General features: G+C 33.7%; 48 protein-coding genes and 1 pseudogene (1 of these 49 cut by a window edge). 14 read left to right on the top strand and 35 right to left on the bottom strand.

The window, feature by feature from the left end:
* Positions 1-849 precede the first annotated feature (849 nt).
* The 9 genes from FQU23_RS09560 to FQU23_RS09520 all read right to left on the bottom strand — a co-directional run bounded on the left by FQU23_RS09560 (position 850) and on the right by FQU23_RS09520 (position 11,866).
* On the bottom strand, positions 850-1,578 hold the full coding sequence (locus FQU23_RS09560) for a superoxide dismutase (protein WP_113634469.1): 729 nt from the start codon (positions 1,576-1,578) through the stop codon (positions 850-852).
* A gap of 17 nt (positions 1,579-1,595) precedes the next feature.
* Positions 1,596-2,723: an efflux RND transporter periplasmic adaptor subunit gene (locus FQU23_RS09555; RefSeq protein ID WP_113634621.1), complete on the bottom strand. Its 1,128-nt coding sequence runs from the start codon at positions 2,721-2,723 to the stop codon at positions 1,596-1,598.
* Positions 2,724-2,825: 102 nt separating this feature from the next.
* Positions 2,826-4,670 (bottom strand): heavy metal translocating P-type ATPase, encoded by a 1,845-nt coding sequence (locus tag FQU23_RS09550; protein WP_113634468.1) that lies wholly within the window; start codon positions 4,668-4,670, stop codon positions 2,826-2,828.
* Positions 4,671-4,773: 103 nt separating this feature from the next.
* On the bottom strand, positions 4,774-9,114 hold the full coding sequence (locus FQU23_RS09545; protein ID WP_131910812.1) for a CusA/CzcA family heavy metal efflux RND transporter: 4,341 nt from the start codon (positions 9,112-9,114) through the stop codon (positions 4,774-4,776).
* Positions 9,115-9,143: 29 nt separating this feature from the next.
* Positions 9,144-9,767 (bottom strand): hypothetical protein, encoded by a 624-nt coding sequence (locus FQU23_RS09540; protein WP_113634466.1) that lies wholly within the window; start codon positions 9,765-9,767, stop codon positions 9,144-9,146.
* Between the two features lie 12 nt (positions 9,768-9,779).
* Entirely contained in the window at positions 9,780-10,463 is a 684-nt protein-coding gene (locus FQU23_RS09535; RefSeq protein WP_113634465.1) for a HupE/UreJ family protein, read from the bottom strand.
* A gap of 70 nt (positions 10,464-10,533) precedes the next feature.
* Positions 10,534-10,749, bottom strand: coding sequence for a hypothetical protein (locus tag FQU23_RS09530; RefSeq protein ID WP_113634464.1), 216 nt, complete (start codon positions 10,747-10,749; stop codon positions 10,534-10,536).
* A gap of 43 nt (positions 10,750-10,792) precedes the next feature.
* Complete coding sequence (locus tag FQU23_RS09525) at positions 10,793-11,221, bottom strand: hypothetical protein (RefSeq protein WP_113634463.1); 429 nt, start codon at positions 11,219-11,221, stop codon at positions 10,793-10,795.
* A gap of 252 nt (positions 11,222-11,473) precedes the next feature.
* A complete protein-coding gene (locus tag FQU23_RS09520; RefSeq protein ID WP_113634462.1) occupies positions 11,474-11,866 on the bottom strand; it encodes a hypothetical protein in 393 nt (130 codons plus the stop codon).
* A 368-nt stretch (positions 11,867-12,234) separates the two neighbouring features.
* On the opposite strand from FQU23_RS09520, the gene FQU23_RS09515 reads away from it, so the two are divergent.
* Positions 12,235-12,843: a c-type cytochrome gene (locus FQU23_RS09515; RefSeq protein ID WP_113634461.1), complete on the top strand. Its 609-nt coding sequence runs from the start codon at positions 12,235-12,237 to the stop codon at positions 12,841-12,843.
* A gap of 247 nt (positions 12,844-13,090) precedes the next feature.
* Here FQU23_RS09515 and FQU23_RS09510 read toward each other — a convergent pair whose 3' ends face one another.
* The 21 genes and pseudogenes from FQU23_RS09510 to FQU23_RS09415 form a co-directional block, all read right to left on the bottom strand.
* Entirely contained in the window at positions 13,091-13,534 is a 444-nt protein-coding gene (locus FQU23_RS09510) for a universal stress protein (protein ID WP_113634459.1), read from the bottom strand.
* Positions 13,534-13,632 (bottom strand): annotated as a pseudogene (locus FQU23_RS16225) (heavy metal-binding domain-containing protein); the annotation flags it as partial. The pseudogene FQU23_RS16225 and the gene FQU23_RS09510, both read right to left, overlap by 1 nt.
* Before the next feature lie 38 nt (positions 13,633-13,670).
* The gene (locus tag FQU23_RS09505) at positions 13,671-14,093 is read right to left on the bottom strand and encodes a hypothetical protein (RefSeq protein ID WP_086452973.1); all 423 of its coding nucleotides are present in this window, start codon (positions 14,091-14,093) and stop codon (positions 13,671-13,673) included.
* A gap of 76 nt (positions 14,094-14,169) precedes the next feature.
* Positions 14,170-14,337, bottom strand: coding sequence for a four-helix bundle copper-binding protein (locus FQU23_RS16400; RefSeq protein WP_225876018.1), 168 nt, complete (start codon positions 14,335-14,337; stop codon positions 14,170-14,172).
* 375 nt (positions 14,338-14,712) lie between these two features.
* Entirely contained in the window at positions 14,713-17,301 is a 2,589-nt protein-coding gene (locus FQU23_RS09495; protein ID WP_147673607.1) for a multicopper oxidase domain-containing protein, read from the bottom strand.
* Positions 17,302-17,340: 39 nt separating this feature from the next.
* Positions 17,341-17,826 carry a DUF305 domain-containing protein gene (locus FQU23_RS09490; protein ID WP_225872940.1) on the bottom strand — a complete coding sequence of 162 codons (486 nt, stop codon included), beginning with the start codon at positions 17,824-17,826 and terminating at the stop codon, positions 17,341-17,343.
* A gap of 26 nt (positions 17,827-17,852) precedes the next feature.
* Positions 17,853-18,722, bottom strand: a complete 870-nt coding sequence (locus tag FQU23_RS09485; RefSeq protein ID WP_086452976.1) for a DUF2911 domain-containing protein — start codon at positions 18,720-18,722, stop codon at positions 17,853-17,855.
* Between the two features lie 45 nt (positions 18,723-18,767).
* Complete coding sequence (locus FQU23_RS09480; RefSeq protein WP_113634458.1) at positions 18,768-19,478, bottom strand: PepSY domain-containing protein; 711 nt, start codon at positions 19,476-19,478, stop codon at positions 18,768-18,770.
* Positions 19,479-19,591: 113 nt separating this feature from the next.
* Positions 19,592-20,656, bottom strand: a complete 1,065-nt coding sequence (locus FQU23_RS09475; RefSeq protein WP_147673606.1) for a hypothetical protein — start codon at positions 20,654-20,656, stop codon at positions 19,592-19,594.
* Positions 20,657-20,667: 11 nt separating this feature from the next.
* Positions 20,668-21,912, bottom strand: coding sequence for a hypothetical protein (locus FQU23_RS09470; RefSeq protein ID WP_086452979.1), 1,245 nt, complete (start codon positions 21,910-21,912; stop codon positions 20,668-20,670).
* Between the two features lie 34 nt (positions 21,913-21,946).
* The gene (locus FQU23_RS09465; protein ID WP_147673605.1) at positions 21,947-24,484 is read right to left on the bottom strand and encodes a heavy metal translocating P-type ATPase; all 2,538 of its coding nucleotides are present in this window, start codon (positions 24,482-24,484) and stop codon (positions 21,947-21,949) included.
* Positions 24,481-25,059 carry an AAA family ATPase gene (locus FQU23_RS09460; protein ID WP_245181095.1) on the bottom strand — a complete coding sequence of 193 codons (579 nt, stop codon included), beginning with the start codon at positions 25,057-25,059 and terminating at the stop codon, positions 24,481-24,483. The genes FQU23_RS09465 and FQU23_RS09460 overlap by 4 nt, the downstream gene beginning before the upstream one ends.
* A 148-nt stretch (positions 25,060-25,207) precedes the next feature.
* The gene (locus FQU23_RS09455; RefSeq protein WP_086452999.1) at positions 25,208-26,425 is read right to left on the bottom strand and encodes an efflux RND transporter periplasmic adaptor subunit; all 1,218 of its coding nucleotides are present in this window, start codon (positions 26,423-26,425) and stop codon (positions 25,208-25,210) included.
* A gap of 2 nt (positions 26,426-26,427) precedes the next feature.
* Complete coding sequence (locus FQU23_RS09450) at positions 26,428-27,675, bottom strand: efflux RND transporter periplasmic adaptor subunit (RefSeq protein ID WP_113634455.1); 1,248 nt, start codon at positions 27,673-27,675, stop codon at positions 26,428-26,430.
* A 2-nt stretch (positions 27,676-27,677) separates the two neighbouring features.
* The gene (locus FQU23_RS09445) at positions 27,678-28,931 is read right to left on the bottom strand and encodes a TolC family protein (protein WP_086452982.1); all 1,254 of its coding nucleotides are present in this window, start codon (positions 28,929-28,931) and stop codon (positions 27,678-27,680) included.
* Positions 28,918-30,855: an efflux RND transporter permease subunit gene (locus FQU23_RS16315; RefSeq protein ID WP_086452983.1), complete on the bottom strand. Its 1,938-nt coding sequence runs from the start codon at positions 30,853-30,855 to the stop codon at positions 28,918-28,920. The genes FQU23_RS09445 and FQU23_RS16315 overlap by 14 nt, the downstream gene beginning before the upstream one ends.
* An 11-nt stretch (positions 30,856-30,866) precedes the next feature.
* Positions 30,867-32,147, bottom strand: a complete 1,281-nt coding sequence (locus FQU23_RS16310; protein WP_086452984.1) for an efflux RND transporter permease subunit — start codon at positions 32,145-32,147, stop codon at positions 30,867-30,869.
* A gap of 5 nt (positions 32,148-32,152) precedes the next feature.
* Positions 32,153-32,623, bottom strand: coding sequence for a heme-binding domain-containing protein (locus FQU23_RS09430; RefSeq protein ID WP_147673604.1), 471 nt, complete (start codon positions 32,621-32,623; stop codon positions 32,153-32,155).
* 1 nt (position 32,624) lies between these two features.
* Positions 32,625-33,359, bottom strand: coding sequence for a DUF3347 domain-containing protein (locus tag FQU23_RS09425; RefSeq protein ID WP_147673603.1), 735 nt, complete (start codon positions 33,357-33,359; stop codon positions 32,625-32,627).
* A 190-nt stretch (positions 33,360-33,549) separates the two neighbouring features.
* Positions 33,550-33,720, bottom strand: a complete 171-nt coding sequence (locus FQU23_RS09420) for a heavy metal-binding domain-containing protein (RefSeq protein ID WP_165425751.1) — start codon at positions 33,718-33,720, stop codon at positions 33,550-33,552.
* Between the two features lie 132 nt (positions 33,721-33,852).
* Positions 33,853-34,221 (bottom strand): hypothetical protein, encoded by a 369-nt coding sequence (locus FQU23_RS09415; protein ID WP_086452989.1) that lies wholly within the window; start codon positions 34,219-34,221, stop codon positions 33,853-33,855.
* Positions 34,222-34,936: 715 nt separating this feature from the next.
* Here FQU23_RS09415 and FQU23_RS09410 point away from each other — a divergent pair.
* The 6 genes from FQU23_RS09410 (at position 34,937) to FQU23_RS09385 (ending at position 39,792) form a co-directional block, all read left to right on the top strand.
* The gene (locus tag FQU23_RS09410) at positions 34,937-35,293 is read left to right on the top strand and encodes a hypothetical protein (RefSeq protein WP_086452990.1); all 357 of its coding nucleotides are present in this window, start codon (positions 34,937-34,939) and stop codon (positions 35,291-35,293) included.
* Between the two features lie 155 nt (positions 35,294-35,448).
* Complete coding sequence (locus FQU23_RS09405; protein WP_086452991.1) at positions 35,449-35,811, top strand: heavy-metal-associated domain-containing protein; 363 nt, start codon at positions 35,449-35,451, stop codon at positions 35,809-35,811.
* 28 nt (positions 35,812-35,839) lie between these two features.
* Positions 35,840-36,328, top strand: coding sequence for a TlpA family protein disulfide reductase (locus FQU23_RS09400; protein ID WP_113634453.1), 489 nt, complete (start codon positions 35,840-35,842; stop codon positions 36,326-36,328).
* Position 36,329: 1 nt separating this feature from the next.
* A complete protein-coding gene (locus tag FQU23_RS09395; protein WP_225876014.1) occupies positions 36,330-36,857 on the top strand; it encodes a heavy-metal-associated domain-containing protein in 528 nt (175 codons plus the stop codon).
* 2 nt (positions 36,858-36,859) lie between these two features.
* On the top strand, positions 36,860-37,666 hold the full coding sequence (locus FQU23_RS09390; protein ID WP_113634451.1) for a hypothetical protein: 807 nt from the start codon (positions 36,860-36,862) through the stop codon (positions 37,664-37,666).
* A gap of 155 nt (positions 37,667-37,821) precedes the next feature.
* Positions 37,822-39,792 carry a protein-disulfide reductase DsbD family protein gene (locus tag FQU23_RS09385; protein ID WP_147673602.1) on the top strand — a complete coding sequence of 657 codons (1,971 nt, stop codon included), beginning with the start codon at positions 37,822-37,824 and terminating at the stop codon, positions 39,790-39,792.
* A gap of 1,170 nt (positions 39,793-40,962) precedes the next feature.
* On the opposite strand, the gene FQU23_RS09380 is transcribed toward FQU23_RS09385, so the two are convergent.
* The gene (locus FQU23_RS09380) at positions 40,963-41,289 is read right to left on the bottom strand and encodes a helix-turn-helix domain-containing protein (RefSeq protein ID WP_147673601.1); all 327 of its coding nucleotides are present in this window, start codon (positions 41,287-41,289) and stop codon (positions 40,963-40,965) included.
* A gap of 859 nt (positions 41,290-42,148) precedes the next feature.
* Between FQU23_RS09380 and FQU23_RS09375 the strand changes: the two genes are divergently transcribed.
* The 3 genes from FQU23_RS09375 (at position 42,149) to FQU23_RS09365 (ending at position 49,158) form a co-directional block, all read left to right on the top strand.
* The gene (locus tag FQU23_RS09375; protein WP_147673600.1) at positions 42,149-45,142 is read left to right on the top strand and encodes a SusC/RagA family TonB-linked outer membrane protein; all 2,994 of its coding nucleotides are present in this window, start codon (positions 42,149-42,151) and stop codon (positions 45,140-45,142) included.
* Positions 45,143-45,161: 19 nt separating this feature from the next.
* A complete protein-coding gene (locus FQU23_RS09370; RefSeq protein ID WP_086452577.1) occupies positions 45,162-46,571 on the top strand; it encodes a RagB/SusD family nutrient uptake outer membrane protein in 1,410 nt (469 codons plus the stop codon).
* Positions 46,572-46,635: 64 nt separating this feature from the next.
* A complete protein-coding gene (locus FQU23_RS09365) occupies positions 46,636-49,158 on the top strand; it encodes a S9 family peptidase (RefSeq protein WP_165425750.1) in 2,523 nt (840 codons plus the stop codon).
* 43 nt (positions 49,159-49,201) lie between these two features.
* Here FQU23_RS09365 and FQU23_RS09360 read toward each other — a convergent pair whose 3' ends face one another.
* The 4 genes from FQU23_RS09360 to FQU23_RS09345 all read right to left on the bottom strand — a co-directional run bounded on the left by FQU23_RS09360 (position 49,202) and on the right by FQU23_RS09345 (position 52,483).
* Positions 49,202-49,480 carry a DUF6520 family protein gene (locus FQU23_RS09360; RefSeq protein ID WP_086452579.1) on the bottom strand — a complete coding sequence of 93 codons (279 nt, stop codon included), beginning with the start codon at positions 49,478-49,480 and terminating at the stop codon, positions 49,202-49,204.
* Positions 49,481-49,569: 89 nt separating this feature from the next.
* Positions 49,570-51,054 (bottom strand): MauE/DoxX family redox-associated membrane protein, encoded by a 1,485-nt coding sequence (locus FQU23_RS09355; protein WP_113667155.1) that lies wholly within the window; start codon positions 51,052-51,054, stop codon positions 49,570-49,572.
* 87 nt (positions 51,055-51,141) lie between these two features.
* Positions 51,142-52,062 carry an AraC family transcriptional regulator gene (locus tag FQU23_RS09350; protein WP_086452581.1) on the bottom strand — a complete coding sequence of 307 codons (921 nt, stop codon included), beginning with the start codon at positions 52,060-52,062 and terminating at the stop codon, positions 51,142-51,144.
* 37 nt (positions 52,063-52,099) lie between these two features.
* Positions 52,100-52,483, bottom strand: coding sequence for a hypothetical protein (locus tag FQU23_RS09345; RefSeq protein ID WP_086452582.1), 384 nt, complete (start codon positions 52,481-52,483; stop codon positions 52,100-52,102).
* A gap of 222 nt (positions 52,484-52,705) precedes the next feature.
* Between FQU23_RS09345 and FQU23_RS09340 the strand changes: the two genes are divergently transcribed.
* The 4 genes from FQU23_RS09340 to FQU23_RS09325 form a co-directional block, all read left to right on the top strand.
* The gene (locus FQU23_RS09340) at positions 52,706-55,135 is read left to right on the top strand and encodes a bifunctional aminotransferase class I/II-fold pyridoxal phosphate-dependent enzyme/GNAT family N-acetyltransferase (protein ID WP_147673599.1); all 2,430 of its coding nucleotides are present in this window, start codon (positions 52,706-52,708) and stop codon (positions 55,133-55,135) included.
* A 31-nt stretch (positions 55,136-55,166) separates the two neighbouring features.
* Complete coding sequence (locus FQU23_RS09335) at positions 55,167-56,000, top strand: RteC domain-containing protein (protein ID WP_113667154.1); 834 nt, start codon at positions 55,167-55,169, stop codon at positions 55,998-56,000.
* A 484-nt stretch (positions 56,001-56,484) separates the two neighbouring features.
* Positions 56,485-56,793, top strand: a complete 309-nt coding sequence (locus FQU23_RS09330) for a helix-turn-helix domain-containing protein (protein WP_113667153.1) — start codon at positions 56,485-56,487, stop codon at positions 56,791-56,793.
* Positions 56,794-56,876: 83 nt separating this feature from the next.
* On the top strand, positions 56,877-57,671 hold the 5' portion of the coding sequence (locus tag FQU23_RS09325) for a DUF3945 domain-containing protein (protein ID WP_113667152.1). It continues 660 nt past the right edge of the window; 795 of the gene's 1,455 nt are visible here — the first part of the coding sequence; the start codon lies at positions 56,877-56,879; its stop codon lies off the right edge, out of view.

The raw sequence follows: 57,671 nt of genomic DNA, 5'->3' as shown, positions 1-57,671 counted from the left end.
TTCAAATAATAGAAAATGTAATTTTTTTTTTAAATGTAAAAAATGTTGAGATTTCAAAAACACATTGATTAACCAAGAAGTACTATGTTTCATTTAACAATAAAACCATTAATACTTTTTACATTCTATTTTAATTAAAACAGAGATACTTTTCAAAAATAGAAAAGATTAAATGTAATACGAACCAGTACCTACCAGTTAATTTTCTGATAATTTAAAAAAATATCTAATTCCACTAATTTTATGAAATTACTTTTTCGACTAACTAATATATATGCTTAATTTTTGCTGCTCCACAGGTTTTCGTGTTGATCCATGATTACTATATAATTTGGATTTATGGCAAAAAAAAATCGCTACAATTGCTTGTAGCGATTTGGTGGGGAGAGCAGGATTCGAACCAATAAGCTGGAACCCGTGCCTATACTGCATTTTCAACTACTTATAAACTAATGTGCCACGATTTTGCCACAAAACTCAACATGACAATTTTAAGCCATTTTTTAAGTAAATTATTGAATTAACTTGTTTAAATTGAATGATGTAATTCATGTTTTGAAAATCAAAATTAAGTAATTTTATGATAGTCCAAAAAGTTTATTTAATATTTTTGCAGTTTAACGCTAATTTAATATTTTTTACTAATAGTGTCCTAAACGTTTTCTTGAACCAATTGTAATAATTTAAATACAGAAAAATGCATTGCTTTTTGATGAAAATGAGTATCGAACCCCAAGAATAAATGTGATTGAAAATAATATTTATTTTGATTAACAACGATTTAATGAATAAAAGAACCGAACAAATGAGTCATTTTCTCATTTGTCCTGATATCCTAATTTCAAAATTTTATAATGTCAATTTTAACGCATCATTCAATCGTAATGCTACATTATCCCAATTAATAATATTAAACAAAGCATCCACGAAATCGGTTCGTTTATTTTTGTATTTTAAATAATAGGCGTGTTCCCAAACATCAATAACCAATAAAGGAATGGCACCCCATTGTGTTAGTTTTTCATGGTTTTCGCATTGTAAAATCACCAAACTATTGCTGTATGGCTGATATGCCAAAATTCCCCAACCATTGCCATCTACATTTTTTGCGGTAGCAGCAATTAAGATTTTAAGTTTATCGAAACTCCCAAAATTTTTCTCTATTCGCTTTAGCAACTCGCCTTGTGGTGCTGTTTTTTTATTAGTTAGGTTTGTCCAAAATATGGAATGCAAGATATGTGATGAAAAATGATAGGATAATTTCTTCGTCCAGAGATCTACAGTTTCCAAATTATTATCGTCCAACGCTTTTTTTATCATTTGCAAATCCTTGTTCGCTCCTTTTACTGCTCCACCGTGATGAAAAGTATAATGTAGATGTAAGGTTTCAGCATCCATATAGGGTTCTAAAAAACTTTCGCTATAGGGTAAGGTCTGTTGAATATAATTACCATTGACATCTACTAATTTATCAATTGAATTGTCAGCTAAATTTTTGGGAAACGCATTTGTAGTGGGAAGCACTAATGCAGCTGCGCCAAACAATGTACTTGATTTTAAAAACTCTTTTCTGTCCATACTGTAAATTTACGTTTTTATTCTTCTACATTTTTCATTTTCATCAAAAGTGAATAAGCACCTTTAATCACAATAGTCGCCTCATTCAAATCGTCTGAAAGAATTTCTGTAAACCCATTTTCAGCTGTTCCAATTCTAATTTCTTTCATTTCAAATTGTTTGTTTTGTTTGGCAACAAAAATATAATTCTTGTTTTCATAATTCACTATAGCATCAGATGGCAATACATTTGATTGCTGACTTTTTAATTCTATTTCGGCATTCATATACATTCCTGGTAAAAGTGCTTTGTCGTAATTTGTAAAATGGCAATGCATTTCAGTGCTTCTGTTTTCGGAAAAATCCTTACCGATTAAAATAATTTTGCCAAGATATTTTTTTTCAGGATTGGTATTTGTATAGGATATAACTGATTGGCCAATAGTCAATTTATTGATGTCTTTTTCAAAAACGGTCAATGCCAAATGAATATCCAAAGGATTAACAATCTCGAATAAAATATCGCTTGGGTTTACATACTTGCCAATATTTACATTGACTTTAGAAATATAACCGCTTATTGGCGAATAAATATTGATGCTTTTTGAAATGTTCTTTGTAGAAACATTACTTGGATTTATCCCTGCGAATTTTAATTTCTCGCCATACGATTGTACCATTACCGATAGTGAGTTGTATTCTGATTGTGCTTGTTGATATACTTTATCGCTGCTAGCTTTGCTTCGGTTGAGTTCTTTTTGTCTTTCGAATTCGGCTTTTGCATACCCTATTTTTGCTTTCGCCAAAAGGTAATCTTCTTGTAGTTGAATGTATTGCTGGTCTTCTACAACGCACAATACTTGTCCTTTGGTTACATACATTCCCTCTAAAAGTTTGGTGTATTTTAAATAACCACCCATCGGCACACTTATGGAAACTAAATTTTGAGGCGGTACATCTATTTTTCCATTTAATTTTAAGGTAGATGAAATTTCTTTTTGCTCTATTTTCCCCGTTTCAATACCTGCATTTTTTATTTGTGCATCGGTAAGTGTTGTCGTGTTTTCGATAGTTGGAGTGGCTTCTGTTTGGCTTTCAGTTTTCTTGTCTCCACATGAAGAAAGGAATACTATTGCCATTATTGTAACTATTGTGTTTTTACTCATGATTGTATTTTTATTTTGGTGTTTGTGAATCTGCGATTTCATTTTATTTTGAATAGTAAGATAGTGTTTGTTATTTAAAATTTCATTGCCCTTGCTAATCGGTTAGGCATCAATCTTAACGCGAAGGAGTTTTACGGAATTAATAAAAACTAAAGTGTCAGGAAGCAAATGAATAGCAGCTGCTTCAATTGGTCCAATTATTTTAAGCAAGACAAGGGTAATTCCAATCACATGAACAACGCCAACTCCCACAAAAATATTTTCACGAATGGTTCGATAGGCTCTTTTACTAATAGCACGAGCCTTTGCGATTTTTTCCAACTTATCCTGCATCAGAACGATGTCGGCTGCTTCCATTGCTGCTTCGGTTCCCATAGCACCCATTGCTATGCCTATATTTGCCTGAACTAAAGCAGGCGCATCATTAATCCCATCACCGACCATTGCTACTTTTGAACCTTCTTTTTGCAATTCTTTTATAATATTGATTTTGTCTTCGGGCAATAAATTTGCTCTGTAATCGGTAATTCCTATCTGATTGGCAACGTGCTTGGCAGTTTCAGGATTATCACCGGTAAGCATAATTATGTTTTCAATTCCACTTTTTCTTAAACCTTCAATCATTTCTTTTGCACCTTCGCGTATCGCATCGGATATATAAAAGATACACGCCAATTTATTGTCAACTGAAAGATAAATAGCAGTATCGGTACTATTTTCTGAGGATTTCGACACCGGTACTTTACTTTCTTCCATAAAGAGCTTGTTCCCTAATAAAACCGATTTGCCATCTATTTTTGCGGAAACACCCCGTCCTTTTACCACCTCGAAATTTTCAGGCTCGCCATAGGTAAGTTTTAATTGATCCGCATAGCTTAAGATTGCTTTTGCTAATGGATGGCTGGAACGACGGTCAACATTAGCAGCAAATTGAACCAATTGGTTTTCATTATAAGCAGGATCTATTATTTCAACGGTATTCACAATAGGACTTCCAACGGTTAATGTCCCTGTTTTATCAAAAACAATGGTAGTTACTTTAGCAAGCTCTTCTAAAAACAAACCTCCTTTTATCAAAATACCTTCTCTCGCTGCACGAGCAATTGCCGCAATGGTCACAAGCGGTGTTGCCAAACCTAATTCGGCAGGGGAAGTAAAAATCAGCAATGCAATCACCAGTTTGACATCACGGGTAAAAAAGTAAACAGTACCAACAAAAATAAATACCACCGGAATAAGCCATGAAGCCACTTTATCTGTGAATTTTTCAATAGGTGCTTGCTGGCTTTCTGCCTCTTCCACCAAGGCTATAATACGCGAAAAAACGGTGTCTAATCCTGCTTTAGTCATTTCTATATCTAGCGCACCTAATTCCAGTATGGTTCCGGCAAATGCTTCACTTCCCGCTGTTTTTTCTTGAGGTACGCTTTCGCCGGTTATTGGTGCCTGATTCACAGAACCTGATCCGCCAATCACTTTGCCATCAACAGGGATTTTTTCTCCAGCTTTTACCAGAACAATATCACCGATTTTTAAATCGGTTATTTGCACTACGGATTCCTGATTGTCTTTTTTTACTATTGCCGTTTTAGGCACGGAACCAATCAACTCTTTTATAGATGCTCTCGCTTTTTCAGTGCTCGCACTTGCAATATATTCTGCAATGAGGATGATCATAAGCACGACAGCACCAGCCAAATATTCTTTGCCAAGAACTGAAATTATGACCGCTATGGTTATAAACAATTCGGTACCTGTTTTTCTTTCTTTTATGATATCCAGTACCGCAGTTTTTACTAACGAATAAAGACCGAAAGCCATTGCGGCTATCAAAATGGGTAATAGAATAACATCGAAATAAAATAATAAACAGGCTATTCCCACTGTTATGATCCGTACAATTTCCCAAAGGAACTGTCGCGAAAAAAAGGTTTGTGTATAATTCATATGTTGATATTTATTGTTTTTTATCGGTCATATGTAATTCGCATATCATCATTGGCGCTTGCGACCCCAATTACGGTCATGCTCATTTCATAATTAAACTATTTTAATTAGTTAATGCATTGATTTCTATTATACTTATATTCAATTTTCTAACCGCTTCAATATAATCACTTTGAATTCCTGTGCTTTGATTAATAAGCATTACCCATTCCAGATAATTGATGTCACCATTGATAAATTTATCATTAGCAGCTTTGGTTACCAAATCAACATTTTTCAAGGCTTGACTTTCAAAATAGGCAATAGTTTCTTTCTGTTTTTTATATTCTTGGACTAATTCCTGATTCTTACTTTCCAGTTTTAGTTTTTCATTATTTAAATTATTTTCGGCAATTTGGGTGTTTATCTCTAATGCTTTTTTCTTATTATTTATTGCCGCATTGAATAACGGAATTGCCACTCCAAATTGTCCGTAAACACCATTATAACTGTTTTGAAACTCCGCATTTGTTTTGAAAGTCTGGTAATAAACACCACCAATTAATTCGGGCAATTTTTTAGATTTTTCAAGTGAAATTTCAGCTTTGCTACTATTTACTTCTTGCTCAAATAATTTTATACTGGGTTGATTGCCAATAGCATTTTTATCTAAATTTTCGGTAAAATCCATTTTTAATTTATCTGAAACTGGGACAAAGTCTTTATCAGTATTAAGTAAATACTTTAATTGCGATTGTATTATTTTATAATCACTTTGTAATTCCAGAAGTTGAATTTTTATTTGTCCAGATTGGTTTTCAGCGGTTGCTTTTTCTAATATATTACTTTCGCCTTTGTCAAAACGAAGCGCTGTTTTCCTTAAAAATTCGGAATAAATACTATCACTTTTTAACAACAACTTTTCCTTTTCTTTTAGATACATCATTTCGTAAAACACGATTGTTACCTGTCTAGTCAATTCCTTTCTTTGCAAAGCTTCGTTCCATTGTCCTTTTTTGGCTTCTTCTATTAAAAGTTGTTTCTGCCTTTTGTAAACGGTTGGGAATTTTATGCTTTGCGAAATACCAATTTTCACATCATTTGCATTGCTGTTAAACTGACCGAATTCCCCAATAATTCCCGTGTTGGAAATATCATAGCCTGTTTTGGTCATTTTTTGCAAGTACTCTGAATTTAGTTTTTCGTTTTTAATTTTTATATTGTTTGAAAGAGCCGTTTCAATCGCTTTATCAATTGAAATTATTTCCTGAGCATCAGTACTTTGAAAAGAAAAAAGCAGTCCCAATACCATGATTGTTGTAATTGATTTTATCTTTTTTGGTTTTAAATTAATTCCTTTTTCAAACATGATATATAAAATTGGTAAAACAAATAATGTTAAGAACGTTGCAATCAACAGACCTCCAATTACCACAGTTGCCAAAGGTTTTTGTACTTCTGCACCAGAACCATTGCTTAATGCCATGGGTAAAAAGCCTAATGATGCTACAAATGCAGTCATTAAAACTGGTCGTAAACGTATTTTGGTACCTTGTAAAACAATCGCTTTTAAATCGGTTTCACCCGATTTTCGTATGCTATTGAATTCTGCAATCAATACTAAACCATTCAGAACCGCTACACCAAATAAAGCAATAAAACCAACTCCGGCACTAATGCTAAACGGCATTCCCCGCATCGCTAAAAAGAAAATACCTCCAATTGCAGAAAGCGGGATTGCGGAATAAATCAATAATCCTTGTTTTACGGAATTGAATGCGAAATAGAGCAAAATAAATATTAATAGTAATGAAACTGGAACAGCAATCATCAAACGATTTTTGGCTTCGTTTAAGTTTTCAAAAGCACCGCCATACGTAGGATAGTAGCCCGCAGGAAATTTTATTTGAGCTTCGACTTTACCTTGTAATTCTTTTACGATGCTTTGCACATCACGACCTCGAACATTAAAACCAACTACAATTCTACGTTTGGCATCTTCTCTTTGTATTTGATTTGGGCCTTCAGTAATTTCAACTTTGGCCAATTGAGATAGAGGAATTTGCGAACCAGTGGACGTTGGTATTAGTAAATTTTGAACATCCACCAAATCCTGACGTTTTTCGCCTGTTAAACGAACAACTAAATCAAATCGTTTTTCACCTTCGTAAACAACCCCAGTGCTTTGTCCTGCAAATGCGGTGTTTACAATTCGATTGATATCCTGAATGTTCAAACCGTATTGTGCAATGGAAGCTCTGTTGTAGTCAATTACTACTTGAGGCATTCCAGTAACGGTTTCTACATATAGGTCTGAAGTTCCTTCTACTGTATTTACAATTTTACCTAATTTATTGGCGTACAAAGCCAGTGTGTCTAAATTTTCTCCAAATATTTTACAGACTACATCTTGTCTTGCTCCTGTCATCAATTCATTAAAACGCATTTGTACCGGATATTGAAAACCATAAGAAACACCTGGAACGGCTTCCAATTCCTTTGCCATTTTTTCTGATAATTCATCAAAAGTTTTGGCAGAAGTCCATTCGCTTTTGTCCTTTAAAATAATCATCATATCACTGGCATCAATGGGCATTGGATCAGTTGGCACTTCGCTACTTCCTGTTTTGCCTACTATTTTCTCCACTTCCGGAAATTTTTCTATTAGTATTTTTGCGCCTTGTGAAATTGCAGTCATTGAAGTTTGCAAATTACTTCCCGGCAAAACCCTTGTTTCTACAGCAAAATCTCCTTCTTCTAACGAGGGCATAAATTCGCCACCCATGAACGAAAGTGTAATCAGCGCTAAAACAAATAATCCCAAAGTTGCACCGATAATTGTTCTTGGAATTCCTAATGCTTTGTTCAGAAGAGGTTGGTAGAAATTTTCTAATTTTTCCATCATTCTATCTGAAAAAGTTTTTTTGTGAGATATATTTTTATTCAAAAATAAAGCGGTCATCATCGGAACATAAGTCAGCGACAATATAAAAGCACCAAATAATGCAAATGCAATGGTTTGTGCCATTGGTAAAAACATTTTCCCTTCAATACCCCGCAAAGTAAAAATGGGAATGTACACGATTAATATAATCAACTCTCCAAATACGGAAACATTACGCATTTTTATTGACGTATTTAATACGGTGCTGTCCATTTCTTGCTGTGATATTTTAGACGTTTTCCTGCTGTGTAAACTAAACAAACACGCTTCAACAATAATAACTGCCCCATCCACAATTAATCCAAAATCTAGTGCCCCTAGACTCATTAAATTACCGCTCACCCCAAAAATATTCATCAGTATGACCGCTATCAGCATCGCCAATGGAATAACTGATGCTACGATTAAGCCTGCTCTTATATTTCCTAAAAATAAAATAAGAACAAAAAGTACAATTAATGCTCCTTCCAATAAGTTTTTTTCCACTGTTGAAATGGAATTATTGACCATTTTGGTTCGGTCTAGAAATGGCTCCAGAATAACGCCTTCGGGTAATGTTTTTTCGATTTGTGCAATACGATCCTTAATGTTTTTAATAACCACATTACTATTGGCTCCTTTTAACATCATTACTACTGCACCCGAAACTTCACCAGATTGAACTCCTTTTTTATTAAAAGTCATTGCTCCGTAACGGATAGCACTTCCAATTCGTACATCAGCTACATCACGAATAAATAAAGGACTTCCGCTACTGGTATTTTTAATAGAAATATCTTTAATATTTTCGATAGTATTAATTAACCCTTCACTTCTGATGTACAAAACTTTAGGTCCTTTTTCGATATAAGCACCACCTGTATTTTGATTGTTTTTTTCTAAAGCAGTAAAAACATCAGTAATAGTAATATTAAAGGATTGCAATTTATTTGGGTCAACGGCAATTTCAAATTGTTTCAATTTTCCACCGAAACTACTTACTTCTGCAACACCTTCAACTCCTAATAATTGACGGCGAACAATCCAATCCTGAATGGTTCTCAACTCGGTTACATCGTATTTTTTTTCGTAACCGGGTTTGGTTCGAACAGCATATTGATAAATTTCGCCTAGTCCTGTTGTTACCGGTGCAAGAACTGGATCTCCAATACCTTTGGGAATTTGGTCTTTAACAGCGCTTAATCGTTCTGTTACTTGTTGTCTTGCCCAGTAAACATCCGTTGCATCATTAAAAACAATGGTAACCACTGATAAGCCAAAACGAGAGAAACTACGAATTTCTTTCAATCCAGGAATATTACTATTCGCTTGTTCAATTGGAAAAGTAATCAGTCGTTCAATATCGGTTGCACCCAATGATGGTGCTGAAGTGATTACCTGAACTTGATTATCTGTAATATCAGGAACCGCATCGATTGGTAATTTGGTAAATTGATAACTCCCATATCCGATGAGCGCAAAAATAAATAGTCCAATAATGAGTTTGTTTTTGATTGAAAACTCAATAATTTTATTTAGCATAATTAGTAAGATTAATGGTTAGTCAATAGTTACATTGAATATTGACCTTTTAATTTTAGAGTAACTGTAATATCTTTATTTTCATTATTCCTAAAAAACCATCCATGCTTTCCTTCAAAAGGAGCATAAAAAGTTCCTACCATATTATTGGAATAAGCAAGTGTGTAACTTTCAAAATAGACATCATTAACTGCCTTTGCCTGTTTTACTTCACCGTGAAAATCTAAATAAACGGTTCCATCATTAGTTTTCCATTCGTATTTCATTTTTCCGCCTTTTAGCATATAGGTTTTATATTCAATCCCTTTTCCTGCAGGAACAATTACTTCAACCGTATCTTCTCTTTCTGCGTATTGCTTTTCTGGAATAGGATTATCCGCCTCGACTGGTCTTTTTACTTCTGGTCCAGAACCTGCTTTTTCCATTTTTATTAGAGGAAATGTTTTCCCGGTTGTTGTTGCTAAGCCATCAGGAGCATCCTCTGGCACATAAAGCTTACTGAAACCGAACAATTTCCCTGTTCCTATTGGGTCGATTCCATATTCAGCGGGTAAAACGGCACTAACTAAAATGACTATCCCTAATACCAATGCAAATAAGACTGCTTTGATAATTTCTTTTTTTTCTACTATTTGATGATTTATTTCTGACATTGTTTAATTTTTTTAAGATGTAAAATAACCTGTTAATTGATACCCTAATAAGACAAATCCAGCAGCAATAAGCATGGTATTTGTGAATGTTGAAAATTTCATGAAACTCGGGTATCTGCGCCATATTGTAATAAGGATTAACACAAAAGTTAATGCTATAAACTGACCAATTTCGACCCCAATGTTGAATCCAAGCAGATTGGTAAACAATCCTTCTTTTTCAAATTTGAAATCTTGTAATTTGCTGGCTAACCCAAACCCGTGAAACAATCCGAAAATTAAAACGGCTGCTTTTGTATTGGGCTGTTTCCCGAAAAATCTTTTGAAACCACCTAAATTATCAAAACCTTTATACACTATTGATAGTGCAATGATGGCATCAATTAAATACGAATTAATTGATATATTACTCATAACGCCAAACAACAATGTTGCACTATGACCAATTGTAAAGAAACTTACATAAAGTAGCACTTCTTTTGGGCGATAAAGGAAAAAGATAACGCCAACTAAAAAAAGCAAATGATCGTAACCCGTAAGCATATGTTTTGCACCAATATAAAGAAATGGGCCAAAAGCAACGCCATCATTTCCTGACAAAAAAGTTTGTGTATTTTCATCGACACCATGAGCAAAAACACCTGTGATGCTTACAAAAAAAAGTAAAACAAGAAATATTATTTTTTTTGAATTCATAATTTTATTTTTCTTTTAAAACTACTTCTCTCCTGCAATTTTTTGAAGAGAAGCAGCCTGTTAAATTATATTAATGCGTGTGTCCATGAGCCGTATCAACTTTGTCTTGCTCCACTTTATTAATACTATCCGTACTTAATTGACCAGTAGTATCTGTGATCACTTGAACTTGCTCTGTTGTTTCAATAGTTTGAACTTCAGTGTTTTCAGTTTCGTTGTTTGCTTTTTTGTTACAAGAAACTAACATTCCGATTGCGATAGTAGCTACGATTAAAATTTTTTTCATAATTGTAATTTAAATTGGGTTTATAAAGAATAATAAAATTGAATTAATGTTGGTGTCCATGATTAATATCTTGTTCAGAAACTTGGCTATTTCTAAATTTAGAAGAGATTGTTTTTCCATTGACAAGTAATGTGATGGTACAATAAGCATATATGCTTGCTTTAGGAACTTGTACTAATAAAGAATTGTTGGTATCCAAAGAAACTGGATTCGTTGCTTTTGTTTTATTGAAAAATTCAAAAACAGCCGATCCAGTAATTTTTTTATTTGAAACCGTTTTTCCTTTTGCATCCAGCACGTAAAAACTAATATTGTTTTCTCTTTCGACCATTTCTATTTTGTAATCACCTGAATTTTGTATTATTCCACCGTGTGGTGTTTTGCCAGTATTAGTACTTACTTGTGCATTTGAAATTGTTGTGCCTGCAATGGTTAGCAGTATCGCAACTGCAATGGATTTAATTGTTTTCATTTTTGATGTTGTAGTGTTAAAAGTAATTGAGTATGTCTTCGACATTACTAAAAAGTCAATTTATAGCGTATGCGGCTAAAAAATGATTCTAGTTATTTAGCTACATTAACTCACTAAAAAACTTGTTTTTTAATACTGAATATTAGTGAAATTGATGCAAAGAAACATTCGCTATAAGTATATAGCAAAGTACTTTTTAATACTTAATTAGAAATATTCAGAATATCATTAATTAAGCATTGAAAAATTAATTTAACTCAATTTGGGTGGAAGCCAGATGCATGCAAAAACATCGGAAGTGTAAAATTCTGGAGAAAACGGAACATTACTATTTACGGAAATAGTATTTGGTTTGCGAAATGAAAACTCGGTTATGTTTTCAAAAGCAAGTACAGTATTAACAGATTGGTTAATAGTTTTAAAAGGTAAACTTTGATGATTGTCTTTTTCTTGATTAGAATGATGTTGACTATCATTGTAATGAATCGCTATAAAATCTAAAAAAGAAATCCCGTGCTTATCCTCATCTTGATCGTGATGTTCTGTAAAGTGCTCTACTAAGTTGGGTAGTTTCAATAATTGCCCTATTTCTGTGTTGGCACACAAAAAGATGAAAAGGAATAATATGGCAATTGTTTTTTTCAAGATTGTAAAAGTACGGTATTTATTTAATAAAAATTAGTATGTGGTTTTATTCACATACTATTTTCTGTAATGTCTTTTTACTTTTATAAACATAGATAAAATATTAGGTAAGCAAGACGATATGCACGGAATGAAAAGATGATAAAACTCGTAATGGTTTTATGAAATGAATCATTCCTTCGGCATGATATATATTATTTATTTGTGGAAATAAAAATTTAAAAAATTCCAAGTTACATGCTTAAATAAACCGTAAATTTATATTAAATTACTGAATAATAGTGATTTATAATCAATTAAACATTTTTTAGTGATCGAAATTATTGAGTATTTGTATTTGGTTTAACTTAAAAACTAAAACAACAACTATGAAAAAACCAAAACAATATGGTGTGTTTTTCAGTCAAACTCTGCGTAAACTCTTCCGAACTATCAAAATCGAATTAGTAATCATTACCGCATTAATGTATACACAGTTGATACTTACTTCTTGCAGGAATTCTGAAAAAAAACAGAAACAAGTTAAACAGAACCACCCTCAACAAAAAGAAGAAGAAAATCACAACCATGAACATAGCGAACATTCACAATTAATGAATGAAACTCGCGAATGGTTAAAACAGGAATTGGGCGAAAAATATAATCAGCCCGTATCTCTCGGTACAGAGGAACAACTTGCACAAGGCAAAGATATATTCACAAAATATTGTGCTACTTGTCACGGTATTAGCGGTAAAGGCGATGGTCCAGGAGCAACGACATTACAACCAAAACCAGCCGATTTTACTGATCCTGAACATTCGTCATTTTATTCAAATCAAGGACGAATATACCTCATAAAAAAAGGAATGAAGGGAACTGCAATGGCAGCATGGGAAAACGTTTTGAGCGAAGAAGAAATCCTTTCGGTCTATGCATATGTAAATTCTCTGAAAAATTCAGGCGAAATGATGGAACACCAGGGGCAAAATTATTAGGAAAATGAATGAAAAAAAACATAAATAATTCAAATGATAATAACCGAAGTACTTTTAAAAGAAATGGAGAATATTTCAAATTCAGAAAAGTAATTGCAAACATATATTTATATCGTCATTATGTATAAAGCAATGGTAAAAATTCTTAAAACAGTATGGATATACACTATGGCATTATTACTATGGAGCTTTTCAGCTAAGAGTCAACAAAGATACCAAACAAGGAACGGAAGTATTGTTAAGTTTTTTATTTACGTACAATCTCCACAGAACATTTTGCATGTAATGCCACCGCTTGCGAAACCGAGCCAAGCAGAAAGCCTTCTATAACCCCATGACCATGAGAACCAACGATAATCAAATCAGCACCAAATGTTTCAGCTTCTTTGAGTATTGCACTTTTTGGAGAACCTTCAATAACCACTGTAGTTACAATTAAAGCCGGATTTTTATCACGCAAAATTTTCGCTGCATTTTCAGTAATTTTCTTTGCAGATTTAAAGGCGTTTTGGTCAACTTCAGCATAATACTCATGTGAAACTCCCATTGGTTCAAGAGTATTTATTAGCGACATTCTTTCATAAACAGAAACAATACATACTTTAGTGTTTACTGGAAATAGTCTGTTTGCAACTTCGTCTACAGCTGCTTTACTATAACTTGAACCATCGGTTGCTAGTAGAATTTTCATTCTTTTTTCTCCACTAAATTCATTCCACATTTGGGACATTTTCCGGGTTTATCCGAAGTAACTTCTGGGTGCATTGGGCAGGTGTACGTTTTTTGAGTTTCCATTTTTTTATATTTTAATGTTGTTTGTATTTGTATTATTTGGACATATCCATATTTTTATCCATTCCAGTCATTTTGTGTGATTGCATTTTTTTATCTTTCATCATATCCATCATTTTAGGATTATCCATCATCGATTTACACATTTCAGACATCATCGTAGTATCTGTTTTAGATGCTTCCATCATTTCAGTCATCATTCCTTTCATCATATCTGGATTATCCTTCATCATTTTCATCATATTTTCGTGATTTGTCATCATCATTTTTCCTTTACTACTGTTCATCATTGCTTGCATCATATCTTTAGACATATCGCTATTGTTTGCAATAGTATCCATAATTGCCTTTTTTGTATCTGAATTTGAAAGAATTTGGTTTACATCAGTTTTGGATTGACACGATGTAAACAAACCAATCGATACAATAATTAATGTGATTTTTTGTACTGTTTTCATAGTTTATAATTTTTATTGTTTTAAAATCTCTTAAATAATTCCTCTAAACGAAACTATATTTAAGAGATTTAAATACTCACATTTTACTCATATTACTGCACTCAACAGCACATTTGCGACAGGCTTCCGCACAATTTTTGCAATGCTCCATGTGTGCATGTTTTTCACATTCTTCGGCGCAAGCTGTACAAATTTCGGCGCATAGTTTGCAGATTTTTTCAGCAAACTCACTTCCGCTTGCCATAGACTGTATTGCAAATAAACAAATAGCTGCACAATCATGATCTAGTTTTATGCAACGCGCTAACATTTTTACGTCTTACTCATTCAAGCATTCACTTTCGCAATGCGAACATTCTACTGCACATTCTGAACATGCATCGATACAATCTTTAAATTTTTGATGACTCATCTTTTTTAAATTTAAATTGCGAATTAATTTTCGCAGTTTAAAGGTAGCTTTTTAACTTGAAAAAGTATTGTGAAATTCTAATAAAAATCATATAATTAACACATTGTCATGCGTATAGATTTGTTTTTTTGAAAATTGTAATTGCAAAAAAAGGACACTTGTCTTTTAGAACAAGTATCCTTTATATAAATTTAAAATTTGAGTTTTTTAATAATTCAAAGTAGCGCCAAAACCAATTCCCATATCACTATCATAGTGGGTTGTAAATCCAAAGTTTCTTTTGACAATGTATTTTAAACCTGCCATATATTCTTTGTCGGTATTCCACATTAAACTCATTCGTAGTCTTTTTGAAACTGGAATGTCTTTTCGTTCAAACTGTAAACGTACATTTCCGTCGGTAAAAACTTCGGCTTGAGCGACTATAAGCATTGGTAATGTGTAATTAACCCCTGCACTAAAAACAGCTCTGTTGTCTTTGGTATTGGTTTGCCCAAAAAGATTTCTTTCTTGATTGTCTATTCCCATTTTTCTGTATCTCCAATCAAAACCAATGAAAGGCATTAGCCATTGCATTTTACCAATATATCGACCTATGTGGGTTTCGGTTTCGTAACCGTGCATATCATTGTATCCTAATCTCCATTCTGTTCCAATACTCCAACGTGTACTTTGATACATAGCTTCTCCATCGTTTCCGTTTGTTGCAAAATCATTTTCTGCCATAAAGTGAAAAGCTCTATCGTCAGCAAACAATTTTCGTCGTGCTAATTTAGGATCTGGTATTTCGGGATTTGGTGCTTGGTTTTCATAACTAAAAACCCTGCCCATTCCGCTCATCATGTGATACAAAATATGACAATGGAAAAACCAATCGCCTTCTACATTGGCATTAAATTCGAATACATCGGTTTCCATTGGCATTATATCCACAACGTTTTTTAGAGGAGCATAATCCTCTTGACCATTTAATAGTCTAAAATCGTGACCGTGCAAGTGCATTGGGTGTCGCATCATAGAATTGTTGTGAATTGTGATGCGAACATTTTCGCCTTTTTTAATTAATATTTTATCCGCTTCGGAAACCACTTTGTTGTCTAAACTCCAAACATAACGGTTCATATTTCCTGTCAATTCAAATTTTAATTCTCTTACTGGTGCATCTTTAGGAAGTATCGTTTTAGTTGGCGATTTTAACATTGCATAATTTAAGGTAGTAATATCCGAAAGCGCATTACTATTATAATCGGCTTCGGTCATTTTCATATCCTTCATTTTTTTATCGCTTTTCTTTTTTTGTTCTCCGGTAATTTCTGGGTACATTACTACATTCATATCCATTTGATTGTAGGACATATTCATTCCCATATCGTCTAAATCGCCGTTCATTTTCATCATCCCATTCATCATTTTCATTCCCTCAAAATATTTAAGCTTGGGAAGAGGTGTAATAAGTTGTTTGATACCATCCCCAATAAAATAAGAAGCTGAATACAATCTATCTTCGGTGGTGGCTAAAAATTCAAAAGCAGTTTTATCGGCAGGAATAGTAACTAGAACATCGTAAGTTTCAGAAACACCAACAATTAATCGATCTACTTCTACAGGTTCTACATCGTTACCGTCATTTGCAACTACCGTTATTTTTCCACCGGCATAAGTAAGCCAAAAATAGGAAGAAGCCCCACCATTAGATACGCGTAAACGTACTTTATCACCTGCTTTTAAAGGTTTTCCATCAATACTTTTCACATCCGTACTTTGCTTACCATTCATAAGGATTTTATCGTAAAATACATCGCTTACATCCATTGCATTCATCCTTTTCCATTCATTTTTTAATTTAACACCTAAATAACCTTGCTTTATGGCTTCTGTATAACTTTGGGTTGTTCCTTTTTTGATTGCTGGATAATCGTTTGCGTTGTGCAACATTCTATGTACATTTTTTGGATTTAGATCTGTCCATTCGCTCAATACTATAGGAACGGTTGGCAAATCATCAATACCCTTTCTAAAAGTTAGATCATCCGTTTTTTTATTCATAATAAATGAACCATACATTCCGATTTGTTCTTGCAATCCTGAATGGCTGTGGTACCAATGTGTTCCTTGTTGGATAATCGGAAATGTATATTTGTGTGTCGTGTTGGGCTTTATTGGCATTTGTGTTAAGTTTGGCACACCATCTTCTTTGTTAGGTAAAAACAAACCGTGCCAATGCAACGATGTTTCTTCATCCAGTTCATTATGTACATAAATTTCAGCGGTATCGCCTTCGGTAAATGTAAGTGTAGGCATCGGTATTTGTCCGTTTACAGCAATGGCTCTTTTAGGTTTACCTGTAAAATTTACGATGGTGTCTCGCACATATAAATCGTAACGCACTGTTCTTGGTGGTGTGTTGTTTTCAATTTTAGTTACGGTTTCTAGAGTTGCTTTTGTCATATCCATAATGCTCATATTATGATTTTGATGTGAAGCATTAGCATCCGTTTTCATATTGTCCATGCTACCCTTCTTTTCAGAAGTCTTTTTCATGGGAATTTGCATTTCATCATGCTTCTTCACCACCGTTTTTTTACCCGTTTTAGCTTTCTCCTTTATCAACGTCATTCCGCATTTAGGACATTTTCCCGGTTTGTCAGCGTGAATTTCGGGGTGCATTGAGCAGGTATACGTGGGCTGCACCTTTTGCGCCTTTTCCTTTTTTGACATATCCATACCTTTCATATCCTGTGCATGGGCAAAGGAATAAATAGACATGATGAATATTAATACTATAATTTTTTTCATTTTTTTAAGTTTAAAATTGATTTACAAATTATTTTGGAGTTATTTATCTAATTCTTTAAGCTTTGCTTTCATTTGTTCAATTTCTGCCTGTTGGCTGGTAATAATATTTTTAATTAATTCCTTTATTTCAGGGTCGGTAACCGATGACTCTTTTCCCATTAATATTGCTGCGGCATGGTGTGGTATCATTGATTTTAAAAATTCTTTATCCCCAACTGCCGTCTGTTGCCTAATACCTGCAAAAAATAGAATCAAAGCAATAAAACCAGTGACAAGCAGTGAAATATTTAATTTCTTATTTCCATACATGCTACCCATCACTAGAAGTTCAATTATGAGCATCGGCATGGTCATCAGTCCAGCCATGTAAAATTGGTTTATATTGGGTATTACATTGGCAAAAACATCTACCATTGAATACATTAGTATGTACATCGCTATAAATGATAACACTATCATAATCGCTAATTTCTTGTACATAGTCAAACTTAATTCTTTTGAATGCTCTTCTGTTGTGTGTTTCATTTCCATATTTTTTTTTTTTAAATTAATTATTTTTTCAATAGTAACTCTAACTCTAAAATTTGTTTTTTAAGTGATTCAACACTTTTCATTTTTTTTAATTCTGCTATTGATAAAGCTTTTTTCCCTGCTTCAATTGCACTTGGATAGTCTTTTAGTTCCGTTGCTATTTTTTGTCTCAAATTAGGATAGTAAAAATTCTGCGGATCTAATTTTTCGGCTTCAATTAGCCAAGCTATTGCTTGTTTGGAATCTCTGTTTGTACTGTAATAATAGTTTGCCGCTTGAAATAATAAATTAGCATCAAGGATTTTTTCTTTAATAATGTTTTTATCTATTACTGCTAAAATAGTTTCATCTGCTTTGCTTTTTAATGGTATTTTTATTGTAGTATTTTCCCATATTAGTTTTAGAAATCCCTCCCCTTTGCTGTTAATGTCATTTATTTCGATTGTAAATGTTTCATGAAAATTGGGTGTACTTTCTACTGGAACTGTAAGACGAAAAACATCTTTTTTATCATCATATCCAGTTTCGCCGTGTAATGTTGTATCTGTATTTATAATTATTGTCCACTCCTTTTTTGAAGGTATTGTGAATATTGAGTAACTACCCATTTTTAAAGTAGTATTTCCAAACACAATATCTTCATTGGTAGTTATTGTAGTACAATCACTGGCGCCAGTTCGCCAGAGTTTTTCAAATGGCACTAATTCACCGAATATTTTACGGCCTCTTGCTAGTGGTCTGCTGTAAGAAACTTTGATTATTGTGCTTCCCAATTCTTGTTCAAACGATGCGGATGGACTTGGAGAAGTTAGTTTTATTTGAACTTTTTCTTGTGCCGAAATTATTAAAGCTTGCAAAATAAAGAAGTGTATTAGAATTACTTTTTTCATGGTTTTTGATTTTAAATTGATTTTACTGTTTTTTATTATTTTAAATTATTTTTTTATTTTCCTCCAAATTTTTCTAATAGTAGGCGATGAGATATACCAAAGTAAAAAACCACTTAAAACGGTTATTAACCCCAATAATGAAAAGACTCTTAACACAATATTATTCATATTGTCTCTACCCTCATAATCCATAGTATGGGTCATCCATAAAAAATCAAACCATCTCCAATCGCGGTGTCTAATCGTTTGAAAAGCACCATCATTTGCCGAAATATAGACCTTTAAATTATTCGGTTCCTGATAGGATATAACATAGGCTGGCAGTAAATGCTCTCTATATTCATGATGTTTCCCTACTTCTTTAATGAGTTGTATCTCTTTTGCTTTTAAACCTGATACAATATTTTTATCTGCAATTGCCAATGCTTCTTCTTTAGTGATACCCTTTTTTAATTTTCCCGTCTTGGCATTATAAAGCATCTTCCCATTAACCCAATAAAAAGGGTTCTTATTAAACTCCCTTAATTCTATCGATTGGATTGCTATTGAAGGATGGAGTAGGGAAGGGCTTATTAAACCCGAAAACGACTGCGCAACAATTCCTTTTTTATGAAATTGCATGCCATGAATGTCATCAATATTGGTCCAACTAAAATACAGACCACTAATGGTCCACATTAAGAACTGAAGACCTATAAATATTCCTAAATATCGGTGAGACTTTCTAATCCATTTTGCTTTTTTTCCTTTAATCATTTACCTTTTAATTTTTTTTTTAATTGTTAAATAAACTGAACCAACCTTAAAAATCGCATTAAAATTTCACTTATTTAAAACAGAATATATTTGAATATTCATAGCTTAATTTTCTATTCCATTCCGCCCGTTTCGGACAAATAACTTATACCATTCGGTTTTTTGCCTACTGCAATTGTATTAATTACTTTTTGAGTTGCCACCTCTATTACTGAAACAGTATTGTCACCACTATTGGTTACATAAACTGTTTTTCCGTCTTTGCTAATCACTACACCATGCGCTTTATTGCCTACGGTTATCGTTTTAATAACTTTGTTACTTGTTATGTCAATTACAAAAACTTTATTTGAAACAGGTCTACCCATTGTTTCCCCTTGATCGGCTACATATAACAATTTACTGTCTGGCGTGGCATATAATTGAATTGGACCTTGCGCATCATTTGGCAATTTTATTCTTGTTATTTGAGCATTTTTAATATCATATTTTACTACTTCTTTAGTATCATACAAACTCGCAAAAATAAATTTTTCATCTTGTGTAGTTGCAACTTGCACAGCCACTCCTCCCAGTGGAATGTCTGTTATTGTGCCATCAGAAATAGTAATAATCGACATACTTTTTGCATCCATATTTGCAACATAAAGTTTTCCGTTTTGATGTCTAAAACCGTGTGGTAAATATCCTTTTCCTAACTCAAATTTTTGAGTTATTTTATATGTTTTAGCATCGACTTGAAATATGTGATTTGTTTCATTTGCAGTTGCATAAGCATATTCAGATTTATTATCTAAAACTACATGAGCCAGATGTAAATCCTTACCAAGTTCAATACGCTTTTTTATTGAATTAGTGTTTGGATCGATTACTATCAATTGGTTTGTTGCTGTACTATCCATAGGTATTGCCGTCACCCAAACAGATTTTCCATCAGGTGCAACTTGTACGTTATGAGCCATAAACATCATTCCTGAAGAGTCACTAATTGATATTTCTGTATTTTTTGTGCTGTCCTGAAGGTTTATAACAGAAATGCTACCTCCATCCTCATTAGCTACGTATACTTTTGCTAATTGCATTGGTTCTTTAGGATTATTGCAGCTGCCTATTATTAAGCCAGTCACTACTAATACTACCATAATCTGAATTTTTTTTAGTACTGCAAGATTTTTCATTTTTTTATTATTTAAGTTGATTTTGCTATTTTTTCCATAATGGAATAATCTGAACCAAACTTGCAAATCGCATCACATTGACTTCGCAATTCAGAAAATAGTATGTATTTGATATTCATTTTTGAATTTTTAATAACAGGTCTATTCAATTGTTGTATCACATCTTTTTCGCGACTGTCCGGAATGATGATATAAAATACCTCTTCGCCATTGGAAATACTAAAATACAAGTCGGATAAACGTAAAATACCTGAATAAATACTGGTGCTTTTTTCTACTTCAAATGCTCCAATGATTTTGTTTGTTCCTTTTTTAAACCAAAGTACATCAATGAGTTTGATTGTGTTTTGAGTGTCTTTATCGGTTGGTAATTCTGGAAATTTATTCACTGAAATAAATGAAAAACTTTGACCATTGAATGCTTTGCTCTTGTCATTACTGGCCGGAGTAACATCGTAACCTAATGAACTCCCAATTTTTAATAAATGGTATTGCATTTCGTTATGAAGATTTTCTGCTAATTTTTCTTCCTGAATTTCTTTTTGTCGTTTTAGTATGTTCTTTTCAAACTTTGTACGTTCTACTTCGCTTAAATATTCATCATTACCAATGAGCATTTTTTGTGTTCCAATTTCAAAACACAAACCTGCAATCGCTCCTAAATCATTTGATAATTCAGATTTATGTTTGCTGTTGGTTTCTATTAATGTCTCTCTTATTTTTAGGTATTCTGTCCAACTACCTAATTTCTTTTTGTCTTTGAATAAAAAATTAAATCCGTTGAGAATTGCCGTGTTGAATGGTGGAAACCAAGTAGGATGTAAAAAATATAAAATACTCGCTACCGCCGGACCTAAACCTTTTATTTTTAATTCATCCAATTTTACAATTTCTTTTACAACTTGCTCTTCAGTTTTTGCATTGATGCAGTTTTCGAGAAATTGGCCGAAAGCAATTTTATTGTTTGGATTTTCGTAAATATCTGGAATTCTTAATTTTGGTTTCCAATAAAAAGGATGTGCCACACCTACAAAAATTTGTTTTTGCTCGGCAATACAACTCAACACAAATTCTAAACTACTCCCTTTAAAATCATTTGGAAATGTCTTGTTTTTAATATCGTCTATTACTTGCAAAATACCTCTGCGAATGGTTCGAAATGCTTTTAGCCTTTGGTCGTTATCGACAAACCAAGTATTATAAACACTTTCGGCATCGGTTTGGTATTGTTGGACTATTTGAGTAAGGTTATTCATTTTAATTTACCATATAAATTTCTATTCTTATTTTCTAAAGCTTCAAACGTCTTAATCTTAAAGCATTTATTATAACGGATACAGAGCTAAAACTCATTGCCAAAGCTGCTATCATAGGAGAAAGTAAAATCCCGAAAAATGGATATAAAACTCCAGCTGCAATTGGCACACCTAAAACATTGTAGAAAAAGGCAAAAAACAAATTTTGTTTAATGTTACTCATTACTGCGTGGCTCAATTTTTTGGCTTTCACAATACCTTGTAAATCGCCTTTTACTAAAGTTATTTTAGCACTTTCTATCGCCACGTCAGTTCCGGTACCCATGGCAATTCCGATGTCTGACTGTGCTAATGCAGGGGCATCGTTGATGCCGTCTCCTGCCATCGCGACAATTTTTCCGAGGGATTGGAGGCGCTTAATTTCATTTAGTTTGTCTTCGGGGAGGGCTCCTGCGATGAATGAACTAAGATCGAGTTCGGCAGCGACGGCTTTTGCGGTGTTTTCATTGTCGCCCGTTATCATTATTACTTCAACACCCTGACGCATCAGTTCTTTTATTGCTTCTTTGCTTGTTTCTTTTATCTTGTCTGTAATGGTTACAAAACCCAAAGCAACCCCATCGATGGAAATATAAGAAACTGTTTTTCCTAGTTTTTGTTCGGCTACAATTTTATTTTCCAATTCATCAGAAACTGTGGCGTTCACTTGTTCCATTAGTTTTTTATTTCCGAGTGCCACTTTTTTATTGGTTACCGTCCCAATAACTCCTTTTCCAGCAATGGCTTCAAAATCGTTGACTTCGATTAATGAAATATTTTTTGCTTTTGCAAAATTGCCTACGGCTTGCGCCAAAGGGTGTTCGCTGTACTGATTTAAAGAAGCGATATTTTGCAATAGCCCATTTTCGTCATTTTGTAAGGAGAACACTTTTTCGACAGAAGGTTTTCCTTCGGTAATGGTACCTGTTTTATCAGTTATCAGAACATTTACCTTGTTCATATTCTCTAATGCTTCAGCATTTTTTATCAAAACACCTGATAGTGCTCCTTTACCTACGCCGACCATTACCGACATTGGTGTGGCTAATCCCAAAGCACAAGGACAGGCAATTATTAATACTGCAATGGCATTGATAAAACCATAGACTAGGGCAGGTTCCGGTCCAAATTTTGCCCAAACAAAAAAGGTTAAGACAGAAACTACAACTACAATCGGTACAAAATATTTTGCAATGCTATCCGCGAGTTTTTGAATGGGTGCTTTGGATCGGCTCGCATCATTTACCATCTTAACAATTTGCGAAAGCAAGGTTTCCGAACCAACTTTCTCGGCAATCATAACAAAGGATTTATTTCCGTTTATGGTTCCCGCTATAACTGAATCATCAATCTTTTTATCAACAGGAATAGGCTCTCCTGAAATCATAGATTCATCTATAGTACTTTCTCCATCAGTAATTTTTCCATCTACTGGAATTTTATCTCCCGGTTTTACTCGTAATAAATCTCCTTTTTTGATGTCGTGAATCGAGATTACTTTGTCCCCTCCTTCGATAACCAAAGTCGCTTCGGTGGGCGCTAATTTCAATAATTCTTTTATGGCACCGCTAGTTTGACTGTGTGCTCTTGCTTCTAATAATTGGCCTAACAAAACCAAGGTTAATATGACCGTTGTTGCTTCAAAATAAAGTAACACTGTGCCGCTTTCGGTTTTAAATTCATTTGGAAAAATATCAGGAAAAAACATGCCAATCAAACTAAACAAGAAAGCTACTCCAGTACCAATTCCTATCAGCGTAAACATGTTGAGATTCCAGGTAACAATTGACTTCCAAGCGCGAACAAAGAACATCCAACACGCATAAAAAACCACGGGAAGCGTCAAAATCAATTGTACCCAATTCCAGTATGAAATGCCCATTATCTTTTCTAACGGATTATTTGACATCATTTCTATAGTAGCTATTGCGAAAACAGGAATTGTAAAGGCTGTTGCTACTTTCATTTTCTTAAGCAAATCATTGTAAACCTTTTTGTCTTCACTATCTGTAGGTTCCATTGGTACTAAATCCATTCCGCAAATAGGGCAGGAGCCAGGTTCTTCTTTGATTACCTCCGGGTGCATCGGACAGGTGTATAATTTTTTAACCGCACTTAATTCATGAACTTTTTCTAAATTCATTCCGCATACTGGACAACTCCCGGGCTTATCGTAAACCTTGTCTCCTTCACAATGCATCGGACAATAGTATTTGCCTTGAGCATTACTTAGTGAAGGTATTGTATCCATGTTATCACTAGTTTTAGTACTGCAACACGATTTTGTTATTGGCTCATTGACAGTTTTGTGAGTTGTATCGTTAGCGCTACTCATTTCTATAGTGTACTTTCCAACGGTTGTTAATGCCTCTTGAAATTGATCCAGTGGAATGTGTTTTTCCATTGTTATAGTTGCAATTGGAGGATTCAAAGTAACCGTTGCTTGAATTCCATCGATGGCATTCAATGTTTTTTCCACTTTAGAACGACAGCTATCGCAAGTCATTCCGGTAATTTTATAGGTATGTATCATATGTTTTTTAAAATAAAATTTACTCTTTCATTTGGTGTTAATAATGGAACAAAAATGACTGGAAAACTTAATGAATTGTAAACCTCGAAAATTAATCTATGAATGGTTTTTTGTGCTTCTTCGTCTTCTGTTCTTGCATAGTCTTTTGTAAAAGGTAATCGGTCTAAAATAAAAATCTTTTTATAAGACACCCTCTTAATGGCATTAAGTAATTTTTCGTCATAATCAAGATTTAAAAACTGATAATAGGCCATCGCATCAGGAATAGCCCTGTCAAGAAAAACAGTTTCAATAGGTGATAATTCCGCTTCTTGTTCAATTTGCATATCTAGCACAGCTAATTGAAATTGTCTTTTATTTTCTCTTATTTCTTCTAGACTTTTACCTTCTTCCCTCATGCTATCAATGTAATGTCTGGCGTGTTCAATAGTTGTTTTGTAGCCCCTTTTCGATAATATATCAATTACTGTTGTTTTACCTGTACTAGGTCCACCTGTAATAACATACCAATTGGTATCTACTTTTTGATTGTCCATTTTCATCACTTTTAAAATTGCAAGTAGAACATAATTCATTCATACTAGTTTCAATTCGTTTTCTATTTATTATGGTTTTCAACCTTTGGCTATGATTTTTGCAAAGCACGCAGATCGGATATAATATTATTTTTGAACACGTGCCGTCTCAATAATACTATAGGTATGTGTCATTTCTTTCTAAACACTACATTTTCATTCCCTCCATAGGATCATTTCCTTTTCGGAATTTATATTCGCTATTTATGGCATACGCTCCAGTGATGACTACTTTTTTAGATGGATCCATTTCTGATTTAATTTCAATCATCCCATTGGTTTCTACTCCTGTTTCCACCATTATGCTTTCAAATACTCCTGGTCTTTTTTCAATCCAGATGTAAGAAGCATTTTCTTCCCTGATTACAGCATCAGTAGGTATGAATACTCCTTTTATATTGGATTGTGTCAATCTTGCAATTGCCTGCATTCCGGGTTTCAACAGCAAGTTTTGATTGGGCACTTCCATTCGAATTAAAAGCAGACGAGTATCTGGATTTATTTCAGGATTGATAAAAGAAACTTGCGCATTTATGGTTTTATCAGGAAAATCGGAAAATGTAATTTGGGCTTTTTGTCCTATTTTTAGATTCTTGGCATAGTTTACGTTTACCTGTGTTTCTAACCAAAGACTGTTTAAATCCGCCAATTTAATGATGGGGGAACCTTCCATTGCATAACTGCCTTCTGTGGTACTTATTTCCGATATTGTTCCACTGGCAGTGCTATAAAAAATGGTATAAGGAGAAACTTCCTTACTGGTTTTTATACTTTCAATCTGGGCATTGGTTAAACCAAAGAACAACAGCTTTTGTTTAGCTGCATTGAGCATATTTCGGGCATTCTTTCCAAAATCGCCAGGCATTGCGAGTTGTTTGTATGCCGTAAAATAATCCTGTTTAGCAATAGCAATATCTTCGCTATACAATTGATATACGGCTTGGTTTTTAGCCACATAATCACCAACGGTCTTGAAATACAACTTTTCAATTCTTCCCATTGCTCTTGAAGAAATGGTTTTGATTTTCTCTTGATTAATTGTCAGGACTCCCGTATAATTTTGCTCTAAACTGCTTTGGGTTTCTGAAATAGTTTGGGTAGTGATATTTCCCAGCTGTATTTGCTGTTTACTCAAACTTATTTCGTTTGCCTCTGTATCATCTTGTTTTATTGGGGTTAACTCCATATGGCAAATAGGGCATTTTCCGGGTTTGTCTTCCTTGACTTGTGGATCCATTGAGCAAGTGTAAAATGTTGTTGCTGCACTCTTATTGTGTTTGCTATGGTCTTCTTTTTCTTTAGTATTACAAGCCACCATTACCATAAATAGTATTGATAGTAAACTTATTTTTTTTATTGTCTTCATCATTATTCGGTTTTAATAAAGCTTTCGCTGTCAATTAAATATTGTGCGTTTTTGGCAATGGTGTCTTTTACTGAAATACCTTCCATAATTTGGATAAAATCATCTATTTCAATTCCTGTTTTTATGGACGATGCCTTAAAGCCATTCTCCATTTTTAAGAAAACTATTTTCTTGTTTCCAATACTTACCATTGCCTGTTTTTGAATCCAAATTCCTTTTACGGCATTTGTTTTCACTGCGCCTTGCAATCGCAAACCAACTGGTAATTTCAATTTATTGTTATTTAAATAAACTCGAATTCTATTGGTTTTATCAGCTGCGTTTAATTGTGTTTCGACAAAATTTATTTTTGCATCCATAAATTCATCTTTGTCAAGTTCGGAAGTAATTCTGATGGATTGATTGGCTTTGATTAGACTATTGTATCCTTGGATAACATTGAATATTCCCCATACTTTATCCGTATTTAATAGTTTAAAAATGACTTCTCCCTTTTTTATATAACTCCCTTCTTTAACATTCAAAACTTCAGTGTTGTTATTCGCACTTTGCATCACAGGAATAGTTGTATTATCCATCGTTGCTGTTCCATCAATAATCCCGGAAGCAGGACTATAAATTGTTATTAGCGGGTTTACTTTTTTGGAATTAGACAGCGCATTTATTTGATTTTGAGTCATTCCATAAAGCAACAATTTTTGTCTGGACGCATCAATAATCGAAGGATTTTCAACATCATTAATGACCATATAAATGAAGTTTTGTTGTTCCGTCAGTAATTCAGGGCTGTATAAATCAAATAGTTTTTGTCCTTTATTTACTTTTTGATATTTATAATTGACATACATTCGCTCAATTCTTCCGCTCATTCGAGCTGCAATATTTACCGATGAATTGGGATCATACCCCACAATTCCTGGTAGATTTATTTCACTGCTCAAAGTAGTGTCTATTGCCGTTGTCGTTTGATAATTTCCTACTATAAAATTGTCGGTAGGTTTTATAAGATTGTCGATTGAATTATCTTCAACTGAATTATTCTCCGTTATTTTTTTTACTAAAGTCATTCCGCAAATGGGACAATTTCCGGGTTTATCTCTAATGATTTCCGGGTGCATCGAACAAGTGTAAACCTCGTTTTGATGCTCCATTTCCGAATGATTATCTGATTTTTTGGCAAAGAAATAGATTGCAATTCCGATAATGGAAATTCCAATAAGAGCTAAACCATACTTTATATACTTGTTCATAATTATTTGGTTTCTAATTGTTTTTCAATTTCTACTTGTGCTGCCAAAATATTTTGCAATTTATCTAAAGCATCAATTTGAGCCATATTTAATGCTTCCCAAGCATCGAGAGTGGCAAATAAATCACCGGTGTTATTTTGCCAAGCCAAAATTGCTGTTTCATAATTTTTCTTCAAAGCAGGGATAATACTTTTTTGGGCAACTTCGTATTGTTTTTTTAAAGCGTTCAATTCATTGCTCATACCCGAAATCATTCCTGTGGCTTCATTCAATATCATTTCTTTTTGCCAATTGAGACTTTCATTTTTAATATGATAACTATTGATGTTGGCTTTATTCATTTTGGTTGACCAAGGCATAGGAATGGTAATCATTCCCATTAAGGAGAACTGTTGAGGTTGTGTTCCAAAAGCAAACATATGGTCGTATTTTATACCAAACTCGGGCAATAATTTTGTTTTTTCGGCTGCAATTTTGAGCTGATTTATTTCCATCGTTTTTTCTATGGCTTTCACATCGCTTCGGTTTTTAGAAAGAGAAGTTGTATCTGATATGGCCAAATTAAAATCTTTTATTTCGTAAGTTTCATCAATTTCAAATTTGGTGTTTTTATCTCTTGCCATCAAGGTGTTTAGCATAATTCGCTTTTGGGAAATGTCATTTTGCAACATTAGAATCATACTCTCTAATGCGCTGTATTGCGATTTTGCTTTGTAATAAGTAGGCAATTTATCCATATTATACTGGTAGCGTATTTCCATACTTTTAATCATATAATCTAAAAGCAACAAATTATCATCGGCTATTTTTATTTTTTTATTTAAAACCAACCATTGATAATAATTTGTTTTTGCCAATGCTTTCAATTGATTAACTGTATAGTTTTTGTTTTCTTTTTCAACAGATGACATTGCATTCATAAGATTAAAATCAGCTTTTAACTTGGATGCATTGGGTATCATTTGCGTAACACCCAACATATAATTTCCCATTCCTTGTCCCATTTCGCTTGCTTTCCAAAGATTGGAATTGTAAGGAGTCATAAAGAAACCCGTTTCCACTTGTGGTGGCATCCAACTTCTGGCACCTTTTGCCGCTGCATCCATACTTTGAATGTCGGCATCGTACATTTTTAGTTGAGGATTGTTTGTCTTGATTGTACTCAAGACATTATCCAAGGAAAGTGTTTGTGCTGCCAAATTAGTGGCGCTCAAAATCAAACAACTTATTGCTATATATAATTTATTCTTTAACATCTATAAGATCTATTTTTCCTTTTGTTCTTAATTCTCGAAGTTTTACCATTTCAAAAACAATCGGTGTTACTAATAATACATAAATCGTGGAAGTAATTGTACCTCCAATTAGTGGAACAGTAATGGGAAGCATTATATCAGATCCTGTTCCTGTTGCCCAAAGAATAGGGATTAATCCAAATAAGGAAACTGAAACCGTCATCAATTTTGGTCTTAACCTTTTGGCTGAACCATCAATAATATATTGTTTCAATATTTCTTCAGTTATGGTTTCCTTCGTGTTTCCGTACTTTTCTACCATTTTATTCATTGCTTCATTCAAATAGATGGTCATTAACATTGCCGTTTCGATTGCCATTCCAAACAAGGCAATAAATCCAACGGCAACAGCAACGGATAAATTAATGCCATAAAAATAAACCATAAATATTCCTCCAATTAAAGCAAAGGGTACTGTAATCATCGTGATTAATGCCTCTTTCATTGAATGGTACGTAAAATATAAAACAAGAAATATAATGACCACAACAATAGGCAGTATTAAACTTAATGTTTTGTTGGCTCTAATTTGATTTTCCCATTGACCGCTCCATTCCACATAATATCCTTTTGGCATTTTAGTCATCATTGCATCGAGTTTTTTCTGCGCCTCTTTTACAGTACTTCCTAAATCACGTTCCCGAACATTGAACAACACAGTGCCCCGAAGCATTGCATTTTCGCTATTTATCATTGGAGGGCCATCACTTATTTTTACATTAGCTACAGTTTCTAATGGTATTGGGCCAAAATCCATTGTTTGCACCTGTAGTTTTTTTAAGGCTTCAATGCTGTTACGGTATTCTTGAGCATATCTTGCATTTACAGAAAAACGCTGTCTTCCCTCGATAGTCGTGGTTAGTTTCATACCTCCAATAGAAGCTTCAACCACATTATTAATGTCGTCTATGGTCAATCCATATCTACCAATAACGTCTCTTTTTGCTTCAATGTCAATATATTTTCCGCCTGTTATGGGTTCCGCATACAAATCTTTAACTCCAGAAGTTCCTTCCAATGTTTTTTTAATTTTTTGAGCCAAAACATTGATGGTGTCTAAACTTGCTCCGTAGATTTTGATTCCTACATCGGTTCTGATTCCTGTTGAAAGCATATTGATACGGTTGATAATAGGTTGCGTAAAACCATTGGTCACACCAGGGATTTGCAGTTTGTTGTTTATTTCCGTGATAATATCATTCTTGGTTTTGTCTTCTCGCCATTCTGCTTGAGGTTTTAGCAAAATAATGGTTTCAACCATACTTATTGGACTGTTATCAGTTGCCGTATTTGCCCTGCCTGCTTTTCCCAACACGTGAGCCACTTCGGGAATCGACTTAATCAATTTGTCTTGAACTTGAAGAATTCTCTTTACTTCGGAGTTGGATACATCGGGTAAGGTTACTGGCATAAACAGTACAGATCCTTCATCTAAAGGGGGCATAAATTCTGAACCTAAACGAGTAAACATTAATACACCAATCAGCAAGGCAATGATGTTGATGCCCAATACCGTTTTCCTCCATTTTAAACAAAAAATCAAAATGGGTGTATAAATGCTTTCCAATTTTTTGTTAATTGGATTTTTATTTTCTGGACGAAGTTTTCCTTTTAGTAAAAAACTAATTAGCACTGGTACAAGTGTAATGGCTAAAAAGGCATCAACTATCAGAATAAAAGATTTCGTCCAAGCCAATGGTCCAAATAACTTGCCTTCCATTCCTGTGAGAAGAAATACAGGCAAAAAGGATGTAATTACAATTATTGTTGAGTAGAAAACACCTGGGCCTACTAATTTGGAAGAGCTTTCTATAAGCTTCAACTTATCTTCAGGAGATAGTGGATCGTTTTCTTTTTTGAATATATTTTTAATTTTATTTTTCATCTTATTTCCAATTACTGATTATTGTCCATTTCTTCTTGTTTCTCCGAAACTGTCCTGTAGGCATTCTCAACCATTACAATACCATCATCAACAACAACACCAATTGCCAGAGCAATACCCGTTAATGACATAATATTAGATGAAATGCCAAATGCTTCAAGTAAAATAAAGCCAATAGACACAGAAATAGGTAATTGAATGAGTATAATTAAAGCACTTCGCCAATGAAAAAGGAAAAGAAGAACCACAAGAGAAACAGTAATCATAATTTCGATTAAAGTTCCTTTAACTGATGCGATTGCTTTTTCTATTAAATCACTTCGGTCATAAGAGGTTTTAAAAGTAACCCCTTCAGGCAATCCTTTTTCAACTTCTTTCATTTTTTCCTTGACTGCCGTTATTACCTTATCAGCATTTTCGCCATAACGCATTACCACAATTCCGCCAACAACTTCACCAGTGCCATTTTCATCAAAAATACCTAGTCTCAAATCGCCACCCATTTGTATTGAACCAATGTCTTTAACTTTTACAGGAACGGAATTATAATTTTTAATAGCAATCTCTTCCACGTCCTTTATGTTTTTGATATATCCTAATCCTCTTATAATGTATGACATATCACTCATTTCGAATTTTCGCCCACCAACATCGTTATTATTAGCCTTGACTGCATTCATCACTTCCATCATACTCACATTGTAGTACTGCATTTTCAAGGGATCTAACACTAATTGGTACTGTTTTTCAAAACCCCCAAATGATGCTACTTCAGCCACGCCGGGAACAGTTTGTAATGCAAATTTCACGTACCAATCTTGTAAAGCTCTTTGTTCTCCCAAGTCCATACCGTTAGCCTCTAAATGATACCAAAAAACGTGACCCACACCTGTGCCATCGGGTCCAAGTGTTGGAACTACATTTTGAGGCAACAAGCGTTGGGCATAATTTAGTCTTTCCAATACACGGGTTCTTGCCCAATAAATATCGACATCATCTTCAAAAATGATGTAAACAAAGCTCATCCCAAACATAGATGCGCCTCGAATGTTTTTAACCTTAGGAATACCTTGCAGGTTGGAAACCAAGGGATATGTTACTTGGGCTTCGATAACCTGTGGACTTCTTCCCATCCACTCCGTAAACACAATAACTTGATTTTCGGATAAATCAGGAATGGCGTCAATGGGGTTTTGTTGGACGCTGTAAACTCCCCAAGCAAATAAGCAAGCTGAAACCAGCAAGACAACGGCTCGATTTCGTAGTGAGAATGTTATTAATTTTTCTACCATAATGTTTAGTTTTCTAATGAAAGACTATCTTTTGTTTTATTTATCCAATTGATTACTTCCTCTTTTTGAGCAGGTGTTACTATTGCATTTTTATGAAGTAACGTGTAGGACGCTAAGGGCATTTCATCAGATTTTATTTGTTTGATGATAGCTTCTAATTTGTTTTCTTGTTTTCGCTTGGAGTACTTTCCAAATTCATTAAAGTTCAAATCCTTCTTACCCTCTTTAATATGACTTTCCATAAAAAACCGTGCTGGCTGAATGTAAGAATATAATGGATAATTAGTATTGTTACTGTGACAATCGTAGCAAGATGTCCGTAAAATAGTTTCAACATTTTTAGGAACATCGTACATTTTTGTGAAATTTGCAGTTAATTCCTGCTCATAACTTTCATTACGAGCAGGTTGATATAACTGCATCAACAAAAAAATAACAAACCCGATTATGAGTATTTTCTTGATGATTTTTTTCATTTTATAATTGTTTTTTCATAGAACCACAAGTAAGCATTTTCGAACCGTAGTAAGGATTTTTTATTTCTTTGCTTTCACTTATCCAAACAGCACCTTTGTTGTCATCTGCCATTGGGCAAAAATCCAGATATAGTTTTTGACTGGTTCCAAATAATTGAATTAAGTCATTCATATCCTTACTTAACATTACAAAATGTTCTCTTTGATGTTCTATCTTTCCTCCATTATCTCCAATATGCTCTGCGTGTTCTTTGGCATCATCAGAAATATCAATATATTCTGTTTTCAATTTTGGATCTATTGCATTGGTATTGACTTTATTGAAAGTTGCATATAATGCTTTACCCGCATTGGCTGCTCCTTTTGTATCGTCTTTTGTGAGTGCGTTTTTGAGTTTTAAATAGCCAGAGATTATTTCGCTTGTTGAAAATGTTGTTTGGGTAACCGATGTAGCTTCAGTATTAACTTCAACTGTTGTTGTATCATTATGACTATGACTACCATCAGTATGATCATGAGCTGCTTCATTTTGTACAACTGGTTCGGTTAATTCCATTCCACATTTTGAACATTTTTCACCTTTTTTTCCTGTAACCTCTGGGTGCATAGGACACGCGTATAATTGCGAGGTACTCTCTGTTGTTTCCGAATTAGTTGTTGCAGCTTCTTTATTTTTTTGATTACAAGAAACTAGTACAAATGCCATCGCTATGGCTGAAAGGATTAGATTTTTCATTTTATTATTTTTTTTAATTGATATTGTTGGTATTTGCAACATTTTTTGATGAATATTTTTTTGAAAACCCATTTTTATATAGAAATTAATTTTTTCGTTTTATAGGGTCATTAAAATCATTGCATCCTTATTATTGGTATCATGTGCATTGAATTAAACTAAAAGGAAATTTAAAATTTATGCGACTGGATTATTTTTTCTTACCCTCCGTTTTAGTCATTTCCATTCCACATTTAGGACATTCCCCCGGTTTGTCAGAAGTTGAGCCATCCATTGGACAAACATATTTTGTTACAATTTTAGTTTTAGGTTGACTGCCTTTTGTAGCGTGAGTATCTATCTTTTCGGTAATTTTTACCATTCCAGTTCCACATTAACAAAATGACAGCACAACAAAGCCAGCCTTTTGAAAATGAAATTAACTGAGAAAGTAAATGATTTAAAGCAATAATTGCTTTTGATTTGACACAATTATGGCTATCAAATTTAAAATTTAGCCTATTTTTGGTATAAGCCATAAAGAATTGAAACCAGACGAAATGGAGGTTTCGTAATTGTAAAAATTTTGTTTTTCTGAAAAGAAATTAAAAATATTTTTATTAAAGTTCAATTCATTAATAGAAACAGATGTGTTGCAAGAAGAAGCACAACCACATTTAGAATGGCTGCATTTTCCTCCACAACCTTTATGATTTTTATTCTTCGAATGATTATCACCTTCGCAACAATCTTTTTTATCTGTTTTAGAAGAGATTTCTTTTTTGCAAGATTGTTTTTCTGAATTGTTTCCACACGCAAAAGTTACCATTGGCATCAAGAAGAAGCCAAGTACAACGATTAATAAAATGTGAAACTTTTTCATTTGTATAGAAAATCTAATACTGAACAAAGTTAGAGAAATAATCTTAATTTTCAATAAAGACTTGTTAAAAAAATTTCATCACTACTATTTTGTTTTGATTTATATTCTCATTAAAAGTATTATTAGGGAAGCAAATAGATGAAGACTAAACTACTTAAATCTTTGTTATGAGTGTTAATTTCATCTATGTAAAAATTTAAATCATATAAATGGATTAATTCCTCATTATTATCTGGTATTTGAGCCAGTTGATATAAATTGTAGTTTTTCAGGAAAACTATTATATCGAAATTTTGAGTTTTCTCATCATAATCTAAAGTTAGAAATTTGAATTCACTAGCTTTTAATGTAATTTCATGGAAGATATATGACTATTCAAATCCATCGATAATTTTATCAATTGTTTCCGTTTGTGGAATAAAAGCGATGAATTTCCAGTTCTTCAGTTGGGATACGTTATCAATTAACTGGTTTCATAATCAACAATTATATTTCTTTTAATTTGTAAAAATTACTAATCTACATGTTACAAGTGTTCAGTAAATTAAAAACGATCTTTTAGTCCTAAAAACAAAAATACTGATTATCAATTAATTAAACTGTTTTTATTTCAGCGGGGTGTCACTAAACATAATTGAAGAATCAATTATAATAGAACATTTACAAAAAAATTAACATTCGAGTCAGCTAATAAAATTGTAGATTTGTGCCCAGTATGACAAAAAAGTTCTACATATTGCTACTCGTTATGCTTGGTTTTCTTTTGGGACCAACGCTTACTTATGCGCATGGGACAAAAAAAGAAATGCCATGTTGTAAAAAAGAATTTACAGTAAAAGACTGTTGCAAGAAAAAAGATTCTAATAAGAAAGAACACAATTGCGATAATAGCTGTGTAGGTAATTCTTGTGGTTGCCCAACTGCTTACTGCGGTTATTCCTCGATACTTTCTTTCCAAACAGAAAATAATTCTCTTTTTAGTTTTTCAGAAAGGAAACAAAATTACTATTATTCAGAAATCTTTATTTCTTCAGATTTCCGTTCTATCTGGCTTCCACCTAAAATAAGCTAGATTCATTTCCTGACAGTTACAAATCTGTCTAATCCAAAGCCTGTTTTATGGCTTAAAAAATCATTAAATATTAATCCAATCAACGCTATTCATAGCTCTAAATACTATGGTTTCTGTCATGCTCTAGGATTAATTCATTCAAAATTATAAAAACAATGAACTCAATAAAAAAATTATTGATGGCAATGACTCTATTGCTATCAGTCACTTTCGCCAGCGCGCAAATAAAAAACAAAACAACTGAAACCGTAAAAATCAATGGTAATTGTGGCATGTGCAAAAAAACTATTGAAACGGCTGCAAACATTGATAAAGTTGCCAAAGTAAATTGGGACACGAACACCAAAACCGCTACAGTTACCTACGATACTAAGAAAACCAATCTTGATGCCATACTAAAACGTGTTGCAGATGCTGGATATGACAATGAAAAATTTAGTGCCCCAAATGCTGTTTACGATGAATTGCATGGATGTTGCCAATATGATAGAGAAGCAAGTCCTAAAAAAGCGGAGTAATCATAATCAATCATTTAAATTAAATTTCATGTTCAAAATAAAAAATATAATCACATTACTCTCCCTGATAGCAACTGTTTCTATAGCAAGTGCACAAATAAAAATAGGAGATTCTTTTCCAGATGTTCAGCTTCAAAACAATAAGAACGCTACAGTTAAACTAAATACTTTTAAAGGAAAAACAGTTTTGGTAGATTTTTGGGCATCATGGTGCGCACCTTGCCGAATGGCTAACAAAAAATTGGTAAAAATGTATGACCAATACAAAGGTCAGAATTTTGAAATTGTTGGAATTTCAATTGATATCGATAAATCAAAATGGTTAAAAGCCATTGAAAAAGACAAAATGAAACACCAGCAATTAATCGACCCGAAAGGTTTTGATGCCAAAACGGCTGTGGCTTTTGGAGTTGAAGCACTGCCTGAAACCTATCTTTTTGATGCATCAGGAAAACTGATTGCCATAAACCCAACCGAAGCACAAATAATTGCTCAAATCAAAAAAAACAAAAAATAAAATGAAAACATTACATATAAAATTCGTAGCCGCTACACTTTTAGTATTATTAACTGGTGTAAAATCATATTCTCAAATCACTAAAGCCGAAATAATGGCAACAGGATTAACTTGCTCTATGTGTTCTAATGCTATAAACAAACAGTTAAAATCCTTAACTCAAGTTGATAGTATTGGTACCGATTTAAACACCAATACCTTTACTGTTTACTTTAAGAAAAACAATACATTACAACCTAAAGTGTTGAAAAATGCGGTTGAGAAAGCTGGTTTTTTTGTAGGTTCTATGGTCTTGACCGCAAAGTTTGATACTCCAAAAATTGAAGATAATGCAACAGTAAAAATCGATGATGTTACGTATACTTTTATAGATACTAAAAACGCAGTAGCTGATACAGAAGCAAAATTCAGAGTTTTGGATAAAGGTTTTGTAACCCAAAAAGAGTATAAAAAACTAATTAAATCATATTCAAAATATCCTGGTTATGCCACGGAAAATGAAAATGATTATTATTTAAAAGCCTTATAAAAATGAAATATCTATCAATTGTTTTCTTATTACTTGTTTCATTCAAAATAGATGCACAGGAATTATTTGTAGTAACCGAACCCGCTAGTAATGTTCCGGCGGGTTCTATTGGGGTTCGGGTTGGTCAATCTCTTATGAAAAATCAACTGGAAAGTGGGTCTATGTATAATTTAACGCCCGAAGTTACTTGGGGAATAAATAAAAATATCATGGTTCGTACCTCAGCTTTTCTTAGTAACCAAGAAAATGGATTGGGACTTAAAGGTGGTGGTTTTTATGCTAAATATCGTTTCTTTTCTGTAGATGATTTACAAAGTCATTTTAGGATGGCTGCCTTTGGACGATACAGTTATAATAACTCTTTTATTAATCAGGAAGCTATAGACTTAATGGGAGGAAACTCTGGTTACGAAGCTGGTCTGGTAGCTACTCAGTTAATCCATAAAGTTGCCATAAGTTCTTCTGTAAGTTACGCGCGGGCACTTAATAACAGTGATTATAGCTTTCCGGATTTTTTGGGTAACAGCGCAGTAAATTATACGTTCTCAGTAGGGAAATTAATGTATCCAAAAAATTATACAAGTTTTAAACAAACCAACATCAATGCGATGCTGGAATTTACTGGACAAACGATAACCGAAAACGGAAAATCATATCTGGATGTAGTTCCTTCGATTCAGTTTATCATTAACAGTCAGGCGAGAATTGACCTTGCATACAAAAAAGAATTGTATAGCTCGATGCAACGTGCCACATCTGATGGTGTTTTCTTAAAACTGGAATATACTTTTTTTAATGTGACCAAATAAATTACTTCGCCAAGATTTTAATTTAAATCTAAAGTTCATAAAATAAGTGTTTCGATGGCAAAAGACCATCGAAACACTTCCTATGGCTTATCGGGAAATGACACGTGTAAAATCAAATTATCACCAGAACAAATCGTTCTGATTAAACTTATAAAATGAAGAAAATCTTTTATTTATTACTCTTGGGCTTTGTTTTTGTCAAAGTCCAGGCACAGATTATAAATCCTGTGAAATGGGAACCTAGAATCGAGAAGAAATCCACCTCAGAATATGTACTTACTTTTAATGGTAATATCGAAGCAGGTTGGCACGTATATTCTCAATTTACACCTGAAGATGGTCCTCTTCCTGCCGAATTCATTTTTCATGATAACAAAAGCAATTATGAATTTATTGGAAAAGCAACCGAAAGTGAAACCAAACGAGAGTTTAATGAAATCTTTGGTGTCGATGAAATCTTCTTTTCCGATAAAGTTACTTTTACCCAATTAATCAAACAGATTAATCCAGAAAAGGAAATTATACAAGTGGAGCTTTCTTACCAAGTTTGCAAGGAAAACTGTATTAGCGAAACAAAATACTTTGAGTTTAATCTTAAAACGCTTGAAGCAAAAGAAATCCAAGCTGCGGATATTGTAAATGAGAAAACTACTAAAACTGATGCGAATTCCACAATAGAAAAACAACCAGAATCGAAAGAATCTGATTCGAGTTTATATATGATTTTCTTTATCGCTTTCTTATCTGGTTTTGCAGCCTTGCTTACTCCTTGCGTATTTCCTATGATTCCCATGACGGTAAGTTTCTTTACAAAACAAAGTAAAACCAAAGCCAAAGGGATCAAAAATGCGATTATTTATGGTATTTCGATTATCTTGATTTATGTATTTTTGGGAACAGTAATTACCTTAATTTTTGGTGCCGATGCACTAAATGCATTATCTACCAATGTATGGTTTAATGTTATTTTCTTTGTATTATTAGTTGTATTTTCGTTATCATTTTTAGGTGCTTTCGAAATCATGTTACCTAATTCTTGGGCAAATAAGGTAGACCGTCAAGCGGATAAAGGTGGAATATTAGGAATCGTATTCATGGCATTGGCTCTTGCAATCGTTTCCTTTTCTTGTACCGGACCAATTATAGGAACTTTACTGGTTGAAGCAGCTTCCAAAGGAGGTATCGCACCAATTGTAGGAATGTTAGGTTTTTCTTTTGCTTTAGCATTACCCTTTATGTTATTTGCCATGTTCCCAGGTTGGTTAAATACATTACCAAAATCTGGCGGATGGTTAAATACAGTAAAAGTATTTTTAGGTTTTATAGAATTAGCTTTAGCATTTAAATTCTTGTCTAATGCCGATTTAGTATTGCAATTGCACTGGTTTGAAAGAGAAATATTTTTAGCCATTTGGATAGCGATATTCGGTACTTTGGCATTCTACTTATTCGGAAAGATAACTTTGCCACATGATTCTCCTTCATCTTCTATTTCGGTAGGACGATTATCTATCGGGTTGGTGGTATTGGTATTTACAATTTATCTTATTCCTGGTTTATGGGGCGCACCTTTAAAACTTATTAGTGGTTTCCCTCCACCTATGACCTATAGCGAATCTCCATATGGTGTAGGAGGTTCCAACAGAGAATCTACATCAGCAATAGCATTACCAGACGGCGCACATAAAGGTCCACACGACATTGTTGCCTTTACAGACTATGAAAAAGGATTAGCTTATGCTAAAACAGTAAATAAGCCAATCCTTTTGGATTTTACAGGATTTGCTTGTGTGAATTGTAGAAAAATGGAAGATTATGTATGGTCAGATCCTCGCATTTTACAAATCTTGAATAATAAAGTTGTTCTGATCTCACTATATGTTGATGATAAAAGAGAATTACCAATCAATGAACAGTATATTTCAAAAGAAACTGGTAAAAAGATAAAATCAATAGGTAATAAATGGAGTGATTTCCAAATCACTCGTTATAAAGCAAACGCTCAGCCGTATTATATCATATTGGATACAAAAGAGAAAAGTTTAAACCAACCAGCTGGATATTTGCCAGACATTGCTGAATATGAACAATGGCTGAAATTAGGTATTGAGCAATTTAAAAAATAAAAAAAAAAGCTGTCTCAAAACTAAAATAAGTCCTTTAGAATTGAATATTCGAGACATAGTCTCCGATAAGGAGTCTGAACTAAAAACAGAAAAAGAGGTTGTTTCACTAATTGTGAGACAGCCTCTTTTTATAATGCAATATTTTTAGGGTTAAAAAAAATAACTTTTAAAATACTTTAATTTTATTGGGTAATGGTTCGAACTTCCTATAGACCACGAAAATTAGTAATAAAATGGATTTGATTGATTGTTGATTGTGACCTTATTGTACGATACAATTGGTTCCGCATCTGCACAAGGCATACAGGAAAGTATTAGAAAAATAATTGATAGTTTAGCTTCATCATCTTTTGTTAATTTCGGATATTTTGGAAATACCCAGTGACTGCATTGTACGCGCCGAACGCTGTTCCTTTATGGTATTCATAAGTTGTGTGGGATCACTCATAGCATATCCAAAAGCACTATCTGCCATATTTGTAAAACAAGTGGAAAGTTAATGTCCCCTCTTGTATGGTTTTTATTACCTGTTTATTAGGAACTAGCGCAGACAGTATCAGTTTTTTCACTTCGTGGTCTGTTCTGTGAAATGTTCTATTAAGTTGGGTAATTTTAATAATTGTCCTTTTTCTGTGTTGACATACAGAAATATAAATAGGAAGGATATTGCAATTATTTTTTTACGGTTGTAAAATAGGAATGTTATTTCTAAAACTCATAAAAATATAGTAATTCAAATTGATAATTATTTCTGCTTATGAGCTATTCTTACACCATTATTAATCTAATTATTCCAAAAAAGTTTAATTTTAACTGCACAGTAAAGGAGGTAGAGGAGAGAGAATTCCATTCACGAGAAGAAATAAAATCGATTTATTCAAAATATTTTTTAACCGTTAGACTGAGTTGAGTTAAGGATATTTTGCTGTTTTACCATTCTTGCTCATATTCATAAAAATTCACATTTCATTTATAAGCTGAAATCTAATAACTTTTTGTAATTTGTAGTATATTTACCTTCTTTAGGAAGTTTTGCAAATTAATATTTTTAAAGCTTACAATATGTTTAGAGAGTTACACTTTTAGCATCAAATTAATTCCTCCGTTTTTGGCAAGTTTTAATCCCTAATTGATAAGTTTTTCATACCGCCATAACACAAAAAAAGATGCTTAAGCATCTTTTTTTGTGTTCGTTTTCAAAACAAAATCATCATTAATCTTAGAACCATATTTTTTTTCAATCAATTTGAAAAATTCGGATAATTCAATTTTTTTGTAAAAGCAGATAATTGCCAGTGTTGATAAAGGTATTCGGTAGCCATCATCATTTTTAATCTTAGTTAGAACATGAGGATGTATTCCGAGTTCTTGACTTTGAGATAGATTTGATTTTTCACCTGAAATCCATTCTTTTTTAATGTAGTTACAAACAAATCTATCGAGCAAAAATATTTTTGCTTCACTACTTTTGTTGCTATTGCTTTTATTATTAACCATCACAGCAAAAGAAAATATTTTTCATGAATTTCATTGGCACGATAGTGCTAGTTTTGAATAACTTTGTTATATTTGTAACATAATTTATATATTTGCGATTCTTCATATAAAATATTTGAAGCATTCGCTTAGAATCTCGTATCAGAAAATTGGCGTTTTATAACCACGAGATGATAAGTAAGATGCTCACGTCCCATGGCGTGGGCTCACTTATTTGTGGTTAAGGTATGCCAATGCCTCTGATGCAATAAGCTGAGTTCCATGCCATTTTTTATGCGCAAAAGTTACTCCCTTTTATTCTTAGCAAATCTTCTTTTTTACAGTATCGTAAATCAATCAATTAATTGAATTAGTTAGTTTGGAAACGCACTGCCTGCGTTGGGCTGCAACTGGCAACGGCAGTGTACTTTCCTAAAAAAACAACAATATAAATTCAAAAGCCTTTGCACCCAAAAAAAGAGTGCTCTCAAGATCTGTGGTAACAGCAATAGCGCAAATCGAAATAATAAATTGAAAAACAGGAAACAAACAACGAAAACATGAAATACTATAAAACTATAAAAGTTACTTTAATTCTAGCTTTAATTACACTGATAATTTGTTGGCTTTATGGTTCCGATGCTTTTATATAAATAGCAATAACTAAGAAAAATAACTATTTATTTTCACATCACACAGCTTGCTCAGATGTGACAACACCTAATAAAATACTGATAACGCCTATGACTTAAAAAATAAAAATCTATGCCTTAGCGCTTTCGAGGCTAATCACAAAAAAAAGGCCCTCTAACTCTTCTTGGCGGACGAATAGAGGACCAAAGCAAACTAAACCGAAGTCTAACTAAACCAATTCAAAAGTATGAAAAAAAAATCATTTTTGAAGTTTTGGACAACAACACAACTGTCCAAACTGTACTGCATCCTTTTCCTGTGCTTCATAACAGGATTAAATGCGCAAACACGATCTATCAAAGGTAAAATTACCGATGATACCAGCACAGTTCCTGGTGTAACCATAAAGGTTAATAATAAGCCAACAACAGCATTTTCTGATGAAAATGGAAATTACACCATACTAGCAGCGGAGAATGATGTTTTGGTTTTTTCCTATCTAGGCTATAAAACGATTCAAATTGTAGTTGCAAATCAAGCAACTATCAATGTAAAATTGACTGAAGATGCAACTACTTTAAAAGAAATCGTAATCAATGCCGGATATTATTCTATAAAAGAAAAAGAGCAAACCGGTAGTATTGCAAGAATGACTGCAAAAGACATCGACAAGCAACCTGTCACAAATGTACTAGCTGCAATGCAAGGAAGAATGGCAGGTGTCAATATCATTCAAGATGGGGGAACTCCCGGCGGTGGTTTCCAAATTAAAATTAGGGGTCGCAACAGCATTCGTCTTGATGGGAATGAGCCATTATACATTATTGACGGAGTTCCCTATTCAAACGAGTCCATAGGAAGTACGAATACTTCAACGGCATTACCAAGCCAAGCCAGCCCGCTCAACAGTATTAATCCCAATGATATAGAAAGTATCGAAGTATTAAAAGATGCCGATGCGACTGCAATTTACGGCTCAAGGGGAGCAAATGGTGTGGTATTAATTACTCGAAAAAAAGGAAAATCAGGCAAAACTAACATTTCAGTAACGGCCTCAACAGCCGTTGGTACAGCGACTAAATTTGTAGATCTGATGAATACGCAGCAGTATCTGTCGATGCGTAAACAAGCATTTATCAATGATGGAATTCCAATCTCGGATACTGATTATGATGTAAATGGAACTTGGGATCAAACTCGATATACCAATTGGCAAAAGGAATTATTAGGTGGTACAGCAACAATCAATGACTTTAGAACCAGTATCTCTGGTGGTAGTGAAACAACACAATTCTTGATTAGTGGGAACTACAGAACCGAGGGAACAGTCCTTCCGGGAGATTTCAGGTATATTAAAGGAGGGATTCTTAGCTCAATAAACCACACTTCTTTAGATAAGAAATTCAAAATCTCTTTTTCGGGAAATTACACGGCACAAGATAATCTACAAGCAGCGACAGATTTGACGTTAACAGCGCGTTATTTGGCACCAAACGCTCCCGCACTTTACGATTCAAATGGTAATTTAAACTGGGAAAATGATACCTTCGAAAACCCTTTGGCACCTCTAAAAAGCACCTACCGTGCGAACACCAATGACTTAGTAACCAACAGCGTGTTGACTTATGAACTACTTCCAGGTTTAGAAATAAAATCAAACTTTGGTTTTACCGATCTAAAAACCAAGGAAGTTAGAACGATACCATCCACCATTTACAATCCCGTTTACGAAGTTGGGAGTGATAATTCCTTAATGTACTTAAACCTTACAAGCAGACAATCATGGATTATTGAGCCACAACTAAGAGGTTTCAAAACTTTTGGAAACCACAAATTTGATGTACTACTGGGGATGACAAGCCAACAGCAACGCACAGAACGCCTATTTCAATCGGGTATTGGTTTTGCAAACAACAATCTGATTAACAACTTAGCTTCTGCAATTACAAAAAACACAACCAATAGCGATACCTTTTTATACCGTTACCAAGCTTTTTTTGGTCGCATCAATTACAGTTACAACGATAAATACTTTTTAAACTTTACAGGTCGTCGGGATGGCTCCAGCCGATTTGGGCCAGGCAAACAATATGCTAATTTTGGTGCTATTGGTGCTGCATGGATTTTTAGCAAAGAAAAATTCAATCCAGAAAACAGTAAAATGAGTTTTGGAAAACTCCGATTTAGTTATGGAACTACGGGCAATGATCAAATTGGAGATTATCAGTTTTATGATACCTACGGTACAACAGGTGCAAATTATCAAGGCATAATTGGGTTACAACCTACACGACTATACAATGCCGATTTTGGATGGGAAACCAATCGTAAACTAGAATTAGCTTTAGAAACTGGTTTTTTTAAAGACAGAATTTTTAGCACGCTAGCGTTGTATAGGAATCGCTCGTCGGATCAATTGGTGGGTATTCCTATGCCAGCTACAACAGGTTTCTTGTCATTGAATGCGAATCTTGATGCTACCGTTGAAAATTCAGGTTTTGAATTTTCCGTAAGAACCCTAAATATTGATTCAAACTCTTTTAAATGGTCAACGAACTTCAATGTGGCCGTTGCAAAAAATAAACTACTTTCTTTCCCGAATCTTTCAGGTTCCACTTTTGCAAATCGGTATGTGATTGGACAATCAATTGATATTGTAAAATTATACCAAAGCAAAGGTGTTAATCCACAAACAGGATTATACGATTTTGAAGATTTAAATGGGGATGGAAGCATAACAGCAGGAGACAAGCAAATTATCAAGGACTTATCTCCTAAATATTTTGGAGGCATCCAAAACCAATTGGACTATAAAAATTGGCAATTGGATTTTTTATTGCAGTTCGTAAAAAGAGACAATTACGATTACATATCAAATGTTCCGGGCGGTGGTCAAGTAAACCAAAGTAACAATAGTGGTGATGCTTGGCAGCAAATTGGAGATCAAAGCAGTTCGCAACTGCACACTACAGGACTAAATGGTGCAGCGGTAAGCACCTATTATAGGTACATAGAAAGCGATGCTGTAATTACAGACGGCTCTTTTATCAGACTAAAAAATATTTCACTTTCCTATGATATTCCGTTACAAGCGACCACTAATGTAAAATGCAAACTTTTTATTCAAGGTCAAAACCTACTGACATTTACATCTTACAAAGCAGGTGATCCCGAGTTTAAGTTCTCAGGATTCCTCCCTCCGCTAAAAGTGATCAGTGGTGGAATGACTTTAAACTTTTAATCCTCAAAAAAATAGTAATATGAAAAATTTACAATTTATAACGGTACAAACAAAGCCATTTCAGGTGTATCGCATTCTTTTGGTTTTGGCACTGATACTGTCTTCAAGTTCTTGTAGCGATTTTGTCGAGGTTCCATTACCTAATTCTCAGCTTACAGGAACTACAGTTTTTGAAAGTGAATTGACAGCAAATGCAGCAATGGCACAAATCTATGCACAACTTCGTGACGGCGGCATCCTATCTGGATTACCTACTGGTGCATCTGTTAGAATGGGATTGTACGCTGATGAATTACAAGATTATACCAACTCTACAATTGCCCTACCTATTTACAACAATGCGCTTACGGCTGACAATGCTACAGTGGCATCACTTTGGACTTCAAGCTATAGTCAAATATATAACGCAAATTCGGTTATTCACGGTGTTGAAAATTCGACTAGGTTACCTATTGCGGTTAAAAACAGAGTGTCGGGCGAAGCACTATTCGTTCGTGCTCTAGTGCATTTTTATCTGTTGCAAATTTATGGTAGCATCCCCTATATTACAGGAACCAATTATGAAATTAATAGAAAAGTTACTCGCAGTTCTGCTGATGAAGTATATACAGAAATCGCGAAGGATTTGGAAAGTGCCAGTACTAGATTGCCTGAAAACTATAGTTCTTCGGATCGTGCCAAACCCAATAAAATGGTGGCCAAAGCTATGTTGGCCAGAGTATATTTATACATGAATAAAAATACAGAAGCAGCAAATGAAGCAACTACTGTTATTAATAGTCCGCTTTATGCTTGGGAAACGGATTTAAACAAAATTTTTCTAAGAAATAGTAAAACTACTATTTGGCAATTAGCATCAGCAACAGCGGTACGAAATAGTAATGAAGGTACAACTTTTATTTTCGTATCTGGACCTCCACCAGTTTGTGCGCTTCGTGCCGATTTTATGAATGCATTTGAAACAGGCGACCAACGCAAAGTGAATTGGACAAAGTCAGTTACCACCGGACTAAATACTTGGAATCATCCCAATAAATACAAACTACGTACCGCAACAACAAGTTCGCAGGAATATTCTATTGTGTTGCGTTTAGCAGAACAATATTTAATTAGAGCCGAGGCAAGAGCAAAACTAGGCGATTTAGCGGGTGCAAAAGAAGATTTAAATAAGATAAGAACAACCGCAGGCTTACCAATAATTACCTCAACTATTGCAACTGAAATTTTAACTGAAATTCAAAAACAACGAAGATTTGAGTTTTTTACTGAACACGGCCATCGCTTTTTTGATTTAAAGCGCAGTGGAACAGCCGATGGAATACTATCTGTTTCAAAACCAGGCTGGAACAGTTCAGATGTTTTGTGGCCTATTCCAGAGCTAGAATTGAATGCAAATCCAAATTTACAACCACAAAATACAGGTTATTAAAGTTATGAAGCTATTAAAAAACCATAGTAATCACAATTTAGGTTATTCTTGTAAAAAAACAATTTTGAAATTTTGGATAGTAATATCCTGCTCTATTTACGGGCAGGATAATTCCAAAAGGAATATTGCTGAATCAGAGTATGAAAGGTGGGGCAAATTAGAAAACAGAGCTATTTCCCAAAAGGGAAACTGGATATCATTTGATATGCAGTACAGCAATGGTTCAGATACATTATTTGTAAAACATACGCAGAAAAATATTGGATTTAGTTTTCCACTAGGAACACAGGGCAAATTTGGCGGTGAAATTGCATTTGGTGCCTTTCAAGGAGATAAAGTAATAGTAACCAATTTAGAAAATAGTGAAAGTACTGTTATATCGAATAGTGCTGCTTTTGAATTTGCCAACAGCGGAAAAATTATTGTGAGCTATTCCAATGATGGGGAATTAATACTAAGGAATATCAAAAATGAAGAAATCATTCAACTTCCAAATGTAACGGAATACCAATTGGACCAGCCTAATAATATCCTGTTTTATCTCACTAGCCATGAAGGGAAAAGTAGTTTCGGAACAATAAATCTTGGGACAAACCAAAAAACAGAATATTACACAACGCAAAACAAATTATCTGGTCTAACATTAGCAGAATATGGCAAAGGTGTTTTTTGGCTGGAAGAGGGCATCAACGGGAAATACACAAAACTGAATTTCTACAAAACCCAAGATAAAAGTATTCAAACCTTTGAACCAAAATCATTCTTAAATTTTCCAGAAAAGCATGAAATTGTTACCACAAAATCTTTCAAAATTTCAAGTGATGGTAAAAGAGTGTTTTTTGGAATCGCGAAAGTCAAAGAAGAGGCAACACCAAAAAAAGACGATGTCGAGGTTTGGGATACAGAAGATTTATGGATTTATCCAAAAGCAAGCAGAGAAAATCTTGAGGGGTACGCCACTTTATCGGTTTGGTTTATTGAAGAAAAGCGGTGGAATACGATTACAAATAAAGAACTTCCTTTTGTACAGCTTAACGGCAGTAAATCAGTTGCAATACTTTACAATCCAACTGCATATGCACCTCATTTTAAGCGCTATGGAGAGGTTGACTATTTCTTGTACAATCTGGCTGATGGCACCAAAAAGTTATTTTTAGAAAAGCAACCTGGTGAAAATTACTTATTGTCTTTTTCTCCAAATGGAGCATACATATGCTATTTTAAAGATAAAAATTGGTGGCTGTACAATATAAAAACACAATCTACGGTGTCAATTGTTCCACCTGCAGGTTCCGAATGGGTTTCAAATGATTTAAAGTACATAACAAGACCACATGTTTTTGGAATGAAAGGATGGAGTGATAATGGAGAATACCTTTTGCTACAAGACGAATTCGACGTCTATCAATTTAACATCAAAACAAATAAACTAAAACGCATTACTAATGGACGAGAAAGCGGTACCTACTTCACTGTAGATGGTTCAAATATCAAGCAAATAGGAAATGACAATTACAATGGTTGGGCTCTTACTGAAATTAATTCAGCTAATAATTTAATCGTTTCATCAAGAAATGCGGCCACCAAGTCACAACAATTTAAATTAGTTTCTACATCCAACACTTTAATTCCAGTAGCAAATAATGCTACAAAATCAGATGAACTGCGTAGAGCCAATAATGAAGTCTATGTCTATCGAGAACAATCACATAATGAGTCTCCCAGAATTGTATCTTTTAAAAACGGTGTAAATAAGGTTCTGTTTGAAAGCAATAATCATGATAAAAACTTTAATCAAGGAAAGGTAGAACTAATTTCATTTTCGAATTCAAAAGGAGACAAACTGCAAGGATTATTATATTATCCGGTAAATTATGAAGTAGGCAAAAAATATCCGATGATAACCAATGTGTATTCGCAAATTACAAACTCATTGCACGAATATAGCATTCCGACTTTATACAACGATACCGGTTTTAATGTAAAGCATTTTGTGCAACAAAATTATTTTGTATTATTACCAGATGTGAAATATTATGAAGGAGAAACCGGAAATAGTGCACTGGATTGTGTTGTTGCTGCAAACAATGCCGTTGTAAAAACAGGAATGATTGACTTAAAGCATATTGGCTTAATAGGGCATTCTTTCGGAGGTTATGAAACAAATTACATTATTACAAAATCGAATATTTTTGCAGCGGCAGTATCGGGTGCAGCAATTTCTGATATGGTAAGTTGGTATTTTAGTAACTCAAAAAGTCTCAATATCCCAGAATTATGGCGAAGTGAATCGCAACAATGGAGAATAGGAAAATCTATTTTTGAAGACAAAGAGTTGTACCTAAAAAATTCACCAATACTTTATGCAGATAATATTACTACACCATTACTGTCTTGGGTGGGTAAAATGGAGACTAATTTACCCTACGAACAGAGTTTACTTTTTTATAATGCATTGAGAAGAGCCAAGAAGAAGAATGTTTTATTGGTATATCCAAAAGACCAGCATGTAATTGTAATCAAGGAGAATAAAATGGACCTTACAAAACGAATTACCGATTGGTTTGACCGATATTTAAAGGAATAAAATAAATAAGTGCAGTTTGAAAAAACTGCACTTATTCGTTAATCTACGGATTAACAGTTCTAAAAAGCGGCGTAGAACAGGTCGTTTCACTATCTTTATCGAATACTTGTGAAGAACCACTCATACAAAAAGCATTTCCAGTAACATCGCAATCTACGTTTACCAGTTTACAACTGGAAGGGAGTGGTGAATGGATATAACCATTAATAATTGCAGTAGCCGTTTGGCTTTCTTTAGCCGTACTAGTGGTTACAGCAGCAGCACTAGCCAATGAGAATGCTACCATTGGAAGCACCATCAATTTTAAAAAATCTGTTTTCATAATAAAAAAATTAATAATTATTATTTCGATCTACTCTTTTCTACAGGTTTTCGATCTTACCCCTGATACCGGCCAGTATATCTTTCATTTTATTTTTTTAGTTGCGTTAACATTGGGGTCCCAAAAGTATATTTTACAATTTGATGTCCTACTATTGCATACAAGGCCTTTTCAGTTATCAATAAATCACTCATTTTCATTTTATTTTCGTGGTAGATGTAGAAACTGAATAAATAGATTTTATTCGTAATATCATAAACATCAATTATAGAAGCATGGTCCCAGTTTTTTTTACTTTCGTAACGACCACGAAGCCCTGATTGATTAAACAAAAGTTCATTAAAGGCAGCACTTCTTAAATTAACAGTATAAGGCGGAGCTGCAAGTTTACTATCCCCTGATTTTTTGACTCTGACTACTTTTAATTTAGCTCTGGTAGTGGTATCTATAGTCGTAACGTGATGGACAAGTTGCAAAGCTGTATCGGCTACAATAAATTGATTCCGATAGAAATACGTATAAACGATTTTCTTTAAACCCTCACTGTAAGTCAGGGTTCCGTCCGTGTCAAAAATACCGTCTATTTGTTTTTGTAATAAGTGCTTTTGCTTTCTAATTTTTAAAGAATCATCTAAAGCTATTGTACCCAATATATTTTCGTAAGTACCTAATTGTTGCCCTCTAAATACACAAAGAGTAGAATCAATTGGCTGTAATGTAGTAAAGTAAGGTTTTTTGGTAACCCAAATGGTAGCTTTCCAATCAGAAACTAAACCCCGATAAATGATAGGAATAGAACCATCATAAAGAAAAAAATGAGCACCCAAAATTTTTGTTTTAACGGCTCTAAAAGGTAAAGTATCCGGAGTAAGTTGAATAGAATATTGTTTTTTATGTTGCAATGTGCTGTCAAACTCAATGATAGTTAAAGGAGAAATGGTATTTCCTAAATAGATATTTCCTTTAGAGTGGCCGACAAAGTAAAATCCATAATTATTTAAGTTTTTTGTTAAAGTCCTTGATGCAACGTTAGGAGTAAATCGACGAATAAATGGATTTTGCTTCTTCATAGTATCCTCTGATGATAGAAATAAAAAAACAACGAAAAGCACACTTGATACTACTATTAATAACAGTGAGATAATCCCTTTTTTATCATATTGATGAAGCAACAGACTACAACTACCTATGAAAATGAAAAAAAGGTTGAAAATCAAGTGTTCATTCCATCCTAACTTTTCTAAAATTCCACCACAAGAGCATGGAATAAACGAACTAAAATTCAAAATCAAAATAATATATGTAGTAAAAACAGTCATTAAGCCCACTGATAAATAAAGGGCCTTTATTCGACTTACTCGCAGAGATAAAGCAACTACTAGTCCCAATTCCGCAAAAATTACAAGAAACGAGATAGAAGCAGCATAAGCACTTAAAAGTGGAGACTGGCCTAATTGTGTTTGAAAGTTTTCAAAATCAATTAGTTTACTGATTGCAGCATACGTAAACAAAATGATATACAGGAAGCAGACCATCTCTAAAAATACATTTTGTAATTTAATATTCAGTTTCATAGTACTTTTTATTTAAAGCAAAATTCTGAATTATAAAATGACTATAGTTGTCTTTTTGGGAGTAAGAGATGACTAAAACGGATAACTTTAATCCTCAACTGACGAAATAAAACCAACTTCATTTCGCTTTAATTCGTTGGGAGAAAAACCAAATTGTTTTTTAAATGATTTTGAAAAATTTGGATAATTATTAAAACCATTCATGACAGAAATATTTTTTAACGGTATTCCAGTATGTTCAATCATAAAGAAAGCTCTTTTGAGACGCTCTTGATTATAAAACTGATAAATACTAGTCTTAAAAAAATGGCGAAAACCATCTTTTAATTTATGTTCATTAGTACCAAATTTAGAAGAAAGCACCTTTAAGGAGAGAAGGGGTTCTTCAAGGTGTGCTAAAATATAATCATAAAGTTTTTGAATCAATAACGCATCTGCCTTTCGAGTTTTATTATGTTTCTCGTTTTCATTCCCATACAGTAAAGGACTATAAGTATCTTGACGTGCAGGAGTAACCAGATTTATTATAATTTCCGAACCATTAACCAACCTTACAATGTTACTGGCAACCGAAATAGGTAAATGTTCTTTAGGTGTAAAATCTAATGTAATAGTTGTAGGCAAAGTACTATTTGCATCAACTACTTCTTGAAGTTGTTCAAAAGAAGCTGTAGTAATAATGTCCGCCAAAGATAGGTTGATCAACTCAGATTCGGAATGACCCAAAAAGGAAGTAACTTCAGGAGTAAAGCTCTTGATTAAAAAAGACGAATCTAAAACAAATGTGCTTAGAGCTGTAACTTGAAGGGTCTTATGTGTATTAATGTAACCAATTTGAAAAACCGACTCCTGCATTTCTTCCGCTACCATATTAATTAAAACAACTAGCGTTTCCAATTGTTCATCATTTGAACTTAAAGGAATGCGCGTGTTGAAATTGCCACGTGCCATCTCAAATAACATTTGATGAATTGTAACAATACGCTCTTCGTTGTATGTTTTATTCATAAGATTCAACTTTTAATTTTTTATCTTATAGTAAACGCTAAACAAACCCTTTTAGATAAATTAAAGCGTCATCTTCTTTCGTGAAAATTTGAGTAGGTACAGAGGGCTTACTAATCTCTACATAAAAAGTACTAATAATCAAGGAAAGTTTTTCATTTACAATAAGTGCTACTGCTTGCGTCAAAATAGAGCCCGACTGTGCTAAATGATCTCTTCCAGCTTTCTCAGTAGCAACAACACCCCTAATATCACATAAAATAGGATAAGTACATTCGTTTTGAAAATGAATTCTATCGGTTACAACGCACTGGGCTACCCTTAAATCAATAGTAGTATTAGGCTTGTATTCAAAAAAGAGAATGCCCCCAGAGATCCAAAACCTGGCAAAATCATTCTCATAAAAATCATGTGCTGCAATCATGTTTTACGAATTTAATTTTTCTAATTTAACAAAAATATAAACATCTATTAATAAGACACTTGCCAATTTGGGATTATTTGTTGCAATTTGGAAGTTTTAGTTGTCAATTCGGGACTTTGACTTGTTATATCGGGAGTATTGAGGTATTGGATGAAATAACTTTCAATTTTTATGATGAATTTTAGATATCTAAATTTTTAAAACAACTTAAACAATTTAAAAATGGCAAAAATTAAGCACAATAATTTCATAGACACAGTTGATGAGGTTTTATCAGGAGCAAAAAAAGAAGGATTACTACATCTATATGCAGAAGACAAAAAATTGACAGGTAGGACAATCCAAGTTAAGGGAAAGGAAATGTTTCATTTTGGTACAACAGGTTACTTGGGACTCGAACAAGACATTCGGTTGAAAGAGGCTGCAATAGCAGCCATAAACAATTATGGTACACAATTCCCACTTTCAAAGTCATATATTTCGCATCCGCTTTACAGTGAACTAGAGCAAAAAATTGAATTAATGTATGGTATACCACCCATTATAACAAAGAACAGTACATTAGGACATTTAGCTGTTATCCCGACATTGATAAGAGATGAAGATGCCGTAATAATGGATCATCAAGTACATTGGAGTGTACAAAATGCGTGTCAGCTTTTAAAGCTACGGGGAATTCCAGTGGAGATGATCAGACATAGTAATTTGGAAATGTTAGAAGATAAAATCAAACAATTAACTACCAAATGCAATAAAATCTGGTATATGGCTGATGGTGTATATTCCATGTTTGGTGATTATGCACCTATCCCAGAATTATTGGCTTTGACTCAAAAATATTCTCAGCTTAATCTCTATTTTGACGATGTTCATGGTATGAGTTGGCGAGGTAAAAATGGAACTGGTTTTATTTTTGATATGATAGAAGAACTTCCAGAAAATTGTATTGTGGTGAGTACATTAAGCAAAACCTTTGGAGCCAGTGGTGCGACGGTATTTTGCAGGAATCAGAAACTAAGAGATAAAATCAAAAATTTCGGCGGTCCATTAACTTTTTCCGCTCAGTTAGAACCTGCATCTGTAGCAGCAGCAATCGCTTCGGCAGACATTCATTTATCTCCTGAAATAGAATTGAAACAAAAAGTGCTAGCGGATAAAATCGATTATTTTAACCAGTTATTATCAAACGGAAACCTCCCCATAATTTCAAAAAATGATTCGCCAGTGTTCTTTTTGGGTATGGGTACGCCTGCAACAGCTTATAAGTTTGTGCATCGCCTATTTGAAGAAGGATTTTTTCTGAACTTGGGAATTTATCCAGCAGTTCCAATAAAGAATACAGGAATCAGAATAACATTATCGAGCCACAATAAGCTAGAAGATATTACAGCCTTAGCTGATGCAATGGAATACCATTTTCCCAAAGCTTTGGAAGAAACAAATAGTAGTGAAATCAAAATCAGACGGGCTTTTGGAATGGACAATAAAAAAGCAGAAAATATTTCACAATCAAAAGAGCAGGAGCTTTTTATCGAAGAAAAAAATACCATTCAAGATATTGAAAAATCAGCATGGAATCAATACATGGGAAAACAAAATATTTTCGATTGGGATGGTATTGTTTATTTAGAAAAAACATTTAGTCAGCATCCAGACCCGACTAACCAATGGGATTTTTACTATTATATCATTAAAGACAACAAAGGTATCATAGTATTAATGACCTTTGTTACCTACGGTCTTTGGAAAGACGACATGCTGGCTACTGAGTCGGTTTCTATCCATTTGGAAGAAATAAGAAAGACTAATCCTTTATACCTCACCTCAAGAGTATTGGGTATGGGCTCTCTATTTACCGAAGGAGAACACTGCTTTATCAATCAGGAACATCCTTTGGCAGAAAAAGCATTGAAACTATTATTGGATAAGCTAGAAGAAAAATTCAATGACTTAAATGCAGACATGTTAGTTTTAAGAGATTTCGAAAAAGACAACAGCTACAACAAAATAATAGTAGATCAAGGTTATTTCAAAATAGACATGCCGGAATCCTGTGTAATTGAAAATCAAGTTTGGCATTCACACGAAGAGTTTACAAAAACATTATCGTTGCGTTCCCGTAAACATTTCAATAAAGAGATAGAACCTTATGAGAAGTACTATGATGTTGTAATAAAAGATAAATTGAGCAAATCAGAAATAGGAAGAGCATATCAACTCTACAACAATGTAAAAGACAATAATTACGCTATCAATACATTCCGATATACCCAAAAAATTTTCGAAAACATGAATGAAAGTCCCAACTGGGAATTTATAGTATTAGCCCTGAAAGTAGAGCCTAAAAATCCATTTGTAGGAGTTATGTTTTGCTACAAAAATGACAATCATACCTATGTACCGGAATTAATAGGTATGGATTATAAATGGGCGAAAGAATACCAACTGTACAGGCAATTGTTATTTCAAACCATAAAAAGAGCTAATGAGTTGCAACTTCAAAAGATAGATTTTGGAGTGTCAGCCTCATTTGAAAAAAGAAAATTAGGAGCTAGGATAATTCCAAAAGTAGCCTATGTTCAGGCAAGAGACAATTACGCAATGGAACTTATGAATACTTTGCAAAATGATTACAAATCAATTGCAAAATGACGAAAGATATTGACAACTAATATTTAAAAAGATGTTTGAAAAAGCGATTGAATCATTTAATGCTGTCTGCAATGAAATTTTAGAGGCAAACGATACAATGCAAAATAAGGCTTGCAATGGAATTGTATTGTGTAATAAAACATTAACGAACTTAAAAGAGATAGTTGATAAAAATGATTTCAACACCGTTCCGGAGGAGATCGATTTTTTCAAAAATATCAAACCCGTTCCTATGAGTTTATTGATCTATTTTACAGAAGTGCGTTCCTGCGAGCTAAGAATGCCAAAAGCGGGAAACACTTATAAAGTCGAATTCCTCCAAAAAGAATTGCGGAAAATTAATAAGTTCTTTTACAGAAATGCCGATTTTGTGCATTATATGGAACAAGGATACAGTTATCTGGATCATCAATTCTTTACTCGAAACCATCGCGATAATTTTCCCTTTACACCTATGACTGATTATTACCAATTTCCGGAATTTTCAACATCGCAAGACATGCTCTGGGCAAAAGTAAAGGCGATGTATCGATTTATTCATTACATCCGACAAGCACTAAAAAGACTAAAAGTGGATGATTCTGATATTTTTGAAGAAAAAAAGCATAAAGTATTGGTATGGACAGGGCCAAAAACAGCTTTGACAGAATTAATCTACGCCTTGTTTTCTAATGGAACAATCAATCATGGTGCGGCAGATATTAATATGATAACGACATCATTTGAAGATTTTTTCAACATCAAACTAGATAACATTTATAAAACCTATACTGAAATTAAAGCACGTAAAAGCAGTAAGACAAAATTTCTGGAGGAATTAACGCTAAACCTACAGCAAAAAATGTATAGAGAAGACCAAGAATAAAGCCTTAACCACTATGCCCACAAGCAGTAAATCCTGATTTTAAAAGGATATACTGCTTTTTTTTATGCCAGAATCAATCAAAGAACAATTATCAGAAAAATTAAGGTTTTTACTTTTTTCATACTACGAAAGCCATGGGGATAAAATCCAATAAAAGCTGCTGAATTTTATAAAAACATACTAAACAGTACTAATCTAAAAACAGAAATCATGGTTTCACTCATTTTTCATGAGAAGATCACTCAAATAATTGGAGCCTAAAAAGAGAATATTTTAAATCGAATAAGAAATCATCATTTTATGGAGAATTATTTTCCAGTAAAACCAAGGCTTTAAGAATTTTAAATGTTAAAGTTTTTCAGTACTACGAAAGCCATTGGGATAAAATCCAACAAAAGCAACTGAATTTTGTAAAAGCATTTTAAACAGTACCTCTATCTGGAAGAATTGCTACATACTGCGTATTGAACCTAAATTTTTGATTATGAATATCGACAGAATAGAATTTATGGCTTGGATGGAGCGAATCATGGAGCGATTTGACATCCTTATGGAATTGGCAATTGGGACTAAAAATCAACATGCGATTATTGATGGAGAAGAGCTGTTGGACAATCAGGATATTTTACAAATACTGAAGATAAGCCCACGATCCTTGCAACGTTACCGCTCTTCCGGTAAGTTACCCTATTATACAATTAGTGGAAAAATTTATTATAAGCTCTCAGATGTGCACCAGTTCATCAGAGAAAGCTTTACCTCTCCCTTGTCCAAAGCAAAAGTCAACGGCTGACAAATGATGTCAATTAAAGCCAACCAAAGAGAAACAGTGGCAGCTTCTTTACTTTCGGCATAGAAATAGAAAATATTCAGATTATGAGCGAACAAACTTTAGATACACCAAAATCTCCCGAACAATTATCTGAGATATTATTGGTACTGGATAAAGAGAAAAAGAAAATTCAGGCTGTAAAGGGCATTGATAAAAATGGCAAGCTGGAAACCGTTGAACCTATAAAGAAAAACCAGAACCAGTTTATGCGGGTGGATAAGAATGGCGATTTATTTTCTAACTTTTTTTCTAATTTTTTCAGCCAATTAAAGGATCCTACTCGTTTTTCCTTTTTCAAAGTTACTGAACCTGTCGCTATTGATATGGCAAATGAAATGCAAAAACAGATGGATAGACCAACTCCCGAAGTAGAACAGCTGATGAAGCAACACGAAGTGAAAGCAGAACCTGATAAAAATAATAATAAACAAGAAAATAGAAATAGTATGGAAACAACACAGACAACATCGGAAACAGGTGGATACCGTTACAAACCAGAACAGATTGACTGGGAAACAATGAACAATCTAGGATTGAATAAAGAAAAACTTGAAAAGATGAACCTCCTTGATCCTTTATTGAGAGGTTTTAAAACCAATGAGCTTGTACCAGTAAGCCTTAATCTCGGCACTGCCGTTACTCGGATGGATGCACGACTGTCTTTACAACAAAATGATGAAGGAGCGGTTGTGGTTGCTATTCATGGTATCCGCAAAGAACCTAATCTGAATTTTGCTTTTTTCGGTCATGAGTTCAGTAAGGAAGATAAAGAGAACCTGCTCCAAACAGGCAATATGGGGCGTGTGGTCAATCTGATCAATCCTAAAACTAATGAGACC

It is taken from the genome of Flavobacterium sp. XN-5, assembly GCF_008033395.2.
Lineage (GTDB): Bacteria > Bacteroidota > Bacteroidia > Flavobacteriales > Flavobacteriaceae > Flavobacterium > Flavobacterium hiemivividum.
Note: the sequence above shows the minus strand (reverse complement) of the source record. Positions and strands in the feature narration are given on the sequence as shown.

Excerpts from the sequence above, each read along its gene's own strand:
- FQU23_RS09560 (WP_113634469.1), bottom strand. The coding sequence starts at position 1,578 with ATGGACAGAAAAGAGTTTTTAAAATCAAGTACATTGTTTGGCGCAGCT.
- FQU23_RS09555 (WP_113634621.1), bottom strand. The coding sequence starts at position 2,723 with ATGAGTAAAAACACAATAGTTACAATAATGGCAATAGTATTCCTTTCT.
- FQU23_RS09550 (WP_113634468.1), bottom strand. The coding sequence starts at position 4,670 with ATGAATTATACACAAACCTTTTTTTCGCGACAGTTCCTTTGGGAAATT.
- FQU23_RS09545 (WP_131910812.1), bottom strand. The coding sequence starts at position 9,114 with ATGCTAAATAAAATTATTGAGTTTTCAATCAAAAACAAACTCATTATT.
- FQU23_RS09540 (WP_113634466.1), bottom strand. The coding sequence starts at position 9,767 with ATGTCAGAAATAAATCATCAAATAGTAGAAAAAAAAGAAATTATCAAA.
- FQU23_RS09535 (WP_113634465.1), bottom strand. The coding sequence starts at position 10,463 with ATGAATTCAAAAAAAATAATATTTCTTGTTTTACTTTTTTTTGTAAGC.
- FQU23_RS09530 (WP_113634464.1), bottom strand. The coding sequence starts at position 10,749 with ATGAAAAAAATTTTAATCGTAGCTACTATCGCAATCGGAATGTTAGTT.
- FQU23_RS09525 (WP_113634463.1), bottom strand. The coding sequence starts at position 11,221 with ATGAAAACAATTAAATCCATTGCAGTTGCGATACTGCTAACCATTGCA.
- FQU23_RS09515 (WP_113634461.1), top strand. The coding sequence starts at position 12,235 with ATGAAAAAACCAAAACAATATGGTGTGTTTTTCAGTCAAACTCTGCGT.
- FQU23_RS09510 (WP_113634459.1), bottom strand. The coding sequence starts at position 13,534 with ATGAAAATTCTACTAGCAACCGATGGTTCAAGTTATAGTAAAGCAGCT.
- FQU23_RS09505 (WP_086452973.1), bottom strand. The coding sequence starts at position 14,093 with ATGAAAACAGTACAAAAAATCACATTAATTATTGTATCGATTGGTTTG.
- FQU23_RS16400 (WP_225876018.1), bottom strand. The coding sequence starts at position 14,337 with ATGGCAAGCGGAAGTGAGTTTGCTGAAAAAATCTGCAAACTATGCGCC.
- FQU23_RS09495 (WP_147673607.1), bottom strand. The coding sequence starts at position 17,301 with ATGAAAAAAATTATAGTATTAATATTCATCATGTCTATTTATTCCTTT.
- FQU23_RS09490 (WP_225872940.1), bottom strand. The coding sequence starts at position 17,826 with ATGAAACACACAACAGAAGAGCATTCAAAAGAATTAAGTTTGACTATG.
- FQU23_RS09485 (WP_086452976.1), bottom strand. The coding sequence starts at position 18,722 with ATGAAAAAAGTAATTCTAATACACTTCTTTATTTTGCAAGCTTTAATA.
- FQU23_RS09480 (WP_113634458.1), bottom strand. The coding sequence starts at position 19,478 with ATGATTAAAGGAAAAAAAGCAAAATGGATTAGAAAGTCTCACCGATAT.
- FQU23_RS09475 (WP_147673606.1), bottom strand. The coding sequence starts at position 20,656 with ATGAAAAATCTTGCAGTACTAAAAAAAATTCAGATTATGGTAGTATTA.
- FQU23_RS09470 (WP_086452979.1), bottom strand. The coding sequence starts at position 21,912 with ATGAATAACCTTACTCAAATAGTCCAACAATACCAAACCGATGCCGAA.
- FQU23_RS09465 (WP_147673605.1), bottom strand. The coding sequence starts at position 24,484 with ATGATACATACCTATAAAATTACCGGAATGACTTGCGATAGCTGTCGT.
- FQU23_RS09460 (WP_245181095.1), bottom strand. The coding sequence starts at position 25,059 with ATGAATTATGTTCTACTTGCAATTTTAAAAGTGATGAAAATGGACAAT.
- FQU23_RS09455 (WP_086452999.1), bottom strand. The coding sequence starts at position 26,425 with ATGAAGACAATAAAAAAAATAAGTTTACTATCAATACTATTTATGGTA.
- FQU23_RS09450 (WP_113634455.1), bottom strand. The coding sequence starts at position 27,675 with ATGAACAAGTATATAAAGTATGGTTTAGCTCTTATTGGAATTTCCATT.
- FQU23_RS09445 (WP_086452982.1), bottom strand. The coding sequence starts at position 28,931 with ATGTTAAAGAATAAATTATATATAGCAATAAGTTGTTTGATTTTGAGC.
- FQU23_RS16315 (WP_086452983.1), bottom strand. The coding sequence starts at position 30,855 with ATGAAAAATAAAATTAAAAATATATTCAAAAAAGAAAACGATCCACTA.
- FQU23_RS16310 (WP_086452984.1), bottom strand. The coding sequence starts at position 32,147 with ATGGTAGAAAAATTAATAACATTCTCACTACGAAATCGAGCCGTTGTC.
- FQU23_RS09430 (WP_147673604.1), bottom strand. The coding sequence starts at position 32,623 with ATGAAAAAAATCATCAAGAAAATACTCATAATCGGGTTTGTTATTTTT.
- FQU23_RS09425 (WP_147673603.1), bottom strand. The coding sequence starts at position 33,359 with ATGAAAAATCTAATCCTTTCAGCCATAGCGATGGCATTTGTACTAGTT.
- FQU23_RS09420 (WP_165425751.1), bottom strand. The coding sequence starts at position 33,720 with ATGGTAAAAATTACCGAAAAGATAGATACTCACGCTACAAAAGGCAGT.
- FQU23_RS09415 (WP_086452989.1), bottom strand. The coding sequence starts at position 34,221 with ATGAAAAAGTTTCACATTTTATTAATCGTTGTACTTGGCTTCTTCTTG.
- FQU23_RS09410 (WP_086452990.1), top strand. The coding sequence starts at position 34,937 with ATGACAAAAAAGTTCTACATATTGCTACTCGTTATGCTTGGTTTTCTT.
- FQU23_RS09405 (WP_086452991.1), top strand. The coding sequence starts at position 35,449 with ATGAACTCAATAAAAAAATTATTGATGGCAATGACTCTATTGCTATCA.
- FQU23_RS09400 (WP_113634453.1), top strand. The coding sequence starts at position 35,840 with ATGTTCAAAATAAAAAATATAATCACATTACTCTCCCTGATAGCAACT.
- FQU23_RS09395 (WP_225876014.1), top strand. The coding sequence starts at position 36,330 with ATGAAAACATTACATATAAAATTCGTAGCCGCTACACTTTTAGTATTA.
- FQU23_RS09390 (WP_113634451.1), top strand. The coding sequence starts at position 36,860 with ATGAAATATCTATCAATTGTTTTCTTATTACTTGTTTCATTCAAAATA.
- FQU23_RS09385 (WP_147673602.1), top strand. The coding sequence starts at position 37,822 with ATGAAGAAAATCTTTTATTTATTACTCTTGGGCTTTGTTTTTGTCAAA.
- FQU23_RS09380 (WP_147673601.1), bottom strand. The coding sequence starts at position 41,289 with ATGGTTAATAATAAAAGCAATAGCAACAAAAGTAGTGAAGCAAAAATA.
- FQU23_RS09375 (WP_147673600.1), top strand. The coding sequence starts at position 42,149 with ATGAAAAAAAAATCATTTTTGAAGTTTTGGACAACAACACAACTGTCC.
- FQU23_RS09370 (WP_086452577.1), top strand. The coding sequence starts at position 45,162 with ATGAAAAATTTACAATTTATAACGGTACAAACAAAGCCATTTCAGGTG.
- FQU23_RS09360 (WP_086452579.1), bottom strand. The coding sequence starts at position 49,480 with ATGAAAACAGATTTTTTAAAATTGATGGTGCTTCCAATGGTAGCATTC.
- FQU23_RS09355 (WP_113667155.1), bottom strand. The coding sequence starts at position 51,054 with ATGAAACTGAATATTAAATTACAAAATGTATTTTTAGAGATGGTCTGC.
- FQU23_RS09350 (WP_086452581.1), bottom strand. The coding sequence starts at position 52,062 with ATGAATAAAACATACAACGAAGAGCGTATTGTTACAATTCATCAAATG.
- FQU23_RS09345 (WP_086452582.1), bottom strand. The coding sequence starts at position 52,483 with ATGATTGCAGCACATGATTTTTATGAGAATGATTTTGCCAGGTTTTGG.
- FQU23_RS09340 (WP_147673599.1), top strand. The coding sequence starts at position 52,706 with ATGGCAAAAATTAAGCACAATAATTTCATAGACACAGTTGATGAGGTT.
- FQU23_RS09335 (WP_113667154.1), top strand. The coding sequence starts at position 55,167 with ATGTTTGAAAAAGCGATTGAATCATTTAATGCTGTCTGCAATGAAATT.
- FQU23_RS09330 (WP_113667153.1), top strand. The coding sequence starts at position 56,485 with ATGAATATCGACAGAATAGAATTTATGGCTTGGATGGAGCGAATCATG.